A 57,671-nucleotide genomic window follows, 5' to 3' on the forward strand; every position below is an offset into this window, starting at 1 on the left:
GAGTCGGGGAGGGGGAGCCAAATCATATAATAAGTTATTGTAGTTCCCCCTTAGCTCAGTTGGTTAGAGCGACGGACTGTTAATCCGCAGGTCCCCCGTTCGAGTCGGGGAGGGGGAGCCAACTTAACGAATCAATTAGACTTTTCTTAGTATTTCCTCTACTCTAATCCAATCAAATGTAATTATTTTTAATTACGGTAGTAATTGAAAAAGTACACTGATAAATCAAGGATTTGATTCCTTCCCTTTTGAACGAATGAAAGACTAAATCATGGCTGGTTTTAAAAAACTCATATTTATACAACTCATTTCTTGGTTACTATTTGCCAGCATTGGCGGTTACTTTGTTGCAGCTGCTTTTAATAGTGCAGTAAGCGAAAAGCAAAAAGCAGCTCAAAACGTAATCAGTACTTATATAAACGAACAAACTCTGGATGATTTTTCTTCATCAAAAATCCAAAAAGCTTTAATAGATGGAAAAGTCTTTTCAACGTTCATATTACGTGACTATGATGGGAAAGAAATAGTCAATATTCAGTCCCCTACTCCATTGCCAGCTTTTGCAGCGATGGTGAATTCTACATTCAACTCAGTAAGGCCACAGTTTGCAGTTAACAATGCGTCTGATATAAAAGTTGAGTTTACTGTCAATGCAAGCAATTTAGCGCATTTACTTCAACACGCTTTTTTTATTGTGATTTTGGTCTCAGGTGTAATGGCAATTATCCCGGTCATCTTCATGAAAGCGATGCTAAAAAGGCTTAATAGAAATATAAGCATGACTGTTGCTGATGTCGTTGATGTATATATAAATCAAAATCAAGTAAACGACAGCCTAGATACTGCCATTGATAGCAGCAAAATTAAAAAGCTAGCCTCAGATCTTGTGCCAAGCTTTAATCGGTTATCTCACTTTTTACAAAGTAAGCATGATGATATTCAAAATGCTGCGCATTCAATAAAACAAGAAGCGTACAAAGATACTGTAACCGACCTTGGTAACAGGAACATGTTCGTTGAATATTACGAAAAAAATATAGAAAGCAGTGATAAAAGCACATTTGGCTCTTTAGCGATGGTTCGCTGTAGTGAACTGCAAATTATTAACCAGACTCGTGGTTACCAAAAGGGTGATGAATACGTAAAAGCGGTTGCTGATATTATTAAACATATTAGCGGCACTTACACAGCCAGTAAGGTTTTTCGATTAAATAGCTCTGACTTCGCCGTCGTATTACCTAATATACCGTTAAAAGAATCTGAACGATTCGGTGATAATCTGCAGTCGCGATTTACGCAATATCAACAAAATCAAGAACTCAGTTCAGTAGCAAATACCGGTATTGTTGGCTATGAAAAAGGTAAGCCGCTGGGTGAGCTGCTCTCAGTCGTTGATAACGCAATGAGCATGGCACAGTCAAAACAAGCCAATGCGTGGCACGTTCAACGTGAAACTGACTTAATTAATAATGTAAGCGCAGGATTTGGTAATCAAAACTGGCGTAAAGTGATTAACGAAGTCATCGAAGAAAAACGCGTACACTTGGTCATGCAAAACATTATGCCGATAGGCAAAAGTGCAAAAGCCTATGCAGAAATACAAGTACGCTTTAAAACTCAAGAAGGCCAAGTGCTTCCGACCGCTTCATTTTTAGCCATGGCTGAAAAGCTTGATATGGCAATAGAAATTGATCGCTTGATTATAGATACCTCGTTAGAAAAAATTAAAAGCCGAAACTTTTCAGAGAAGTATTTTGGTATCAATGTTACAGCATCAAGCGCGCACAATGACCAATTTGTAATTTGGCTTGAGCGACGCTTGCTAAAAGATACAAACATCGCTTCGAAACTGGTGTTTGAAGTCAGTGAGTTTGGCCTACAACAAAATATTAAAGCCAGTAAACGCTTTATTGATATGGTACACCGCGTAGGTGCTAGAATCACCGTAGAACGCTTTGGCGTAGGCTTGACCTCATTTAAGTTCTTCCGTGATTTAAAACCAGATTTTATCAAAATGGATGCAAGTTACACGCGCGGTCTAGAAGAAGATAAAAATAACCAATACTTCATGCGCTTGATGGTCGATTTAGCTCACCGGATTGGCGTTAGTGTGTTTGCTGAAGGCATTGAAAGCCAAGAAGAAAAACACATCGTTGAAACTCTTTGCTTAGATGGTGTGCAAGGCTATTACATCGAAAAGCCAAAAGATATTTAAACACCTTACTACCAATTAAAAGGCGCACACAGCGCCTTTTAATTTACAGCTCCTAAGACTCTTCCAAAATTAATCATTTATTTTAATCAATACGTATTACTCTGAGTGTTACAAAAGCAGCTTTTTTCCCTGTGATGTGTTGTTAAACCAGTGAGAAAAAAGGATAATGTCCGCGATTATTATAGCTTGAGGCGAATATGACAGAATATGTCTTGCTGTTGATTGGCACCGTGCTGGTTAACAACTTTGTTTTAGTACAGTTTTTAGGTTTATGCCCTTTTATGGGAGTATCTAGTAAATTAGATACTGCTATTGGCATGTCGCTGGCTACAACCTTTGTACTTACACTCGCCTCTGTGACAAGTTATTTAGTCAATCAATATATTTTGATCCCCCTAGACATAACTTTTTTGCGCACTATGAGCTTTATCTTAGTCATTGCTGTTGTGGTGCAATTTACCGAAATGGTTGTTAAAAAAACAAGCCCTACTTTATATAGATTATTAGGTATATTTTTACCATTAATAACCACCAATTGCGCAGTGCTTGGTGTTGCCCTATTAAATATAAAAGAAGATCACTCATTTCTTCAATCAGCAGTGTATGGATTTGGTGCTGCCGTGGGCTTTTCTTTAGTTCTTGTTTTATTCGCAGCCCTTAGGGAGCGCCTAGCCGCCGCAGACGTCCCCGCTCCTTTCAAAGGTGCATCAATAGCGATGATCACCGCAGGCCTTATGTCGATGGCCTTTATGGGTTTTACCGGATTAGTGAAGTTTTAACATGACCTTGTTTTATGCATTACTAGCGCTTGGTTCGCTAGCACTTATTTTTGGTTTAATTTTAGGCTTTGCCGCAGTTCGTTTTCGCGTGCAAGGTAGTCCTATCGTTGAACAAATCGATACCATTTTACCGCAAACTCAATGTGGTCAGTGTGGTTACCCTGGTTGTCGCCCTTATGCTGAAGCGATTGCCAATGGTGACGAAATAAATAAATGCCCTCCTGGCGGTGAAGCTACTGTTAAGAAGTTGGCTGATTTAATGGGCGTTGAAGCCAAACCACTGGCAGGCGGAGAGCAAGCTGAGCCTGTCAAGACCGTCGCTTATATTCGAGAAGATGAATGCATTGGCTGTACTAAATGTATTCAAGCCTGCCCTGTTGACGCCATTGTTGGCGCAACAAGACAAATGCACACCGTACTGATAGATGAATGTACTGGCTGTGACTTATGTGTTGAACCTTGTCCAGTTGATTGTATTGATATGCTGCCTGTTGAGACCACAAAACAAACGTGGAAATGGCAGTTAGATGCAATCCCTGTTACGCAAATAGATTGAGGTCGCACATGGAAAAGTTAATTCAACAGATCAAACAAGGTAAAGTGTGGCCATTTCCCGGGGGGATTCATCCACCTGGTCAAAAAGGGCTATCTAATGCAAGCCCAATCACTCGATTACCACTGCCAGATAAACTTGTTGTTCCACTTAAACAACATATTGGCGCTAATGGCCAACTTATTGTTGAAAAAGGCCAAACCGTACTAAAAGGGCAAGCACTTACCAAGCCTGTAGCAAACTGGTCGGTACCGGTTCATGCGCCTACATCCGGTGTTATCACCGATATCTGCCAAATGCCATCTGCACACCCTTCTGCGCTGCCGGAATTAAGCATTATTATTGCCCCTGATGGACATGATAATTGGTGTGAACTTACTCCTCACATCGCTTTTGCTGACCTAGCGCATGACGAGTTAATTGATATTATTCACAACAGTGGTATTTCGGGCATGGGTGGCGCAGGCTTTCCAACCTACATAAAGGCGGATAGTCGAAAGCCCATTGAGTTTTTGATTGTTAACGCCGTTGAATGCGAACCCTACATCACTGCCGACGATGTTCTGATGCGTGAACATGCCGATAAAATAGTAACCGGCATTAAAATAATGCAACAACTGCTATCACCTACTTTAACCATTATCGGTATAGAAGATAATAAACCTGAAGCAATTGAGGCAATGCAACAGGCCGCCAAGCATGATGACACTATTATTGTGCAAACGGTGCCGACTGTGTATCCCTCAGGCGGTGAAAAACAGTTAATCCAATTATTGACCGATAAAGAAGTGCCCAGTGCTGGGATCCCTGCTGATATTGGCGTACTTGTTCATAATGTGGGCACCTTATACGCAATCGAGCAAGCTGTTTTAGAAGGTAAACCTTTAATCGAACGTGTGGTAACTGTAACAGGCAATACTATCCACAATGCTGGTAATGTTTGGGCATTACTTGGCACAGAGATTAAACATTTGCTCGACTGCCAAGGCTTTTCACCAGTACCACAACAGCGTGTTGTAATGGGCGGCCCCATGATGGGCTTTACCTTACCCACTGTGCGCATTGGGGTTATTAAGACAACCAACTGTATTTTAGCACCTGATCATGACGAACTTGCAGAGCCGGGCCCTGAGCAAGCGTGTATTCGCTGTAGTGCGTGTGCTGATGCATGCCCAGCTTCGTTACTACCTCAACAGTTACAATGGTTTGCCAAATCTAAAGAATATGACAAATTAAAAGAATACAATCTATTCGATTGTATTGAATGTGGCGCATGTGCCTATGTGTGCCCAAGTGAAATACCTTTGGTTCAATATTATCGTGTCGCGAAAGTTGAAATAAAAGAACAGCAAGCCGAAAAAATTAAAGCCGAAAGAGCTAAAGAGCGCTTTGAGCTAAGAAAAGAGCGTTTAGAACGCGAACAAGAAGCAAGGCAAAATCGTCATAAACGCAAGCCTGCAGCCAAATCTGCCGACGAAAAACAAAAAGTAGCCGATGCGCTTGCGCGAGTTAAAAGCTCAGATGAAAAATCTGATAATAAATCAGCAGTAGCTGCAGCTATAGCTCGTGCTAAAGCGAAAAAGAACTCAGGTGAACTTGAACCAGATAACAGTGAAGTAGCAAAAGAGCGTGCTGCGCGAAAAGAACAAGCGCGTGCTTACAAAGCACAAAAAGAAGCCGGTTCGAGCACAGATGAAACCGCTGACGATAAAAAGTCAGCCGTCGCGGCTGCTATTGCGCGTGCTAAAGCCAAAAAAGCCGCTAAAGCTGACGAAGAACCGGTAACAGAGCAAGTCCCTGTTGATGATAAAAAAGCGGCCGTTGCTGCTGCCATTGCGCGTGCTAAAGCCAAAAAAGCCGCTAAAGATGACGAAGAATCGCCAACAGAGCAATCCCCTGCTGATGATAAAAAAGCGGCCGTTGCTGCTGCCATTGCGCGTGCTAAAGCCAAAAAAGCCGCTAAAGCTGACGAAGAATCGCCAACAGAGCAATCCCCTGCTGATGATAAAAAAGCGGCCGTTGCGGCTGCTATTGCGCGTGCTAAAGCTAAAAAAGCCGCTAAAGCTGACGAACAGTCGCCAACAGAGCAACCCCCTGTTGATGATAAAAAAGCGGCCGTTGCTGCTGCCATTGCGCGGGCTAAAGCTAAAAAAGCCGCTAAGGCAGATAAAGTTGAAGAACTAAATGAGGTATCTGTGGTTTCTGAACCTGAGCAACCGCAAGAGAATGCTTTGCACAGCGATGAAGATAAAAAGAAGGCAGCTGTTGCCGCAGCTATTGCCCGTGCAAAAGCTAAAAAAGCAGCTAAGGCAGATGTAACCAAAAGCTCAGATGAGGTGACTGTCAGTTCTGAGCCTGAACAAGCCAAAGAAAGTGCGCCGCTCAGTGCTGAAGATAAAAAGAAAGCCGCTGTAGCAAAAGCTATTGCACGAGCAAAAGCTAAAAAGAACCAACAAGAAGGAAGTGATAAGTCATGAAATTAACCATGGCCAGCTCGCCCCACAACCATAGCCATAAGTCTTTAAACAAGCTTATGCTCACGGTGATTGCAGCCTGTATTCCCGGCTTTATCGCACAGGTTATATTTTTTGGCACTGGGGTAGTCATTCAACTTGTACTTGCGCTTATTACAGTGAGTGTGGCAGAAGCTACAATCATGAAAATGCGAAAGCGCCCTATTTTCCAGACTTTAAAAGATGGCAGTGCTTGGTTAACGGGTGTCCTACTTGCATTGAGCATTCCACCACTTGCGCCTTGGTGGATTATTGTAATTGGCTGCCTATTTTCGATTGTGATAGTAAAGCAACTATACGGAGGCTTAGGGTTTAATTTGTTCAATCCCGCAATGGCCGCCTATGTATTATTACTTATTTCCTTTCCTGTTCAAATGACAGCTTGGTTACCAGTCAGCGACTTACTCGGTAATTCAATTGATTTTAGTCAGCAACTGGGGGTGATATTCACTGATTTCACTGCAACTGGTTTTAGTGTTGATCAATTGCGTGTAGGGATCGATGGGATGACAATGGCTACCCCGCTTGATACCGTAAAAACAGATATTGCCCATGGTCTAACCGCGTCAGAAAGTATGCAATCCCCCTTGTTCAACGAGTGGGTTGGTAAAGGCTGGGGTTGGGTTAATCTAGGTTTTTTAATCGGTGGTCTTTACCTTATTAAAAGTAAAGTCATTAACTGGCATATTCCTGTGAGCTTAATTGTAACACTTGCTGTATGCAGTGGTATTGGTTACATTGCATCGCCAGGGACAGAAGCAGGAATTGTTTTTCATTTATTTAGTGGCGCGACTATGTTTGCTGCATTTTTTATCGCGACTGATCCCGTATCTGCTGCAACCACCAATAAAGGTCGATTAATATATGGCGCAATTATCGGTTTATTAATTTATTTAATTCGTACCTTTGGTGGCTTTCCGGATGCAGTGGCTTTTGCTGTGATATTATTAAATATGGCTGTTCCTTTAATAGACTACTACACACAACCTAGGACCTACGGGCATGGGGTGAAAAAATAATGATTTTACCCTCAATGACTAAAAACGGTGCCATTTTGACAGCCTTTGCGTTAGCAACAACGGGGGCTGTTGCTGTAGTCTATAACTTAACTGCTGATAACATCGCACTGCAAGAACGCAATCAATTATCAACCCAACTACAAGAAGTTCTCAAACCACAGTTTTATGATAATTCATTATATCAAGACTGTGTGCTTATTGATGACCCACAACTTGGTAAGTCCCCACAAATAATTTACCGAGCCCGCATGAAAGGCAAACCTGTTGCGTTAATAATACGACACGTAACACCAAGAGGTTATAGTGGTGATATTGATTTGATTACCTCTGTATTCGCAGACGGCACTATTGGCGGCGTACGTGTAACCAAGCATGAAGAAACGCCAGGTCTTGGCGATAAAATTGAACTTAAAAAGTCGCCTTGGATCACGCTCTTTGAAGGAAAAACCGTATTAGGTGAAAATGATGATCGCTGGGCTGTAAAAAAAGATGGCGGTAATTTTGATCAGTTCACAGGTGCCACAATTACACCACGTGCAGTGGTAGGCTCTGTAAAAGACGCAGTGTTATTTTCGCAATCTCAATTTAATATGATATTTGATGCCCCCAATGCATGTAATACAGGTGACGCATGAGTCAGTATAAAGAGTTAATCAACGAAGGCATGTGGAAAAACAACCCTGCATTAGTGCAGTTACTCGGGTTGTGCCCACTGTTAGCTGTTACATCTACCATCACTAATGCGCTAGGTCTTGGACTTGCAACCATGATGGTACTCATTGGATCAAATGTAACTATTTCTGCAGTACGTAATTGGGTACCAAAAGATATCCGTATTCCTGTTTTTGTAATGATTATTGCCGCATTTGTAACGATTATTCAATTATTAATGAATGCATACACCTTTGGTCTGTATCAATCTCTGGGAATTTTTATTCCCCTAATTGTTACTAACTGCGCCATTATTGGCCGTGCTGAAGCATATGCATCTAAAAACCCCGTGCACTTATCTGCATTTGATGGGTTAATGATGGGGGCCGGTTTTATGGTTGTACTCGTGGTTTTAGGTGCAATGCGTGAACTCATAGGACAAGGTACATTATTCGACGGCGCTGATTTATTGCTAGGCCCTTGGGCTAGCGTTTTACGCATAGAAGTGTTTAGTTTTGATAATCAATTTTTACTCGCTATTTTACCACCCGGTGCATTTTTGGGTTTAGGTTTACTCATTGCAGCTAAAAACGTTATCGACGCACAAATAAAATCAAAACAAATAACATCGCCAGAAGCTGAAAAAGGCCCTCGGGCGCGTGTTACTAGCTTAACTTAAGGGGAAAGCGCATTAACTTAATAAAAGCTAATGCGTTTTAAGTTGCATGAATAAAGAAAAACGTTATCAAATACTTACTCGCTTACGCGATAATAATCCAAACCCAGAAACAGAGCTTGAGTATTCAAGCCCATTCGAGTTACTCGTTGCCGTTACACTGTCAGCACAAGCCACTGATGTTGGTGTGAATAAAGCGACACGCAAACTATTTCCAGTTGCTAATACACCACAAGCTATTTTAGATATTGGCCACGACGCACTGCGTGATTATATTAAAACCATTGGTTTATTTAATTCAAAAGCCGCTAACGTATATAAAATGTGCCAAATATTAGTGGATCAACATAACAGCGAAGTACCAGAGAACAGAGAAGCCTTAGAAGCCCTGCCTGGCGTGGGCCGTAAAACAGCCAATGTCGTACTGAACACCGCTTTTGGCTGGCCGACAATCGCTGTAGATACCCATATCGACCGCGTTTCAAACCGCACAAAATTTGCGATGGGTAAAAATGTAGTTGAGGTTGAGAAAAAGCTCGAAAAAGTAGTACCTAAAGAGTTTAAAGTTGATGTGCACCACTGGTTGATTCTACACGGCCGCTATGTGTGTACCGCCCGCAAACCTAAATGTGGCAGCTGCATTATCGAAGACTTGTGCGAGTTTAAAGATAAGACTGAAATTTAAGTCACACTAATTAGTATCTAATTTGAGCTTACTTTACTGCTTAATTAAAACTTATCAGAGAGTTATAAAACTCCCCCATCTAAAAAATACTATTGAAAGATTTAACTTGGAAGCGCTTTTAACTCAGTGTTGCCCTGATTGAATGGATTTAAGCTTGTACCATAAGTTTGTTTTATCCACTTAGCTTGCTTTTCAATTAATGACGAAATATCAAGGTTTCTAGGTAGTGGGTAATCTTCTGGTTTATAACGTCCTAAATTGGGTTGTTTTAATAATAAATATCTGTGTTGCCAATATCGATAATGATGCCTTTTAGTTAGCCCTAACCCTTGTTCATATATAGTTTCGAAATCTATGCTATCAGCTTTTTGTAAAAATTTAGCATAAAAATAAAGTGCTTGCACATAATAAAACTTAATATGGCTTAAGTCTGGTAATGCTGATTGGTAATACTGAATTATATTCTCATTCAGCTCATTATGTTCTAGCTCAGATGACTGCTCATGCTCGCATGAAAAAGCATACATCAACTTTTTTAAACCTCGCGTATAAGGGTTAACGCTAACCAACTTATCTATAGCTTCATAGCTGACAGAGGTTTCACAAGATTTAAGATAAGTTAACTGCACCCTTTCCATATGCTGATTTTCATATAAATCATCAATGGAGTGATTTAGTTGATTTAGATTGATTGCCCCATATAGATAACCTTGTGCCTCGTAGTAACTCGACTCAGTATTAACTAGCCCCATTAAGGGTTCAACATTCATTGCAACTTGCACATCCGATGAACCCAAAGTGACGTACCGATATGAATTCAACTTTATGTTATGGGCAATCCTATCAAGTGTATAACCTTCCATCTCATATAGATTCATTGCGATATTGTAAACAATCCTTTCGAGTACTCGACCTCTCTCATACTTTCCTGAAAGAGCCGATAACGACTCAATTGTCATTAAAGATTTTAATTGCTCATAAGCAGCATCAAACTCTCCGTTATAATAGCGCGCTAGAAGTTTTATGAGTTTCCATACCTGCCTTACCTGCAATTCATTACTTTTTGTTACAAGCCCTTCAATATTAATTGCTTCGTAGGCAGCTAAAAATTCAGGACCTAGATTTAACCTAATAATTGAAAAAACACCAATGTGTTCAACCATCTCAAAGTAATCTTCTACTTCATCTTCACTTCTGATTACATTGCTCTTAGTGCCATAAGTGAGCGCGGCTATCAAATTATTAAAAAGGGATGAAAAAATTAGATTCGACTTTTTATTAGTGTTTTTGAGATTGTAAATAAACTCCATAACCTGCTGATTATAACTAAACGCTTGTTTAAATAATTCAAGCTTATCTTTTTCTGCCGTATGTTGTTCAAACTGAAAGCGAGCAAAACGTTGAATAACCGACTGTAATGAATAAAACCCACCATTAGCTTCGACTAATGATTTATTTGTAAGTACGGCAATATCTTTATCGCTAATCGGCTTTTTCAATTTATTTGCCTCTTCGTTTCTATCTCTCCTTTTACTTTCAGTTACTATACGTTTAAAAGTATCGAGGTCTATTCCATCAGGAAATAACGAGAAGGATTCCAATGTACGTTTCTGATGTTCCTCCAATGAACCGTACGAATAAAGAATAGAAACATAAAGAGACTCTTGACGATTAATATTCATATCAACTTCATCGTCAAACATTAACGTTAAGTCTTCTTCTTTTACTTTATCAAAAAAGTCGTCTTCTAACTCTTGCTTTAACTCTTTTAAGTTTTTACCCGCTGGCATACCGTCACAAATTAACTTAATGGCTAACGGGTTATTATTAAGAAGTGGCTCTAAAATCTTTCTGCGCGCAAACTCTTGATCTTTATCACTGCGATAACCGTTTTTAGTTAGGCGATTAAATAATGCTAACGCTTCTTCAGACTCCATTTGCCGAAATGGCAACACATCTTCCCATTCTGCATTAATACTTTCTCTTGAGGTCACCAACACATTTGCGTACATTAGGGTTTGCGATAACAATAACCTAACTTGTTCTACTTCTTGCTTGTTTTGGCTTTTATCCGCTTGTTTTAAATACAATAAACTTTCTAAGTTATCAAAAATCAGTAAGCACTCTCGCTGACCATGATGTTTTGCTAAGTGACCAAATAAATCATCAGCGGCACGTAAGTTAAAGGCACTGCCGATGTGCATTTCAAGCTGATTGCTACTTGAGATATGTTCACAATCAATAAAATACACACCTGCATCAAAATGCCCTCGATTCGCTAATTCCAATGCCACTTTTTTTGCTATTGTTGTTTTACCTAAGCCACCACTGCCTTTAATTGTTAATAACCTTTGTTTGTTGGCTGCTTTAGCAAGCTTTTGGCTAATATCCGCTAAATCAGATAAACGCCCTGTAAAGCCTTGCAATTCACTTGTATTAATACCTTTAGGTAGTAATGGTTGATACTTATGCCAATGCTGACGGTTTTCTGGTTTCAGAGATTCTATTAACTCACCGCTAATATGCACCGATTGAACATCACTTTTATCAATGAAGTGTTTAACATCCGGCCTTTTAAATAGTTGATGCGCTAATTTATCAAGAGGTTTAAGATCTTTGCCTTGTTGATTTAACAGAGGAAAAACCAGTAATGGGAACTTAACTTGTTCTAGTTCTTGCTCATTCAATAGTTTATCTGTGATCAACACTGTTATTTTAGCATTAATTGGTAAGCTACTTTCTAGTTCATCAATTGCTAAGTAATCACTACAAGCGTTGTCGTCTTCAATCAACAACCCACTACTCGTTGTTTTGGCTAATAAAAATAAAATGGAATAATCATCAGCCTCCATTAAGTTACTTTCAGTAAAAGCTTGTTGATGAATTGGATATTTAAATTTTTTGAGCTTTGCAACAATATCTGAATCATTTATTGGTTTATCTAAAGGTGAGGCTGTAAATAGACCAATTTTATCGTGCTTATTTGGTTCTTCCTTAAGTGGTTGAATTGATTCTTTTGGTTGCTGCTCTTGTTGATTTTTGCATTCAACCAATTGATGTACAGCATCAATTAACGGTTGACCAAAGTCACTAAAAGTAATTGTATTAACTGGTATGCCAGTCAATTTAGCATCAATTGTCTGCTTATCACTTTCTCTTACCAGCGCATAATGAGGACCAGTATTATTATCAAACAATTTATTTTGTTTTACAATTGCAGCCAATAGCTCTGCGTCATCAAGTGAACAACCAATAAAAAGAATAATCTTGTTGCTTAACAGCTCTTTGAACTTGGTAAGCGCAGCCTGATAATGTTCTTCAGCATCTTCTTGGTATACCCGATTATATGATTGTGGAGTAAGCACCATATGCTTAGGATTTTCGATTTTACCATGCAAATGCCAAAGCATTTCTTGGGAGCCATTGCGTGAAAATTCTGCAAGTCGATTTGTATTTTCGTTATCAAAAGCACAAACATTAACTGATTCTGTATGTGCCCATTCTAATACCTTGTCATAATTTAAGGTTACAAGCCTGTTACTTAATTGCCAAATTGCCTGTGGTAACGCCTTACAGCTATCGTCCAATTGAGTGAAATCTATTACAAATTGGGATTGCATAAAATCATACCAGCGCCTGCCTGACAATTGCTCTTGAGCTTCTTGCGCAGCTTGTTGGAGCTTTCCTTTCTTCACAAGCAATTTTACTAGATGACTATCATCTAATAACTCTTCATTTTCCAATCTTTCTGCTGCAAAATTAAGTAGTTCAGGCCAAGATGGAAAAGCCCTACTCCCATCTTTGTTTTCGACAGACATAGAAACACCTGCACCAATTAAAGGAATAACGTCATTGCTAGCTAAGTATTTTTTTAAAGATTGGGGAATTAGAAGCTCTGCCATGAAAAATCCATATTATTTTATTGAGGTAGGAACTATGCCACTGAAAAGCAAAAAAATTCAAGTGCTATTATACTTCCAACCAGACAACTACCTTACTTATCTTCCGGCTGGCCGACAATAGCCGTGGACACGTATATTTACCGTGTTTCAAACCGTACTAAACTTGCCATGGGCAAAACCGTCGATGATGTAGAACAAAAGCTCGAAAAAGTAGTACCTAAAGAGTTTAAAGTTGATGTGCACCACTGGTTGATTTTACACGGCCGCTATGTGTGTACCGCCCGCAAACCTAAATGTGGCAGCTGCATTATCGAAGACTTGTGCGAGTTTAAAGATAAGACAGAATAACTTTTGTCTACTTTGAAACGACTGCTGACATTAGCCTTGGCTTATCTAACGACAAGTTCTCCGACAAAGCAGACTGCATTATTCGCACAGAATAACGACGACAGTTCGCCTAAAGAAGGTATATTGTTTAAGATTTACTCTTTGTGCAAAAACAAATCTTCAATGCGTTGTCCAAAAGCATCCGCAAGAGCAAAAGCAAGAGTTAAAGAAGGATCATGTTTCCCTGTTTCTATAGCGTTCACGGCTTGACGTGACACTCCTAACTTTTCAGCAAGATCTGCTTGAGACCAGCCTTTTTCTGCACGAAGTACCCGTAACCTATTCTTCATGGGTATCGCTCGATAGTTTAATAAACTGCGCTACACCAAAGATGACTGCTATTGCTGGCAACATAAAGGCGGGGCTAAAGCTTGGCACCTCAACCATTTCTGCCAGCAAGCCATAAGCCATTGCCACACAGCCAACAACACCTACAGCCCAAAGCAAACTTTCACCCATTACTCTCTGGATGTATTCATCTAATGACCTATAATGATTTACCACCAGCCGCAATAAAAATATCACAGGAATTACAGGAGACATTGCGAGGAATCCAGTGCTGTATATAGACAAATTATTGGTTTCATTCATTACTACTGATATCGCTAAAACCGCTAAAAACATCGCTATATGCAACATAAATTTGACTAGAAACTTCTTTTCCTTTTTATCTAATTCATTACTCATTTTAATCTCCGGTCTTTACCTTGCTATCGTTAATCAACTATCTAATCATGTCACCATCTCATGACATAATGTAAGGTAAGCATTACATCAAAGTTGATAGGTGTCAAGTATCACTGACATAAAGACAGGTATTACTTACATAGCCCCTAGTAATTAAAAATTAGAATCAAGGAAAGCGAAATTACTAAAATAGTCGTTTTTTGTTTTAAAAACGCAAATTGTTACGGCTGCAATGAGCTTGAACCCGCGTCACAAATAAGTTGAAATCTTGGTTTAATATTATCATTAGCATGATTATGGCATCACAAAAGAGCGATGTCCGCTTCAAGCTCTGAGCTGCCATTAGTAACTCAAAAACTAATGTCCGAAACTGGCTAAGTGAAGCATTCCTTAATTACATACGCACAATGTCTGCTATTAATAAATTCAGTGCTCCCAGCCATTCTTATAGTCCCTTCATGAAAGGAGCACTATCATTGTCGACAGCAAATCAACTTCACGAAAACCTTGCTGGAATAAAGGCAAACTAGTTAGTCAAAACTTTCTCTAAAACTCGAAGATATATGGTCAATTAGAATAAGGTTAGAGCTGGCAAATAACCTAAGAGAATTAACGATGTTTAATTTGGCGTTAGACTGTAAATTACGCGCCTGTGACTTTTCGCGACTATAAGCCTACCTATTTGAGGCGAAGAGGAACCAGCGAGTCCGGCATTAAAGGTAATATTTTTAGGTTCAATTGCTCGTAAAGAACTGTCGTAGCCCGCACTACCACCAACCTGCCCGTGTGCATCGATGTTTAACATCAAACTGGTAATTACGATACTGTAAAAGTTTAATATTTTAAATGGGTTAACCATACATTTTCCTTATTGTATTTAATTAGAAGAAGCTAAAATCGAGCGCATTGCTAATTAGCATCGGCTACTTTCGTCATCGCGCTTTATTTAGCTTCTTTCAATAAAATCATTTCTTTTGCGACAATTGCTGCTGGAGGCAAGAACATTGTTGAGATTATTCGTTGGTCTACTACCACTGCATGTTTATCTTTTAGTGTTTTCTTATTCTGAGCGATAGCGCCATTTTTATTTAACTGACTTTCAATAAGAAAAGGCAAAAGTGTCCCTTGCTTTGCCCATGATTTAGATTTTTCGGTAGAGTTAGGAAAACCGGCCACTTTTTTTTCTTTCACCAAAAACTCACCGTTCGATAATTTTACGTTTACGATACCTGCTGAGCCATGACCGCCGACACCAACAATACCACCTGATTCATATACCCGGCTTATAATCGAATGTATTTCCTTATTCTCTGCAACGTCAAACATAACCCCGTAACCACCACCGATGAATACTCCCCAGTAGTCATTTGGATCAGTTTGAGCAGGCGATAATGAACTGTTCGTTTTTTCTAGAAAACCTTCATACTTGATGGTGTAACTACTAATACCGAGAGGATCCATCATAAACTCAATCTTTCCACCTTGAGGTGATACAAAGTCGACATCAAATCCATGACTAACAAAAATATGATACGGCGGAGCGAATTCCCATAAATTATTTCTTGCGTCGTGTTTTTCAGGATCGCCCATATCAATCATATTAGAGGCAACTATTAATATTTTTTTTCTAGGCTCTGCTGTCGCATTTGTCGTGAGTAACAGTAATGTTAGTATTATCGCCGTTAGTGTTTTCATCTTTTTTTCCTTTTAGTAAATTGCTTTCGGGTGTCATTCACGCTCATTGTTAACGAGGCGTGTTGGCGTTATTTCATTCTTACAGCTCGTTGTCCATATACAGTAAATTCAGTCTCTTTATCCCATGAGTTAAAAGAGACAAGTGTGGCAGTGTCCTGATGTATAAAGGATTTACCAACTCCTTTTATAGGAGTGAGTTTGTATTGATCACCATTGGGGAAATGCAGTGAAATCTGTTGATGTTCATCTTCATAACTAATGGATAACGCTAGTTGCTCGTTCCACAAGTAATTACCTACTAGAGACTTCAATATCTCTATCTTGGCTTCACGTTTGGTTTTGATGATTTGTTTAAAGCTGGACCAATCGTACAGTTTTGATGCGGTCATCATTAATTGATTTCCTAACGCTGCACCATTGTCAGAATTAAGTAAATAAACTAAGCCATCTCCCGTTTTTAAGCTAATAGTCATGCCAGCTCGGTAACCCACATTACCGCCAAAATGGGTGAGAGTAATGTCATCTCCTTCATGGTTTAAAATAAACCCATAAACGTGGCCATCTTTTTCATTTTCAAGCATTTGCTTTATCTCTGATTGAGAAAACAAAGTACTCTTGCCTAGGTAGCCTTTGTATATTTCAAGCATAAAAGTAGCCATATCATTGGCGTTACTCCACATTCCAGCGGCGGCTAGTTCAGGATGAACTCTCCAACCACCTTCTATTTCTTTACCATCAGAGTCATGCCCTTTAGCAATTGAAATTGCGTGTATTTTTGAGTTTGGTTGATTTTTAGAAGATATATCAGGAGAACGATAACTGGAGTTTTCCATCCCCAACGGCGACAAGATCCATTTATCCATAATGCTGGAAAAATCTTTTTTGAATATATCCTTTAATGCAACTTGAGCTAACGTATATGCTGTTCCTGAATAAGCAAGTTGCACTCCTGGTTTACTAACAACAGATAAAGGTGCTGAATTTGAATGCTTATTACCTTTTAATATTTCAATATCAGATGGTATAGGTGAACCTTGTTGATACCCTAAAAAGCCTCCAGAATTAATCCCCGAAGAGTGATCTAAGGTATTTTTAATCGTAATAGGCGCACTCTTCGTTTGCTTGCCTTTTGGCAGTTTATAGCTCTTTAAATAGTTTTCGATATTTTCATTTAGATCGATATACCCATTTGATTGCATACGGATCGCAGCCATGACAGTGACAGGCTTTGATAATGAAGCCACTTGATAACGTGTATTACAATCTATTAGCGCTTTGTTTGATGGTGAATTATAAATAGCAGACCACTCGATAATACCACCGTTCATTACAGCTAATGAAAGTGAAGGAATATTAAGATCTTCTAACCGTTCTTCAATGCTAGATAAAGATTCCTCTTTGTTAGTGAATATCGTTTTCGACACGATACCGTTTTCAAATTGAGCTTTAATATCTGCACTTGAGTTAGTTGAAAAACAAACACTCGCAGCCCTTAATGTCGCTTCACTTTCTGTACCGCTCACAGAACAGGACGTTAGAGAAATAGAAGCTGCAATGGCCAATAGATAAGACGCTTTATTCATAGTTACCTGCTTTTTAGTTCAATAAATTTAGATTGCGAAAAGAAGTTAAGGGAATGGTGAAAATAAGTCGTGACAATCTTGTGATTTGTTATGATTTTATGTGACTAAATGGAGGATGTATGTTAATTTTCAAATACTTACCTTTGTTAAAATATTTTATATGCGTTGGCAAATTAATAATTATATTTTTTGTGACGAAAAGCAGACTTTGCTATCTGAGGATGGTTCGAGCCAGTTAGAACCTATGATGGTAGAGCTTTTGGTTTACTTTTGTCAGCATCCGAATGAAATCATTAGTAAAGACCGACTAATTGAATATGTATGGCAAGGCCGCATTGTTTCCGATAATGCTGTGACTAGGATTATCACAAAGCTCAGGAAAGTATTTCTAGATGATGCAAGAAAGCCTAACTTTATCGCTACTTTTCCAAAAAAAGGTTACAAGTTTATCGCTAATGTTCAACCTTTAGCTGATTATAAAGAAAAACAACCTTTGATCGAAATACATGCTGATCGAAGCAGCGAAATAATTAGAAAAAGTAATCAAAAACTTTTGTTACTAGCAACTTTTCTGTTAATTGCTGCATTTTGTTCTTGGTTCCTACTTGTTCAAGATAAACCTAGTTCTGAGCTAACAATAGATAAAGACATTAAAATTTCAGGTTCAATTGTTCTTACCACTGATGCCGGTAATGAAGTTCAACCTTCGATTTCTCCTGATGGCACTAGAATTAGCTATATGTCGATTACATCAGACAACCAAATTAACCTTGTCATCAAAAGTTTAAAAAGTCATGAGAAAGTATATGTGCAACATAGTAATGATGCAGATGTTGGTCCTGCGAGTTGGAGCCCAGACGGTAAAGAAATAGTTTACTTGGTAACTAGTGTCAATACTTGCCAATACTACACTAGAGCCGTCAATGGTCTGCAATTAGAAGAGCCAGAATTGATTTATACTTGTAATAAAGGAAGTTATGGGGGGATGTCGTATACCCACGATAAGAATACAGTTGTATTTTCAGAAAATAAAGGAGCTGGTACACCCTATGAATTATTTGAGTTAAATCTTAAAACCAAAATAAAAACACGATTAAATCAGCCGAGTGTTCATCTGGCAGGAAATAGTCAATTTGATCTCCACCCAACAAAAAACAAGCTTCTCATTTCATCGCCTGATGAAAAGCAGTGGGTAGGGTTTTACTCTCTTGATTTAGATAGTGAAAAACTTAATTTACTGTTCAAGCAAAATGCTTATATTTGCTGCGGAATATGGTCTCACCAAGGAGACAGAATTGTCCTTATGGATGGTTTCCCATCATATCAATTGGCTAGCTATGATTTATCTGGTAAGGAAAAAGAAATTATTTTTTCTGCCAGTGAACAAATCGTAAGACCCTACAGACATAGTAACGGCACGGACTATTTATATGTTGCAGGTAGGCATAACAAAGATATTAAACTTGTAGATCTAATTAATGGGAACAGCAAAACTATTGCAAATGCTAGTGTTAGTGACAGGCTACCAGCATTTTCTCCAAACGGTAAAGCAGTAGCTTATATAAGTGAAGCTACAGGCAGTGAACAAATATGGCTTTATGATGTTGTGACAGAAAAGCGCTTAAAGCTAACTAACTTTGATCACCAAAATCACTACTTCGATTTGAAGTTTTCTCCAAATGGCCAAGCGCTAATAGCGCTGGGTATCAATAGTATATTTTATGTTAATTTATCTGATTTTAAAGTCACCAAATTACCTTTACCAGAGCAGGAACTGCGCGCTGTATCGTTCAAAACAGATCAACAAATTAGTTTTAGCATGAAGAAACAAGGTAAATGGCAAGTTCACATTTATGACTTAATGAGTGAAATTTCATCAATTGAATCCCCTAATTGGAAATATGTCCAGCATGCAAGTAATTCTGGAAACACTATTTGGGTAGACCAAAACAATATTGTGAAATCAGGACCAAATGGAACGATAGATACAAATATTCCGACTGATGATATTTCCTTAATTACTCATCGTTCTTTAAATATTAAGAAGTATGGTGAACAATGGTTCTGGTTAGCATTAGGACAAAAAAACGCAATAAAAAGGTATTCAGAACAAACGAAGAAAATTGATATTTTGGCAGACCAATTACCATCCAGATTTGATATTTCAAAAATGTCTCTTGTATATGCTTATACGAAGAATCGAAATTTCGATGTATTCTCTAGTAATTAAATAAAACGCGTTTTGCTACTTTTCGTTAAATATAACTTTCTCGTGTATTTGAAACTGATAGTCAGCTAACAGATTGGTTTAGCCTCATAAACTAGCAGAGGCCAGGTCTTAGATTAGGTTGCGATTTATTTCATAAAGGCATTTTGTCGATTTTAGGCTCTGCTGAACTGATTTTAGTAACTCAAGAGTCAAGCTCAGCTTTTGGCTAAAAGCAGATCTAAAAATTGAGTCAGTCACAATGCCTACTTTAATTATCTTTTGGCTGGCCTACTATCGCTTTACACACCCACATCGACCGCGTATCCAATCGCACTAAATTTGCTATGGGTAAAACGTAGTACAGGTTGAACAGAAACGTCTAAAAGTTGTACCGAAAGAATTTAAAGTCGATGTTCATCACTGGCTTATTCTTCACGGCCTATATACTTACGTAAACCTAAATGCGGCGCTTGTATTATTGAAGATTTGTGAGAGTTTAAAGACCAGAGTGAATAACTAGGTTCACTTTAATTACACAAGCTGAAAGATGAGTACTCTGGAGTTATGCTTAAAGCTTAATGCAACCGACTTATTGGACTATTAAATGCTAACGCATTTACACACATGCCAATTATCTATCCCTAGTTAATTACACATTTTTTATTTCACGTAAAATGTTTTTAATAAATAAGTTGCTGCTTAACTTTGCTCACAGATGCCTTGAGTTCTTTTGATATCCAATCTCTAAGGTTGGCTATCACTGGGTGATCTGCCTTTTCATGAGAACAGACGAAATAATATGAATATTTCATCTTTACTGCACGTCCTACTTGTTTAAAAAGTTTCATTTCCAACATATCTGTTTCAACTAAACTAGCTCTAGCGATGGCAATTCCTTGCCCCGCCGCCGCTGCCTGAAGTGCAATGTCAGTTCGGTTAAAGCTTTGCTTCTTATGATTGTCAGGAAAACCTAGTGCTTGGTTGCTGAGCCAACCTTTCCAAGAGCTTTCATCACTTCCTTTTTCAGCAATAACATCTATAAGCCAAGGAAAATCTAATAACAGGTTTGGTTGAGCAATAATATTTTCATCTTTAGCTATAGCACCACTTGCTACGGGAAAAACCCATTCATCACAAATAAAGGTCATATGCAGAGCAGGATCGTTAATATCGGTTAGGCGTATTGCGGCATCGATGCCTTCATAATTTAAGTCGATAATTTTATCATCAGTTAGCACCGATAATGGCTGATTAGGGTGTTCTTGGTTGTACTCATTGAGTTTAGGTAGCAACCACTTGGTCGCTAATGACGATATAGTGGTTAAACTTAAAGGAGCTTCAGACATGCTTTTCAAACTGGATAATGTACGCTCTAGCTCAACAAGATTCAGTCGAGACTGATTATATAAACGTTGGCCAACATCAGTCACCTTCATATATCTCGTTGTTCTATTAATAAGTGTTACACCTGTGATTTCTTCCAATTGTTTTATTCGGTGGCTTACCGCGCTTTGCGTCAACCCCAACCGTTCGGATGCCCTACTAAAACCACCCTCTTCAACTATTGCGCTAAATACTTGAAGACAAGTTAACGTTGCCGGATGTAATGCCATTGGAAACCAATTATCTCTTTTACTAATAAATCAATTAAATATTATCATTTAAATAATAAGGACTAAACCATTATTTTAATAGGCCAATACAATACCACCGAAAAGTTAAAACTCGGCAATAGTAGGAAAAATTTGATAATGATAAAGTTAACTTCGAAACAACAAACAATTTTTGAAGTTGTTGTAGTCCTAGGCGTAATGTTACTCGTTAAAGACATCGCAGACAGGTTAAGTGTTATTGGTGCGGGTTCAATCGCAATGTGGTGTGGAATATTTGTCGCAACATACTTTATGAAGAAACAAGACATCACATGGAAAAGTCGCGGATTTAACTTACCTACTGATGGGAGAAGTTTGTTCAAGTCTATAGGCATTGCCATTTTAATAGTGGTGATAGTGCTCGCATTTATGGCAGCAGTAGTTCCGATTATTTCAAGTGCCCTTGATGTAACCATACCCAAAAGCTCTACCGATAGGTTTGAATTCTTATTAGGTAATCCTTTGTATTTAGCCATATATTTACTAGTTGTAATTTGGGTTGGTGCAGCGATAGGTGAAGAGCTATTAATGCGTGGTTTTTTATTGAACAACCTAATGTCGTTATTTGGAGAAAGGAAAGCAGGCATTCTTTCAGCCGTTATCTTGCACGCGACTATTTTTGGTATGCTTCATATATCTCAAGGTATACCAGGAATTATTAGCACGGGTGTTGTAGCTGTCATTTTCGCTTTAGTATATTTATATAACGGTCGAAAATTATTCCCACTGATCATTGCGCATGGGTTGATCAACTCCTTAGGCCTCATCGCTTATTATTTTAGTAACGGAAAAATAACCTAACCCTTTCTAACGTCAAATATAACTGTAATTAATAATATAGGCCGTACAGGAGCTTTTATGGAATATTTAATCTCCGTGGTTATCTTTTCAATTTTTGCATCTGTTACACTCGGACCAAGTTTGCTATGGGTAAAAACGTAGTAGAGGTTGAAAAGAAACTTTTAAAAGTCGTGCAGAAAGAATTTAAAGTAGAAGTGCACCACGGGTTGATTCTACACGGCCGCTATGTGTACCGCCCGCAAACCTAAATGTGGCAGCTGTATTATCGAAGACTTATGTGAGTTTAAAGATAAAACGGAGTAAAGCTTTTATTGGTCTACTGCGTCACCGATATATTAGACTAATTTAAATTAGTAATGGTTGGTTTAAGCGTTTTGTATAAGTGCCTCCACTCTAAAGACTTAACTCCCCTTTCTAGCTTTGAATTTTGTACACTCGCCACAAAATAATTTGGCAATAAAAGCGAATGTCTCCTATTATTTAAATAGTTGGATTATTGTTCTAAAGGCAAAAAAATGGGGGGTAACACAAAGTTGAGTCTAATAAGCAAATTAACTAGATCATTTTCACATTTGCTAATACTTATAGCTGTTCTAGTTACTCCAACTGTAACCGCTCAAAAAGAAAAACTTTCTGTTTCATCACCCAATCACCCCAAAGCTTACTTTTATTGGCCTTTAATTAGTCAAGTTTATAACAGCCTTGGCTTTGATATAGAGATTGTGTCTATGCCATCGGGGCGCGGTTTGAAGGAATTAGAAAAAGGAATGTTTCAAGCTGATGTTGCACGGTTATCATACGCTATAGATACTAGAGAAAGTTTGATAAAATTAACTCCTCCATTAGGTAATGCTATTTTATATTTACTTTGCAATAAAAAAGTAACTTGTGATATCGACACGGCAATGAGTGAACAGAATCGCGTATTTGCAGCGAAAGGCACAAAGCATCTGACTGAAAGCTTAGATCTAAAGTTCAATTTCGCTACGATAGAAAATGCAGCCACATTGCTACAAATGTTAAAAATAGACAGAATTGATTATTTAATTTATTTAGAGCATGAAGATACACTCCCCCTATTTAAAGAAAAATTTAATTTAGTTCAACTTGGTAAGGTAACTATCCACCATACAATCCACAAAAGTATTGGCCATTTAGAAAGTGACATAAGTAACCAATTAACGAATTTACTTCCTAAATTTAAAGAAAAATACAAATACTCCCTCTCCAACATAATAGATTAATTAAACGCTACAGAGCACATTCCTTTATGAAGGGCTCAATCAGTGAAGTCTAATTTTCTTATTTTATCTACTTTCATTATCTTTTGGCTGCCTTACAATAGCTGTCGACACCCATATCGACCGCGTATCCAATCGCACTAAATTTGCGATGGGTAAAAAATGTAGTAGAGGCTGAACAGAAACATCTAAAAGTTGTACAGAAAGAATTTAAAGTCGATGTGCTTCACTGCCTCATTTTGCACGGTCGCTTCACTTGTGTTGCTCACAAGCCTAAATGTGGCGCTCGTATTATTGAAGATTTGTGTAAGTTTAAGGATAAAACCAAGTAAGAAAAAGACGCCTTGTAAAAAGGCGCAAAATGAAAAGCTCTGAGCTGCAAATAACTATCTTTCTATTTTAGTTTTTTGCCAGGAAGTGTTTGACCACCTTGATACATAGTAAGTGACGTTGCTATGCCATTAGCATCAAGCTCAAATTGTATCCTCGCTTTTACTGCATTATTTACAAACTCGTTGATTGAGTTGGCAGTTAGAGGCAGTCTTGGTTGCCCTGTACCTTGAACAAATAACTTATCCCCATCGTGAGTTATCGACAATATAAAGCCAGGTACCAGTTCATACCTCCCAATCAGTTTTGCTAACTCTACTTCAGCCACTTTTACAGGCGTCGTTAGCTTTAAAGATGCCAAAGAATTCGTCAAATAACTGTACCCTACCTCATCCATTAATATAGAAGTGTTCGATAAAATGACGATTCCTTTATGCGAAGTAGGATTAAAGCCAATAAACGAAGCGAATCCGCCAGTTTGACCATTGTGCATATAAACATCACCGTCCGCTGTGCCTTGGATGATCCACCCTAGTCCCACTCTAGTAAGTGAGTTTCCAAATTCGGCCGTAGGCTGGTGGGTCAATTTGATTGCCGACGCTAACTCGTTTTGTTGCATATTGGCTTTTAAATAAAGTGCCATGTCAGTAGCATCTGAAACAACAGCACCTGCGCCAGCCATTGCTGGTAGTTGCCAATAGTCGGTAGTCTCAAGATTTCCGTTGTGCCCTTTGCTTCTTCTTGTCAATGCAGATTTAGGCACTTCAACAAAGGTATTCTTCATTTTTAATGGCTTTAGAACACGTTGCATCAACATTTGCTCGTAATTCATATCATCAATTTTAGCAAGCGTGTGCCCTAATAAACCAACTGCAAGGTTTGAGTATTCTGGTGACTCACCTACCTCACGAGGCAAGGTGTATTGATTAAGAAACTCGTACATCATTTCTGTCGTGTAATCTACATATGGATTTAACGGGTTACTAAACTGCATATTACTTGGAAGTCTAGGTAAACCCGAACGGTGACTTGCCAAAGACTCAAACGTGATGGCTTTGTCATTTTTCATTGGTAACTTGACTGACTTAGGCAAATAGTTTTGAACGGGATCGGATAGTTTTAACGTGCCTTCGTCGACAAAGGTCGCAAGTGCCGTAGATGTCATTACTTTGCTAACAGAGCCAATTTCAAACAAGGTGTTCTGGTCGATTTCTTGAGCCGTTTCCTTGTTTGCAACACCAACGTTAATAAAGCTCACTTGACCGTTTTCGATGATGGCAACGGCGATCCCAACACTCAGTTTTTCAGTTTCTACTTTGTGTTTAAGCACCTTTTCTAGTTCAGCATTTGCAGCCGATGAGCTACCAGAGGCTATCGCAATTATTAATGTGATCAAGACGACAATAATCGTCGAAGAAGAAGCTTTCTTATTACTTTGTTGTTTGCTGTTTGTTTCTTTGTTGTTCATGGTCGAAATTCCTTAGTCAATTTTGGCCGCATTTGCCCGAAGCGACTTGCTCAACAAGTCGCTCAAAGCGCCATTAAAGGTTTATGAATTAGAGAGTTAGAAAAGAATGAGCTGGCTTTGGTTAGTTAGCTCATTTCTGCCAACCGTTGCTCAATGTTCTTTAACAATGGGGCAAACTTATTTTTGGCAGCACGTTTATTTAAGAAGTACACACCCAAAACCAGCAAACCAACACAAGCGTAATACCAAACCATGCCCAACGCTATTTGAGGAATACCTTGTTCGTTCACTTTTGCACCTAACGTGATGAGTAAAATTGCAACCGTCAGCGGTGCTATGTACCACCATACAACCGACTCCAACATCTGTTTTTGTTGCTGAATTTTTTGTTTTTCTTGGACTAAAAAGTCCTTAACGCTGTCACTTTTCTTAGCGTTTACTTTTTTTGCAGATATCAGTCGATATGGGATGTATATGCAAGCGACAATCGCGATGATTAAACCAATACTTTGCATCGTGCTTGCCGAATTTAATAGACCCCATATCCAAACCGGGATAAGAAATACTGCAATTCCAATTTCGAGAAAATCGCGACGTTTAATCTCCTTATCAATCTTAGTGGTTTGTTGCTCAATCATGTCAATCACCTCAGTTAAATTATCAGGAGTTGATTCGGTTTCAATGGCTTGTTGCCAGTCTTGCTTTAAATCATCTAGCTTCATATCAATCTCCTATGTAATTGGTTTCAAATTCATTTTTAATGCGCTTAATACGCGACCTAACGGCATTGGAACTAATACCAAGCACTTTGGCGCTGTCGTCCGAAGATAGCCCATCTAAGTACATCATCAGCAAGCTCGCATCTATGTCACTCAGCCCATCCATAAATCGATTAAGAATGTCTGCTTGGCAGCTGTCCTGCGTAGGCTGAAGCGCTTGTATTGATTGGTGTAATGGAGACTGTTTAATCTCTTTTTGCTTCACTGCTGCCCTTACAAATGTGCAAGCCGTATTCAATGCCACTTTAAAAACCCACGTTTCTTGTTTCGACTCGCCGCTAAACGACTCGAAACTTCTCCAAAGCTGCAGTAATATTTCCTGATACATGTCGTCAAATTCGCCGTCATGACTATATCGGGAAGCAATGTAACGTATGCGACCTTGGTTGTTGATAATCATTTGTTCGAATTGTTTTCGCATCTGTATTTGCATATTACCAATTGGTTAGATATTTAATTAGTCGGTGATAAAACACGATTGTGTCACAGTGAATAAAAATTTTTATAATTAACTCGTTCTCCACTATTAAAGTCCCTTGTTATCACCAAAGTACGTTAAGTCGAAAACCATACAGGAAATAAACCAAGCACTTCATCTACCTTAATTATCTTCTGGTTGGCCTACAACAGATGTCGACACTCATATTGTTTGTTTATTAAACCGTATAAAGTTTGCTATAGGGAAAAACGTTGCTGAAGCAGAAAAAAAGCTCGAAAAATGAGTACCTAAAACGTTTAAAGTTGTGTGCACCACTGGTTGATAGTACACGGTCGCTGTATTATCGAAGACTTGTGAGTTTAAAGATTAGACTGAGTAAAGTTGGAACTCTAATTTACTCAGTCTATCTAACCCAAACCAGCTAAATCTCGTTTATATTGAGCAAGGTGTTTCACTATTATCTGAAATAAACGTTATATATTTAGAGCTTTCAAAACCGAATTAGGTTAATAATGCTTGCTAACGTTTAAGTGCTCAAAAGCAGGTTAAGTGACCTGAAAACTTAATTAATCGATTGGAACAGTGCCTCTATATCGTCTTTTATTAAATAGAGTAAGTTTTTGTTTCCATCACTGGACATAACGACTAAGGAGAGTTGAGAGGTCAAATTTGTATACTTCAGCACATGGTGGGAAGGATTACTGCCATCATGTTTAATCGCAGAAATTTTTTCATTTTCCATATAAAACTGGCCAAAGTCATATTCAATGTGGTTCGGTTTTCCCGACAATTTGTGTTTGGATATATACCTCAAAACCGACTTCCCATTTAAAGCTTTTCCGTCTAGCAGTGCCATTTCCCAAAGTAATAAATCAGATGCGGTAGTATAGATTGTTACACCGTTTATGGCCGTAGGATAATCACCAGCAACCTGTTGCTTTGACTGATTAATTGTTATTGATTGAATTGTATTCGTCATTCCTAACGCGTCTAAGAAATGATCTTTTAAATATTTATCGAATTCCTGCCCTGTTATGTTTTCAACAATTTTAGCTCGCAACATCACATTAATGTTGCCATACAAATAATCAGTACCGGGTGGGAATTCTAAAACTTCCAAAGCCATTACTTGGTCCATGACATCTTGGGTTGTGATGTTATTTTTCCAGCTAATTTTAGGCAGACCTGATGTATGGGAAAGTAAATGCTTTACTTTGATTTTTTGCCCCCAAGGTGGAAGTGTTGGAATATACTTGCCAATGAGATCATCGAGTGTCAAACGGCTTTCATCTATTAACTTCAAAAGCGCAACTGTTGTAAACTCTTTACCAACTGAACCACTGCTAAATAAGTGCTCTGCGTTTAACTTAGTGTTTTGCTTTTGGTAGCCCACAGAGTAAGTAAAAATGGGATTTGCTTTTAGTTTTATCGCAATCGAACCATTAAATCCATGCTGGGTTTGAAATTGCTCAATAATCTTTACTACTTTATCATTCAACTCAGACTCTAACGTGTTTGCCTCTATTGTGATAGGTGTAATAGCTAACAAGACCAACCAAAAAACGTAAATTCTTTTCATGACTTGCTCTCCCCTTTATGAGGTACAGCATTTACTTTAAGTATATGCTCTAGTCTGTGCTTTAAGGGCCTAAACCAAAGCTCAGATATCAATATCCCGTATACAAGTGGTCGAATAGCATAGGTGAAGTAATTTGTAAGGTGCAATAGGTCAATTTGAGAGTGGTTAACTATTGTTAATCCACATACTAGCGAGCTAACTATACCAACAATGTATGCATAATCACGCAACGATTTTATTATCGCAATCTTCTTACTGACCCCCTGTACGGCCGTTGGCAAACGAATAATCCACGCCGTCGCAGCTAAACTTGATAAGGTTTCTCTAATGCCATGTGCGACACAAGAAAGAGTAAAGGAAATACCTAATATTAAGCAAGCGCTTACCATTTCCCAGTTTGGGTATTTACTCGTTAAATCAATGATAAAAAAAGCAGACAGAAACAAAACAATCATGCCAATCACTCCGCCCCAATTTACTTCTCTAGCATGAACAACCTCATCATCAATTTGGTTTACCTCAACGTCAACGTGTAGTTCTTTAGGGCTTAATTCGAATACAGATGCTAATGCCATAGCAGATTCAAGTGAACAAACCCCTTCTTTTTCGATTCGTTGTATGGTTCTTTCACCCAAGCCAGATATTTCTGCAAGTGTATTTTGAGACCATCCATGCTCTTTCCTAAGCGTGACAATTTTATTTTTACATACTTTCATCTTTGTTTATAACTCCTGTCTTTCAGTTGCAGATAGTATGACTAACTCGATTGATATTCAACACGTCAGATAGCCGCCAGTTTCCTGCCAACTAGAGAAACAGTGAGCTTAAACGACTCTTGTATTATTTTTAAATAAATTCCCTTGAGTCTAATTACGTTGACTTGCCGCTAAACAAGTCGGTATGAATTTATTAAAAATAGAGTGCTTATCTACTTTCTTTACCATCTAACTGACCTACCATCGTAGACAGAGATATTTACCGCATTTCCAACCGCACCAAATTAGCTATGGGTAAAACGCTTTAAAATTTTAAGAAAAGTTACTAAAAGGCCTGCCCGCTGAATTTAAGGTAGGCGTACATGAATGTATTATTTTGCACGGCCGCTACATGTGTTCGACCCGTAAACCTGAATGTGGTAACTGTATTATTGAAGATTCGTGTAAATTCAAGGATAAAACAGATCAGCCTTAATTCCACTTAGGGTTGTTAAAACAACCAATAAACGGATTTAAGGCATTGTATTTTCGTGATGTTGCTTCAAGCGATGAGCGAGCTTAATTATAAGTAGGTTCGAGCACAGTATGTAATTCATTTAAGCACAATTATACCCAAACCACCTCAAGATGCAGAATTCAGCGTTTCACAGGGGCTTAATATCAAGGCGTTAGTTTGCAAGAATGGCAGTCCCTTTTAATAAGTTACAACGATGAAAGTAAGTTCCTGTGAAGCGCCCAGAGGGTTGGTTTAAAAGCGATTTATACTGCGTTATTGATTTTAACAATAGAACCACTATTACTTGCAATCAATGCCTTGCCTAAATCGCTTTTAACTCCAACTGAAACTCGCATCTTGAGGAGGCTTGGGTATAGATCTCCTCCCCTACCTTAATCACTGTTTAGTTGCTACTTTTATTACTCACCTGTTTTTTGCGTCTCCATGGCTCAATAGGTTGTGAAAAATATCTCCACCAAACGTATTTCCAAGGGACACAAATAATGATTAAACCAACCCCAATTAGCGATCCTTTTACACTTACAACGCCCGGAATTGGCTCACCTGCCATCCATAGTGGCAGTGCGACAGCAGCCAACCAAACTACTTTCCAAACGATTTCAAATAGCATAATAGGTAGAAATGCTATTGGGCGAAACATGCCGCCGATAGCCAATAAAGCAAGTGTAAATAAAAGCGAATGCCCCACACCTCGCCATGATGTCCACTCAAAAGGCCCCTGTAAAATAGACATCAACTGCCATTTACCAATGACAAACACTAATCCCGCAAAAAATACTCTAAGTCCCCAAGTTTGCCATAGTGGTACTAATGGCGCGTTATTTTGCGTTAAATTGTCTTCGTTTTTAATACTTCTACTTGTAATAACACTGTCGTTATTTGTGATCGATTTACTGTTCATAGCAATAACCTTATTGTTCAAATTTCGCATCAATACTCGCATGTCGTAAGGCCTGAGGAGCATCAAATTTGAAAATCGATATACGAAAATGAACAAAAACAAGAAGATTATAGAAAAAGAACTGAGTTACTGTAAAATAGCGTCAGAAACAAAGGGAGTAAAAGTTGGAACTGTTAAATCTAGCCCAATTAATTATAATTTTGCTAAGTCTTATATTAGCCATCTTTCATTTTCGCCTAAAAGAAAGGCATCTTTTACACTTTGTTTTTGCGATTTTCTGTGCATCAACTTCTATGTATGTCGCACACAAGTTAACCAATGTCTTTTGGGAACCTTATCACCATTTAATCGGTATGCTGGGAGTTGGCGTCTCTAGTGCATATTGGCTATTTGCTCGCGCTTTTTTCCGAAAAAATAACTCTATTAGTCGTCACCATCTAATTTTTGTTGGGTTACTTTCAGCATGTCTAATATTGCAACACCTTTTACTTCTTTCTAAAAAGTTGTGGCTAGCCCATTCAGTTTGGCTTTCCTTATTAACAAACGTTTTAACTGAAATAATTTCGATTTTGTACCCGGGTATGCTCATTCTTATTTTCTGGGAAGGATATCGGGTGTTAAATAGTTCAACTGCATTACAGCGCAAAATGGCAACTATTTACCTATCGTCATTCATTTTTTGCGTTGTCAGTGTCATGTTAATAGGTGCAACTCTTCCAAATGATTTATTGGCTGGCACTGGACGAGACTGGCTCTCGACTTTCGCGTTTTTAGTCATACTGATCAGCACTCATGGATTAATACTCTTCCGCCAACAGCAACTTGATCAAAAAGAACAGAACACAGCGCCCTCTGCTCAGGAAGAACCCGCACTAGCCCAACAAATCCAGGCGATTCTGGTTGATGAAAAACGTTATTTGGAATCGAGTTTACGAGTTGCTGACATCGCTCGTGAATTGAACGTGCCCGAATATCGTATCCGTTCTGTAATGCTCAACCATTTTAATGCTAAAAACTTTAACCATTACGTAAATCAAATGCGTATTGAATATGCTAAAACCATTTTGATTGCACCGGATAAAAGTGACTGGCCTGTACTTGTTGTTGGAATTGAAAGTGGTTTTGCTTCCGCCGCTCCATTTACACGAGCATTTAAGGAGTTTACTGGTTTTACACCTGGCCAGTATCGTAAGCAGCAGTTAGAAAACAAATAAGTCATTTTTGCTAGGATTAGCAAAATTGAAATAGCGTTCGCATAGTATCAGAAAGCTAAAATAAAACGCTCTTCAACGTTTATATCTCGCTTAAACATCACCATACTTTATCGCGTATCAAACCGCTCTCGATTTACCATAGGTAAGAACAATATTGGAGTAGAAAAAAGTTCGAAAAGTGATATTTAAAGAGTTTAAAGTAGATATGCACCATTGGTTTATTCTGCACGGTCGCTATAAGTGCCCCCCCGTAAACCTAAGTGCGGCAACTGTATTTTGAATACTTTTATGAGTATAAGACCGGATAACCCTACTTATTGCTCTTCAATCGCGATAGAACCAGTAAATCGGTGTAACCAACCAGCCGCTAGGCTCGGTTTATAGATAAGTTCTATATGCTCTTGGCAACTGTGCTCACATCCCACCACATCGATAATCACTAACCCTGCATTACGGGCAACAAAGTCTGGCACATACGCAAGTGCAATCCCATTGTTAACCAAGGACATCAGCACACTAAACTCGGAACACCGATAGGTGATAGTACGAGGCACTTTATCGTCGCGCCAGCCGTCAGAACCAATGCCTCTTTTGATACCACAAAAGGGCGATACACTCGGACAAGCAAAACCGAATTCACGCAACTGATCAACAGTGACCTCTCCATCTGGAAAGCGTTTGAGCAAAGGGTGCTGAACTGCTGCTACGACTTTAAACTCAGAAGTACCAAGGTGTATGCTCGCAAGGTCCTCTCTGTAGGAACTTTCTTCTAGTGCAAACCGAGTTACCAAAGCTAAATGTGCCTGCCCCGTATTTACCTGCGCAATGGCACGGCCTTCCCAAACCGACTCTAAACTGTAATCATAATGTTCTTTGTTTAACCCTAAGGTAAGTTTGGGAATATAGTGCTGAAGTAACAATGAAGGCCCGACCATCTTCACCAATGTTTTATTTCTATCGCCACTAAACTCACTAATTGCTTGCTCTGCTTCATGCACCAAATGTGATGCATAGTGACGAAATTTCTCACCGTGTTGATTGAGCCGAATGTTTCGGCCAACCCTGTCAAAAAGTCGTATGTTGAGCTTGGTTTCAATGCGCTTAATTGTTTTTGAAAGCGCTCCTGCTGTAATGTTGAGCTGTTCAGATGCTGTTTGTAAATTTGATGTCTCAGCAACAATTAGAAATTTGTTTAAATCTTCGGTATCCATTTAATCCATCATTTCCAAATTGGAATCATTAGCAGAATAATTATAGCTTACCGAGACATAAATTACATGCAACAATTTCGCTCATTATATACAAGAGGTGCGATAGAAATGAGCAGTTATCAGTTGAAGCAATGGTTTTACGTAAAACGACCTAATGAATTTGTAGGCACAGAGCACTATGAACTCAGAGAGTCTGATTTTAGTCCCCAATTGTCCAAAAATGAGGTGCTGGTAAAGTCTGAATACATTTCTGTTGACCCTTACATGCGGATCCAGCAAGCAGCAACACACTCATGGGAACCACCTCACCCTTTAAACACTGTGCAGGGTGCTGCGGTTGTAGCTAAAGTACTTGAATCAAACAATGACAACTTCCAACCCGGAGACTGGGTGAGCGGATATATCGGCTGGCAAACTCATGCTGTTGTGCACGGCAATGAAATACAGACTATCGATCCTGAACAAGCCGATGTAAAAACTGCATTGGGGATCTTAGGTATGCCAGGCAGAACTGCGTGGTTTGGACTAATGGAAGCTGGCAAACCCAAACCCGGTGAAACTGTACTCGTATCTGGTGCTGCAGGCGCCGTTGGCTCGCTCGTAACTCAGTTTGCTATTAAAGCTGGATGCCGTGTGATCGGTATTGCGGGTTCTGAAGAAAAATGTGAATGGTTAAAAACAATGGGGGTCGATGAAGCACTGAACTACAAGTCGTATTCTTCGGCGCAACAATTGCAAACTAAACTTTTGGAGCTGGGTGGTGTTGACGTGTACTTTGATAATGTTGGGGGCATGATAACAGATGCAGCGTTGACCAGTCTGAATCTGAGGGCCCGTGTTGTTGTTTGCGGCCAAATTTCACAATACAACGGCGGTCTGGATATCCCTGAAGTGGGCCCTCGCTTTTTACATCAGCTTTTGTATAAACGAGCTTCTGTGCAAGGAATATTGGCACGTGATTTTACTCACCGTATGGCAGAAATGATCGAGCATGTTGCCCCTTGGATCAAAACGGGTGAAATAGAGTTCAAGTCCACAGAGGTCTGCGGTTTTGAATATCTGCCAGATACATTGGCTGGATTATTTGAAGGGCAAAACACCGGAAAGGCAATAGTCCGTGTTGTATAATAACGTATTAAGTGTACCAGCCATGAAAAACATAACGCACATCCTTTTCACATTGTTAATATTAACAAGCATGACTTTAGATGCACAAACTTCCCTTAATAAACATGACCTACATGAAAAACATACACGAGTAGGTTCTCATGGCATGGTGTTGTTTACTAACGGCAAGCGTCTCTTTGCCAGTCACTTACCTTTATATCAAGCGCCTCACGATTACCAACTTGTTTATGAAGTAGAAAGTACACATCGCCAGCAATTGCTGGAACACTTAACGCAAACAAATAAAACGACACACGCGCACTATGTGGAAAACATGATAACGCTGCTGCCAGCAACGTTTGACTTAAACACACTTATCGACGGTCAATCTTTTGAGATAGAAACTCAGTTTTACCTTGGCCACTTTGAGCGAGGTGGTGAGAAATGGCTGCAGGATAAAAACTTCACATTTGTCCGTCAAATATACAAACGGCCACTAACAACTTTGCGTACCGCTGGAAAACCAAGTCAAATAGAGTGGCATATTTTGGATACAGGACCAGATAACAAGCAACTGCTTATCCATCCTATTCAAGCTGCGCCATCGTTTGACGCAATCGTGTTTGGTCATCAATGCCTTGCTAATAGCTTAGTGAATCAGTCCGAATCAATGCCTGATATTGGTACGTTGTATTCTAAAATAAAGCAATGTCAGTCGATGGAAGTGTTGTACTTTGAAATAAGGGATTTTGCCAAATGAAGTTAATACTTGTACTGCTTTCAATTGCTTTATTTTCTTCGGACAATTCATTAGCAAGAGAAAATGATTTTGATAAACGAATGGCTAGACTTGCAAAACACACATGGATTCACGGTTCACCAATGTGTGAGGGTAATAGTGATCCGTCCATAGAAGTTTATCAGTTTTCAGATACAACCTATATACTCAGGCAAAGCAAATGTAGCCACTACGAAGCCCCCTTTATTTACCTATTATTCGGTAAGAACAAGGTTTTTGTACTCGATACTGGAGCGACATCAGATCCAGTTACATTTCCATTGTTTCGAACCATTGAATCCATCGTCAACAAGTTAGCTGAACAAAGAAGGCAGAGTTACGACAATTTATCTTGGTTAGTTGCTCATTCACATGGGCACGGAGATCACATTGCAGGTGATACTCAGTTTCTAAATCAACCTAATGTATCCCTGATCAAGCCGAACTTGGAGTCGGTCAAGCAAGCATTCAGATTGCACGGCAACAAGTGGCCGAACGTTCATGCTAATGTTGAATTAGGGAATCGTCACCTCACTATTATTGCACTACCAGGACACAAGTCAGATGCAATAGCGGTATATGACAGTGAAACCAAGTGGCTACTTACAGGCGATAGTCTTTATCCGGGTCGCTTGTATGTGAAAGACTGGGAAGCATTTCGTAATAGCATAGCCCGGCTAACTGATTTTTCGCAAAATAATGTCATATCGGCATTAATGGGTACGCATATTGAAATGAAGAATACCCCAGGACAAAATTATAAAATGGGAACGACCTATCAGCCAGAAGAAGCAGCGCTACCTATGTCCGTTAAAGATCTTAGCCTGCTAAATGAAATAATGCAGAGCAGAAATTCACCATCACGGGTGGTTACAGACCACTTTATTGTTTATCCAATCGATTGATGCCAAGCTAAGTTAGTGATTGCTCAAGCCCTATTGCTAAAATCATTCGACTGGGTGAATTTGAGTAACTGGAATTCGTTTCAAACCGCCAAGCACGAGCATTCCACAATCTACTGTTGTTATCTTTTGGCTGCCCGACAATAGCTGAAGATACACGTATATTCCGTGTGAGCAATCGGGCTATTACAATGGGTAAAAATGTTTAACAGGTTGAAAAAAGCCTCTTAACGTTGTGCCAGCAAAGTTTAAAGTAGAAGTACAATACCCTTAAATCATACATGGCCGCTTTGTAAAGACTGCTCGCAAACTTAGAAGCGACTCATGTATTGTTAAATAGTGATGTGAGTTTAAAGGCAAAACTGAATAATGTTTTATGTTTATTCAATTGATGCTTTGATTAGTATATCCCTCAACAGGGCATTATGTTTTTTGAGCTAATGAAGAAAACTCCTTTACCCCTTTTCTCCAATAGACAAACGCAACAACGGAGGCAACCAACGCTAATACAGCCCCAAATTCATCAATGTAATAACTTGAGTTCTCGTTTGTAATGGTAATCGGCGTAAAAATTTTCTGAATAAATATATTAGAAGCACCATGATACATAACAGCAGTCCAGACACTGTCTGTTTTTAACCGGATATAAGCCATGATAGTTCCGCTAGAAATAATGAATAACGTAAAGAAAAATAGTTGATAGTAAATGGATGTATCGCTATTTCCATACAACCCTAAAAAAATCAACGGCCAATGAAACGCAGACCAAAGTATGCCACTTACTAACGCGACCCCTGTAAATGATGTGATTTTAGAAAGCTCAGGAACTAATAGCCCTCTCCATCCAATTTCTTCACCTAAAATAGACGGAATTGACATTATGAAGCTGATACATGCGACTAAAATCAAATGAAAAAGAAATATACTTAAATCATTCCATTCGCTTAAGTTATAGCTTTGCTTTTTGTCCGCTAAGAATTCACTGTTGTATAATTCACCGCCCCCCAAAGACCAAATAAGTAAATAAGCCACTGACGCAATAGCAAAGGGTATTAGGTAGCTTTTCCATTGAACTTTCCAACTCCCCCATTTCCAACCCAGCTCAGATAAACTCTTCTTTCTCACTAAACAAGTTAAAATCGTAGCAGCTCCTACTGACAACATAAGGGGCGTTGCTTGCCCCATTCTAAATATCAGCCAAAATCCTAGGAAGTAAAAAGCAATAACGAAGGCCAAAAATGTGGCGAGTGTAATATAGGTGTTTTTAGTCGCGTTCATATTAGGCGTTCTCATCTTTTTTTAAAGCAACTCGTTGCTTATATGATTGTAAGTGTTCAGGAAAACGCTTGCCAAAAGATTGGTTTTGAAGTGCTGTTATTGCTGAATTAAGCACACTTTGAATATCTACTCCTACTTCGTTAGATAAGTCTTTAAATGCTTGCTCAGCGTCCAAACAATACAAATTTAGTATCTCAGATTTTTCTTGCCCTTTAGGCGTCAAGTGATACAAGGTTCTTCGCTTGTCATTACCATCTTTGATGCCTTCAACTAATTCTAGCTTGAGCATTATTTTTAATCGCTGAGAAACCAACTGATGAGATAAATTTAGTCCCTGGGAGATTTGCATAATAGATGCGCTCTCTACATTAGATAAAAACAACAATGTAGATGATGCAAAAACAGGAAAACCCATTTCTTTTTCAGTATATAACTCTTCAGACTGGCTTTGTATAAGGCAATGTAAATCAAAAACAGACTTTGCCATAAAAGCATAATTCGATCTTATTTGATTACTAAAATGTGATTCTTTAGTCATGAATTTAATTCTCTTATTCAAATCATAAATATCCGCAAGCACTTGCGAAAGCTATTGCTAATATAGGTAGGTATTACATGTCATGCAAGGAACTATTTGTAACATTATTTAAATTCACACAGTTCCATGCGCCTCAAATATGCAAACTTGAGGTAAACTTCACTTTCTAGTTTTAAAATCTTATGTCTAATCGACCATTACCTAAGACGACCTTATTAACCGTGTATCAAACCGTACCAAGTTTGCTTTGGTAAAAATGTGGGTGTGCTAAAACTCGAAAAGTTTTTCTAAAGAGTTTAAAGTTGATGCGCACCACAGGTTAAAAGTAAACAAGCGCTACGTGTATAACGCCCGTATACCTATATGTGGCAGCTGTATTAATGAAGACTTGTATGAGTTCAAGGATAGAACAGAGTAAACTCATCTTTCAATCTCTGGAAAATCAATTTAAATACATGTTCTTTATACTGATAGGTTTTTTTAAGAGCAATTATTAAAACATTTTCAAGCTATTAATTTCACAAGTGTCAATGCTTTGGTTATGCTACTGAGTATTATAAAATTTAATTGCGACACCCAATGTTACCTTTACTTCGAATATTGCTGATAGAGCAAGAGCCAACCACTTTAAAAGAGCTTTCTGCGAATCTTTCCAAAACAATTGCTAATTTTGAGCGAGATGATATTCAAATCGATATCATTGAAAGCCTTGAACTAAAACACGCGTTAGGTTGTGTTGAAGAAGATGGTGATATTCAGGCTGTCGTACTTAGTTGGGATGTACACAACAAGGTCGGTGAACGCACTTATAGTCGATTTATTGAACAATTGAAGGCTATTCGTTTAGAATTGCCGGTATACGTTATCGGCGACGATACTAATGGGCTGGAAATTGTAAACGAATCAGAAGAAATCGAGTCTTTCTTTTTTAAAGATGAAGTGATTTCAGACCCTGAAGCTATTTTAGGGTATATGATCAACGACTTTGATGACCGGTCGGAAACGCCATTTTGGACAGCGTATCGTCGTTATGTGGGTGAATCAAACGACTCGTGGCATACACCGGGTCACAGTGGTGGTTCTAGCTTTAGAAACTCACCTTACATCAAAGATTTTTACCAATTTTATGGTCGCAATGTTTTCGTTGGCGATTTGTCTGTATCCGTTGATTCATTAGGTTCATTATCCGACAGCACCAACACAATTGGCCGTGCCCAAGAGTCCGCTGCGGCTACATTTGAAGTAAAGCATACTTACTTTGTTACCAATGGGTCATCAACTTCAAATAAAATCATCTTGCAGACATTACTACGCAAGGGTGACAAAGTGATCATCGACCGCAACTGTCATAAATCTGTGCATTATGGCATTTTGCAGTCAGCCAGCTTCCCTATTTATTTATCGAGTGTGTTAAACCCTAAATATGGCATTTTTGCACCACCGTCATTGGCCGATATTAAACAAGCGATTGAACAAAATACCGACGCAAAACTATTGGTACTCACGGGCTGCACATACGATGGTTTATTGAGTGATCTAAAACAAGTCGTGGAGTTTGCCCACCAGCATGGCATTAAAGTGTTTATCGACGAAGCGTGGTTTGCCTATTCATTATTCCACCCTAGTTTGCGCTATTACTCCGCTATTCATGCCGGTGCAGATTATGTCACTCACTCTGCACATAAAGTAGTGTCGGCGTTTTCTCAGGCGTCTTATATTCATGTAAACGATCCCGATTTTGATGCTGATTTCTTTAGAGAGATTTACAGTATTTACGCCAGCACATCGCCTAAGTATCAGTTAATCGCATCGCTTGATGTATGCCAAAAGCAGTTGGAGATGGAAGGCTATAAGTTACTTAATGCTTTGTTAAACCACGTAGAAGAATTTAAACAACAGATGGCGTCACTCAAGCATATTAAAGTGTTAGGTAAGCAAGACTTTATGAACATATTCCCACACTTTAGTGGTGACAACATGGGTCATGATCCGTTGAAAATTCTCATCGATATTAGTCAGTTGCCTTATTCATTAAAAGATATTCATAAATTTTTGCTGGATGAAATAGGCCTCGAAATAGAAAAGTACACGCACAGTACTATTTTGGTATTGCTGACACTAGGCGGCACACGTTCGAAGATTATTCGTTTATATAATGCATTGAAAAAGCTCGACAGTGGTAAAGTGAAGTTGGCAACATCGACCAGGCGCTCTCGCTTACCAGAGAGTTTACCCGCAATAGATCTGGCGTGTATTCCAAGTGACGCTTTTTATGGCGAGCGTGAGTCAGTACCCATTAGCAAAAGCAACAATCGCATTTGTGCAGGGCTAGTCACCCCCTACCCGCCAGGTATTCCGCTTTTAGTTCCTGGTCAGCATATCACTGAGGAGCATATAGAATATCTAAAAGAGTTAGCTGGGCAAGGGTTGACGATTCAAGGCAGTTTCGACGGCGAGATTTATGTTTTAAAGGCCAAGTCAAACAAATAAATCACCTCAATTATTCCAGCAGCAATGTCTGTTTCATTGCTGCTGCGTCTATAGCAGTTTAATTTTTAGAGTAAAAAGTAAGCTAAAAAATCGTTTGGTACGTAAGGTATAACAATAAAAAATTTTTTATGAAATTTACAATGTACAAAAATATTAGTTTATTTACTTTTGGGACTCTAGCCCTGTGCCTTACTACACCCGTTCTCGCTGATGATCGAGGAGAAGTACGACAACGTCTAGAACCAAAAGGTTTTTTATATGGCTTTGGCTTAGGTGTTAAGCAAGAACTTTATAAAGGATATGACCGACGGATTATTCCTTTACCAATATTAGGGTATAGAGGTGATAGGCTCTCTGTATTGGGCCCTTTTGTTAGCTATGATGTATTGAACCAAGATGGGATTAAGTTATCAGCTCAGGCGTCACCTCGATTTCAAGGTTTTGATAGCTCAGACAGCGATGTTTTTATTGGAATGGATGAAAGAGACTTTTCATTTGATGCTGGTTTGGGAGTTAAGTATGAGCGTAATGATTGGAATGTAGGTTTATCGTCTATGTTTGACGTACTTAATAAATCCAATGGCTACGAGCTAAAAGCATCACTTGGGCGTGCATTTAAAAGCGGTCCTATTTTTTATGAGCCTACAATTTCAGTTAGTTATCTTGATGCTAATCATGTGAATTATTACTATGGCGTGAGAGATTATGAGACAACAACGTTAAGACCGGCTTATAAAGCTGACAGCGCTTTAAACACGACGATCGGTTTTTCAGTTGCGACACCAATATTCTTTGACGGATTCACTCGTTTAAGTGTTGATTATACATTAAGTGATTCAAGTATAACTGACAGCCCACTGGTTGATACTGACAATAGTTTGTCACTACGCTTATTGTTCTCGCGCTTTTTTTAAGCGTGAGTGCTAAAAATTCACTTTAGGAGTAACCTTGTTACCCTAAGGTTTCACCTGATTTTGCACTAAGCAGTCATTAAAACAGAGTTTTAGCTTTGGCAATGTCAAACTAAGTTAACCGTTAATTATATTATTCATCATGTTTGCGTTATTGGGAATTTATGTAATTATTGAACAACGGTTCCGTTACTCTTAAAGGTGCTCACAATTATCATGAATCGCTTATATTTGATTGCAATGTTGTTCTTCTTTAATCCGGCGGCTTTTGCAACTAATGATTCGCGCTCTTTAACGTGGGGATATGTAAATTTTGCACCCTACCATTACAGTGAAAACGAAAATGTAGCAGGGGTTATTGCGCAACAAGTTAAGTACATATTTAATGATGCAAATTTAACATATTCCGCCGTAGAACTGCCCAATAAAAGAGCTAAGTTATACATCACACAAGGTAGAGTCGATTTTTCTACAGTAATCGAAAGCTTTATTTCTACGCCTAATAATTTTTTGAAAAGTAACTTGCCAATCTACCGGATTGTATTAGGAGCTGTATGTTTAGATGATTCACTAAGCATAAAAAAATTAAATGATCTAAAGCAACTCAGGTTAATTTTATTGTCTGGGTATACCTATGGCACACAAAAACAAATTAATGAGAAAAGCGGCTATAATATAGAGCTTCACGCGCAAAATCATGATAGTGCAGTAAAGGCACTTAAATACAAAAGAGCTGATTGTGTTTTGGGTTATGAATCACCGACTCGCGTTGAACAAGCAAAACATCCTGATTTAAAGCTGACATTCTATAAAATTGATGAGTTTCCCGTCTATTTATATTTAAATAAACAGGTAAAGAATGCTCCACATATTATGGATACAATTAACCAGCATATAAACCGTCAAATAACCCCACCAGCGTTACTTTAAAAGCGTAATATATAAAGTACTCACTATGAGTTGATATTTTATAAATATTCTTTTATGTTCGAGTACCTTCATACATATATCCAAAGTTAATATTTGCAGTTGAATGGGTAACTCAACCTAGATACGTGCTTTAAATCAGACAACATACACTTTTTCGAGTATGTAAATCTAACCAAACTCAGTGAAAAATCGCCATGAATAAATTAAAAAGTAAAAAAGCAATTACACTCATGCGTATAGCTGCTGCCGTTGTTACTATTATGAGTATTTACTTTTTCGCGCCATGGAAGTTTGCAGTGTATTACTTCTACCCATTGCCTACTTCAATTGAACAACAGGCAGCGCAGGCTGTAGAGCAAGGTTTGGATGGCATCATTGTTTACGTTCATAAGCAAGGTGAAAAACCTCAACTTTATGCCCAAGGTTGGCATAATAGGCAACTTGCCATCCCAGCTTATCCATCTGCACTATTTAAAATAGGCAGTATCCGAAAGCTTTATGACTCAGCGGCTTTAACTAAGCTTGCAGCCATTGGACGTATTGATATAGATAAAACACTGGCTGACTATCTTCCATCATTAATTGGGCGCATTGAAAACGCAGATAAAATTACATTGCGAATGATGGTAAAGCACAGAAGTGGCATACCCAATTACACAGACACCGATAATTTTGATTGGTCAATCACCTACCCTGATCCACTTGCATTAGTGCTCGATGAACCCGCGGACTTTAGCCCTAATGCTGATTATGGCTATTCTAATACTAATTATTTGTTGCTGCGAAAAATTATGTCTAACGTACTGGGTTATGATCACAACCAATATATTAAAGATGAAATTTTAACGCCACTGGGCCTAACGAACACGTTTTCATCAGTGCATGAAATAAATTTAGTAGATTTGATGAGTGGTTACTACGTAGGTTATGAGAATGATTTTAAAGCACTCGATCAAGGCTATGTTGCAACCGCACAAGATATAGGCGACTTTCTTATTGCTTTAAACAAAGGCACTTTTTTCGACAAACAAGAGCAAGCTTTGTATACATCGCTTTATAAGTATGAACACACGGGTTGGGTATTAGGGTATTCAAGCATTGCTCGTTATTATAAGGATATCGATACAGTCGTTGTACAGTTTATAAATACTAATGGCGATGATACTGTGATGCTCACAGAAATAATTTATAATCGGATTATTGATATTTTAACAGCGCAGCAGTAGTCGTTACAAAATAGCTGCGTTATCAAAATTTATGAGAATTTTAAGAGGGTTTTAATGCGTTTACTACACACCATGTTACGGGTTGCTGATCTAGATAAATCAATTGCGTTTTATACTCAAGTGCTCGGTATGAAAGAGTTACGCCGTGCTGATAACGAAGAGTACCGCTACACCCTCGCCTTTGTAGGATACGGTGATGAAACTGACACGACAGTACTTGAACTGACCTATAACTGGGATACCGACAGCTACGATTTAGGTAATGCCTATGGTCATATCGCCATTGAGTTTGATGATATTTATAAAGCCTGTGAAGATATTAAGGGCGCTGGTGGTAACGTTAGCCGTGAACCAGGCCCAGTAAAAGGTGGCACAACAGAAATTGCGTTTGTAAAAGATCCAGATGGCTACTCAATTGAACTTATTCAGAAAAAAGAGAATATGAATAAATTTTAGTAAATTTATTTAATAGGTTTACTAACCCCTTTTTAATTATCTAAGCTCAACTCTGATACGATATTAAAAAAGGTGCTGTGTGCACCTTTTTATCGTAACTGACTGTCTTTACTGCCACGCCGATTAAGCCCTTTAGAAAGCGCGCTTTTACCCTCTAAACCAGCTTGGCAGCTTACACAATACTTAACCCCTGGTAACGCAATTCTTCGCGCCTGTGGTATTGGTTCATCACATTCTTCACATAGCTCGGCACTGGCTCCAGAAACTAAATTACTTCTAGCATACTGCACAGCGTCATTAACGCTTGCGTCAATTTGTTCTTGAATTGCACCATCGCGTGCCCATCCACTTGCCATAAATCCTCCTAATAAAGTTGGATATTCGGGTTAAGGCTAACAAATGGAATGTTTATAATTACTGAATATAAATAGTCCTAAATAACAAACTTAACAATGTGGCTTGCATAAAAGTATGACAATTAAAACAACTTGCAATGAGAAAGCCGCTGAAGAATTATATCTTTAAAGCCATACGTTACTCATTTTTTGATTTTCACTTATCACAAGGTAAATATAAAATCGTGTTATAACTTTCTCATCATACAAATCAAAGCCTGCTAGCTTTTATAACAAATCTGTAATTGTGGCAGATAAGCTTTTCTAAAAAACAATTGTTACTTAAACAGTAACTCTCCCTCAACGTTATTAAATGTTAGTTTTTTTAGCTTTTCAAACCCTTCCGTTTGGAAAAAATTAATGTGCTGTTCTTGGGTCACAAATACAGCCATGCCTGTTGCCTGAGCATTACTTTTTACTAAATCATCAAGGCCACGTAATAAATAGCGACCAAGCCCCTCTCCTTGAAAATGAGGGTCAACGGCAATAAAGGCTAAAAAATAGTAATTCCCTTGCTGTTTGAGTGCATCACGAATGGTTTGTTCTTTTTCAATCAATTGGTTTGTCTGTAAGTAACCCGCGCTTAACATCAATTTTAAACGCCAGTGCCAATACCGCTGTGCCTGCAGTTGGCTACTTGATTCAAATACACACGCGACAGCTTTAAGCCTGTTATTCTTGTACAAACCAATGAGCGGTTGTTTTTCCTGCCAAAATGTACTTAGCTCTTCACGTATCAACGCTCGTAATTTTTTTTCATAGGCTGCCAACTCATCTTCTGAGTAGTTAAGCATTTTCTGCAGTATTGGATCATCATGGTACGCTTGATAAATTAAACTTGCTGCAATACTAATGTCTTCAGCAGCAATATACTGTACGTTATATACATCGTCTGGCGTGATAGTTGTCATAAGTTATCCTTACTGTACCAATTTCGTTAAAGCGAACTCTATTTATGAGTGAGATGTTCAAACAGGTATTTATATATTTAAAGTCACCGAATAAAGTGGCTCTATAATAGTTACTTTTTTGCCGTAGGACGCGATCACTCTTTCACTATAATTGGTATTGGCATTATTGATTACTTTTATGTTGTTACTTATAGGTATATTCCGATCTGTAACAAAACGCAAATTCAGCGGGAGTTAAACTGCAAAAGTGCACCATGTTTACGCTTGTGTTGTCATGCTGTCAACATTGAGCACACATAAGTAAATTGATACTATGCACATGCACGCACTACTGCGCCTCATACAAACCTAAGAGTCTTTTAATTACATGAATTCAGTTGTTCTTGATGCTATAAAAGCCCTTCTTGAAGAAGGCAAAACTCCCACTGTTGCATTGACTAAAAATAGGTTAACTCAACCTGTTCCGATGCCGGTTATAATTGCTGCTGTTAGTCAATACAAGAATAACCCTGATTCAATTCATAGCCTGACAAAACAACCTACTGAACAAAACAACCCTTGTGCAGACCAAAAACAACTTGATCGCATTGAAGCTAAACTAGATACATTGTTAGCCTTACTTAACAAAAATTAATTGGACTATGCCATGTTTGTTGTTGATTTAACATTTGACTGCTACCAAGATACGACCCTTGAAAATGCTGAGCAAGCTATAATTCGTTTAGTAAATGCATTGCGCTTTAACGGTCAAATAATGGGGGAAGAATTCCCTACCGTTTTAAAAGATGGTTATTTTATTACTCGGGTAATGTGCCCAACTGATGACGCTATGCATCCGTTAAATCACAGTCCATTTGTCAAACACAGTATTGATAAATTACATGATGCTGGCTTATTGGCACCAAAAGTAAAAGTAATAGGGCAAGATATTCACTCTAACGGCGCTGATGCATGTCATGAACCTTCGTCATATATATTATATACCACGTATGTTCACACATGTAGCCCGCTTTATTGTGGTGATGACTTTTTACCTATTCCGTTATTTAATATTCCAGCCATTGCAAACGGGGATTATAAAACCCTTATTAAATGGCAAGAAGATTGGCAAGCATGCGACCAAATTCAAATTAATGGCGCTACGCGGTGCGAGTTCCCGGCGCTGGATGAAATATCAAACATAGAAAGCGATTTATCTCGGCGTGGAAAAGACATCGCTAGACGTATTAAATTTTTAACTAAAAAACCAGTTTACTACTACTTATACCGAGTAGGTGGGAAAGATAAAGCCTCTGAGTTAGCGCGAAGGTGCCCCAGCTGCGACAGTGATTGGAAGCTACCTGAGCCGTGGTTTGGTTTATTCGATTTTAGGTGTGAACCATGCGGCTTAGTATCTAACATTTCATGGGACTTTCAATAATAAATTTCGCGGAGTGAATGATACTCCGCTAATATTTTTTTAAACTTTAAGTGCTTTTATAAACGTTTCTAGATTTGGAGCTAGTACGTGGTGAGGTTTTTTACCCACGTATTCCAAACACACTTCACCACTTTCAACTAATACTGTAACAAGCAAGTCCTCTTGCTCTGTTAAGCCTATGAACACGCTGGGTTGTTGCTTTAGCTTGCGTTTCATTAATACATGACCGGTGATATTTTGCTGAAGTAAGTCAAAGTCATCGTCACTCCAAGCTTGTAATAACTCTACTTCATGGTCTTCAATTATCGCAACAATGCCGCCACCATAAAAAGAACCATAATAGTCTGAAAGTTCCTCAGGAAACGTTAAATCAAGCGCGCTAGCTAAATCAGTCAATGAGCCTGATTCACTACGACGAACAGCTTGCCACTGGATCTGCCCATGCTCATTGGTTTCACCCACTTCACATGGACTAGGCCAGCTATCATCCTGCTCTATGAGTGGTAATTTGTTGGTTTTCTCTAGGGTGTGTTGTGCAAATTCTTGATGAAGTTGCTCTAACTGGGTAACAATAGACATACTGCGAAACTCATTAGCTTTAGGTATAATGAAGCCATTGTAACTACAAAAGACGCAACATGACAGATTACAGCAACTCACCCGAACTAAAAGGCAGCGTACTTGGCCAATCAACCGAGTATGTAGATACCTATACACCTAGCTTACTTTTTCCTATCGCTCGAAAGCTTAACCGTGATGATTTAAATATCGACGAAGCACAGTTACCTTTTAAAGGACAAGATATATGGACTGGCTACGAAGTATCTTGGCTAAATAATAAAGGAAAACCGATGGTTGGCGTCGCGTTATTTGAGTTTCCTTGTCAAACTAGCCATATCATCGAATCAAAGTCATTTAAACTGTATTTAAATAGTTTCAACCAAACCCGATTTGATTCAGTTGATAAGGTTAAAAGCACATTAAGTAATGATTTATCTGTAGCTGTTGCAATGCCTGTAAAGGTTACTTTGTATAGCCCAGATGAATACAACTGCTTACCTTGCACACCTTTACCTGGTGTGTGCATTGACGATTTAGACATTGAGATCGATAGTTATGACTTAGATGCTCAAAGTCTCAAAAGCGCATCTGATGAGTGTGTGACCGAAACACTTCACAGCCACCTACTAAAATCGAATTGTTTAATCACTTCACAGCCTGATTGGGCAAGTATCATTATTCGCTATTCGGGTGAAAAAATTTGTAAAGAGTCGTTATTGCGGTATTTAATTTCGTTTCGCACTCATAATGAATTTCATGAGCAATGCGTAGAACGTATTTTCTGCGACTTAAATACTCAGCTAAAGCTATCAAATTTAGAAGTCTATGCTCGTTATACTCGCAGAGGTGGCTTAGACATTAACCCATACCGCTCTACAAGTAATAACACAGTGCCATTTAATGTAAAAATAAACCGCCAATAGCTGTTAACTTAAACTAACCCCATGCATTTGGGGTTAGCGGGAAACACGTCGTGTCGGGATAGGCATTGAACATACATCAATGTAACCTGGTGATTCAACAAACCACGCTTCACTGCGATTTTTGCGGGCCTCGATCAGTGCTTTGAACGCAGCGGATTCAGTACGCATTACTTCAAACTGGCTGTCGTCATCTTTGGCGATATCATTTAATACCTGCACATCAGTAATAGGATTAAATGTTTTCCCGTTAGTTGGCAGCCTGTCCAATCGGTTAAAGTACTCCATCCCCTCTAAAACACGACCGAAAACTGTAATATTTCGATCCAAATAACGTTGGCTATTGCCTATTGTGGTGTAAAACTCAGTACCCCCACTATCAGTTTCATTCCCTCTGGCCATGGCAAAAATGCCGTGGCAATGAACTTGCCACGTTTGGGTCTTTGTCTCATTTTGAGCCACCGCAAACCCATTTAAAAAACCAGTAATCGGGGCATAGCCGTCACTTTTATCAAGCTCGGTGATCGTCAGTGGTTTTGGGGTTTTCAAATAAAACTCTGCAGGTATCTTTTTATTGGCTGTTTTTATGAGTTTTTTACCGCTTGCATCACCACCTTGCGCCACAAAGCCTTCAACAAAACGGTATATGTTTAAGCCTTTATAAAAGCCCTCCTTAGCTAAGAGTTTAATGTTCTGAGTGTGATTTGGTGCTAAAAGCGGGTTTAACTCAATATAAGCGTCCCCCATTGGTAACGATACTTTTAGCACATTACTCGGATCAACTTGTCGCCACTGTGATTGTTGTGCTTGCTCAATAATGGCAGCTGCACTGGGCTGCTGAGCATTAATTAAAGGCGAATGAAATAATAAAGAGGTGAAAATAGTAACAAAAAAGTGTCTACGCATGACAAAAGCTTATTAGGTTTTTATATAGGTTATTGCTTTAATTTATTTTTATCAAGCCAATAATGTGCTTTATGGATAGGCGCACTGGGGGGCAATAATGGGTTTTTAAGCTCAATGATACGGCGACTACCTAATTTTGCTTGCTTAATAACCTGTGAAAAATGTTGATTAAATAGCGCTTCAAATGAACCATCATCAATCGCTTTTAATAAACCTGACTCTATTAACTTATGCAGCTTCAAATCATTTTTAGCAACAAAAAAGTACACAGCACTTGGGTATCGAATAGCAATGTATTGATCACCAACAACCTGCTCATTGTGTAAACTTGCAAGGTCGAATATTTCAAAGGGTAAAGCGTCAAAACGGCCACTGGTAAGCATATTAAGTGGGTCTGCTCCTTGCCCATACGTAATAGTCTTTAAATCGTTACTTTGAAAAATAGCAGTATCAGGCCAATCTTGGCGTAAGCCAAATGTAAATGGGCTCAGCTGCCCTGAATGTGTAACATTTGAAAAAAGATCTTGTCTTGTATTTTGTATTAATGCAATGCGATACCCCATCAACCCCTTTACAAGAGGAATTAATATCGCTTTTGCTCTTTTCTCAGACGAAGGGCTGGTGACCGTCCAAAAAACATCAATCCCATCTTGTTCACCTAAAAGGCGTATCGCACGAGTCTGCGATGGGATTTTGTCAATTTCAATTGGTTTGATGGTGATGTCTGATTTACTTAGTACTAATTTAAGCAACTCTGTAATATATGGGTGCCCTCCCGCAGTATAGCGGACTGTTAACGCCTCGGCTGCAGTCATAAATGGCATTAATATGCACCCAATAATTAAGAGTCTATTTACTTTAATAATTATTCATCCCAATCAAATTTATATAATATGTCAATACTTCGAGTTAAGCCATTGGTCGCCTCGACATACAATTGAGAGAGTAGCTGATAGCGAATGGCCACTTCGCTTAACGACTCAAACACCCCTACGCTGTATTTAACTTGGATACCGGGTGCAACATAACCTGAAATTTCAACTTTAGTGTCATCGCCACTGCCTTTTGAACTAAGGCTAACATCCGATAAACCAAAGGTTTCACCTACTTTTGACACCAACCCTTCACTGCGACTCACCCCTTGTGCTAATAATAGTTGAGTTAACATGGCATCTGTTGAACTATCACCTTCATCAAGCGGCTGGCCATTTAAAAGATAAGCTAATGATTGCCCTTGATCCATGGCTGGCTCTGAAAATACTTTTAAAGAAGGTTGTTCAACATTTCCTGTTAGTGTAACCCCCGCTACCACATCATTAGCGGTGTTCTCTGGGTTACGTATCGCTTTTATATTCAAGTAAGGTTTATCAATTGGTCCGCTAAAACCAACTTGACCTTTAGTAATAATTAGATCTTGACCAAAAGCACGATAAGTGCCCTCACGTAAGTTTAGCTCACCGGTAGCAATCATGGGAGTTTGTTGATCCATTTTTATGCTTAAGTCACCGGCAACTTTAGATTCGAGCCCAAACGAATCTATACGAACATCATTTTCTACAATCAATTTTAGATCAATATCATAATCAAATGGCATTGCTTTGGACTGTTCATTTTGCTGATCAATAATAATCTCATCATCACTTACTTGCACAGCCCCTTCAGGTAATTCTTCAATTGTAATTCGCCCATAAGGGACTACAACTTGCCCTGCTAATTTGAATGCACTATCTGCAAGGCTTAATTTTAAATCTGGGGATACTTTAAAAAGCACACCTTGTTGTGCTCTAACATAAAATTGCTCACCGTCTACTGCTAAATTTACCGCTGGTTTTTCTTCTCCCCAATCAATATCGCCCGTAAGGGTTATATTGCCACCTTCACTATCGTTAAGCTTGCCATCTAATGAAGCGGTTGTATTATCAAAGCCGATATCAATATTTGAATCAACCACTGACACTGGGAGCTGTTCACCTTGTATATTTACTTGCGCGATATTGACGTTACCATTTAACAAAGGAGCGGTGATAGAACCACTGAGTGCAATTTGACCGCTAATATCACCTTTAAGTTGTTCTAGGGTACCAATGAAAGGTTGCAAATCAGTCAGTAAAATTTGATCTATGTCTATGTTGCCAGATAATGCCCGACTTGAAGGTAAATCTTGCACTGAAATATCCGCACTTATATCACCTAATAAACTAGAGCTAAGATTTGCTTGAAGCTGACCATTCACGGCGTCAGAGCTCGCCTCAAGTGTCAAAGTTTCAATAGGTAACTGATAACGTTTTTCAGCATCAATGTAGGTTGCTGAGAGCTGATGAGATTGCAATGAAGCTGTGAGCTTACTTAAACTGGCGGCTTGCCACTTTGCCTCTACTAGCCCACTAAAGCCCCCTTTTGTTGTTATGTTATGAGGAAATAAGTGTTTTAACTCAGATAAATCTAAATTATCCAATTTAGCGGCTAAATGCCCCGAGTTATCAACCTGCTTAAGTTTATCAATGCATAGCTTACTATTTTTAGTTTGCCAACAATGCTTATCAACTGAAAAATCGCCCGTATTTGTATCAAAAGTGACTGCTACCTCAGGCATAGCTGTTAACTGTATTGTATTATCAGTCAATAACACATTGCTTAGCTGTCCTTGCCAGACCTTATTAACAACCGCACCTGCTACTTCAAATTCAGCTTTGCCCTCAAGCGCGTCTAATTCAAACTGAGCTCTATGGTCTTTCTTGTCTCCTGTCGCATTTAAACTTAGGCTATTAATATGCTGCCCGCCAAGTTGAGCATCCGTTATCTTGATATTGGCATTCGTTTGCCAGTCAGCAGCATAATTAAAGTCAGATTTAATAAATAACGCTGCAACCGATATGTCAGCGTATGTTAAGTCCTGTAAAGCTAAGTCTAAATTAGCTATTGGTTCTAAACGTCCGCCTCGTATAGCAAGTTTCCCATTTCCTACCCCCGTAAAAGGCAGCTTTTTTTGCTCTGGTTTATCTAAATGCAGCTTTGCATCTATATTCCATTGCTGATCAATATTGCCAGCTAAAGATAATGTGTTTTCACCACTTGTAAGCTCAAATACTTTAATACTTGCATGCAAATTACTGTTTAGATCAAAGTCTGACATAAACTTAAAGTTAACGTCATCAATAAGCCCCGTTAATTGACTCTCTTGCATGGATAGTTGCCAATTATCATTGGCAAACTTGAAAGACCCTGCAAATTGACCAGAAATATCACTGGTGACTACATCAGTTAAGTATTGCGCTTTAAGTTGGTCCAATTGCCCAGAAAATTGACTTGTTAAACCATTATCCCAGCTTGCTGATGCCTCTATCGTGGCGCTGCTTTCATTGGCTGCTAAAGCAAGTTGTTCCACATTTACTTGCGTTAAACCTCCGTTTAGCATCGCATTTAGATTTACTTCAGGGTAGGCACCTAGTTGACTCTTTCCAGTAAGTGTTAACACATAGTCATCTGCGTTACCTTTGCCATTTAAATCAACATTTTCAATCTTTAACGGGTTGCTCTGAGTGTTTAGCTGCCACTGCGCAATATTCGCTTTTAGTGTAAAAGGATAGTTTACTGTTTTTAAATCAGCTTTTATTTTAGCTGACAATGGGTAAAGCCCTTTGATAGTTGTATCAAGTTGAAGGTCAGTTAGATCACCACTGGCGAGTAAAGTTAATTGATTTTCTGTGCTTGCAACTTCAATTTTAGCGCTTAAAGGCGTGCGTCCATTTAGCTCTGCTTTTAACTCACTTGATAGATGCCATTGTAAGTAATCCGCGCTCAGCGTGTGCATTACCAACTGGTCTTTTTGCAGCGAAAGGGCTGTATTTATTTGTTTAATTTTGTGTTGTTGCTCACCTTTGGTTATGTTTACCAAGTTTACTGCTACTTGTTCAATATTTGCAGCTATAGGTGAACTAAATTCAATATCAGGTAGTGGCTCCAATGCGGTTAAAGGCTCCACTGGGGACTCTTCGCTTTGTTTTAATAACACATCAATTTGTTGAATATTCAAAGATTTTAGCGTTACTAAAGAGTCTTTTGCTTTAGCACTTAGTTGAAATTTATGAACCGTTACATCAGCACTAGAATGCGACAAGTTAAAATTCGCTATTGCAACACGTTTGATTGACAAAGCAAAAGGCAAACTAATCTCAGCAGCTTGCTCACCGAGCGTTTCATTTGATAATTCTTCGTCAACAGGTTCAACACTTTCATCCTCAGTTTGAGGATTACCGAGGTTTAAATTAATTGCCTGAGCACTTAAGTTTTCAATACAAATTCCATCGCAATGCCACCAATATAAATCGAGTTTTAACTGCTTTGCTGTAAGGTTTAAACTCGGTGACGTATAGTCAACGTCAAATGCGTCATTATATAAAAAGCGACCATCTTTGATATTTATAGACAGTCCATCAATTAATTTATTTGCTGTATAAGCAATTAATTGGTTTCCTGATGCTGTAAATAGCAAGCAAAATAGTACAACTATCAGTGTACTAACTATGATGGTCAGTGCGGCTGTAATTTTTTTCATTTTTGACATTAAATTTCAGGCCCTATTGTAATGCTTAAACGTGTGCTTTTACTTTCTTTTGTTAGTCCCCAAGCATGATCAACCCTGACAGGCCCAACCGGCGTGAGGTAGCGAAAGCCAAATCCTGCGCCCACTTCAACTCGGTCTGAAAAGTCATTCGTTGCCGTACCACTATCAATAAATAGCGCTAACCGCCAACTTTGTGCAAATTGATAATTGTACTCAATAGTACCTGACAATAAGTATTTACCACCAATTAAGCGCCCTTCTTCATCCTCTGGCGATATTGACTCGTAAGCAAAACCTCGTACGCTTTGATCACCACCTGCGTAAAAGCGAAGAGATAAAGGCACATTATTAATGTCATCAACATACATAGCCCCTAAATTTGCTTTTAAAAACAGTAAATGCTTGTCCAAATATGTGCGTAACCATGCATTTTTAAATTGTACTCGCATAATATTGGTTGTTGAAAATGCATCTTCTAAACCAAACTCTGCTGAAATAAGCCATTGCTCCCCCCAGTATGGGGTTGTTCCACCTTTAGTTTCTTTTTTGGCATAACTAATACCTGGCATCAACATTTTGGAGCTTTGTTCATCATCTCCAAATCGATACGTTTCATAATCACGGCGAATGAACGCAGTGCGTACCCAGTCGCTCTCAGTCAACCATTGGCGTTGTAATTGCGCGGTAAATATTTCGCTATAAATATCATCCGTTATTTCGTCCTCCAGTTTGTAACCAACCGAATAACGCCATAAGTCATCATTAGGGTCATCAACAGGTACAGTATAACCGAATGATATATCTTGCTGTTTTTCAGCTACGTTTAGATTACTTTCGAGATAATGACCATTTTCTGTGATCCATGGCTTTGACCATTTAAACCTCAGTTTAGGCCCTAAGTCAGTGTCAAAACCACCACCTACTTCGAAGCTGTTTGCAGGCTTATGCAATACATCTACATTTATGGGTACTTGTTGATTTGAACGGTTTGCTATATCAGCATAGACCCGAACACTATTAAAGTAGGGGGTTGTAGAAAGAGAGAGGTTATACTCTGAAACAATTGACGCTTGATATTGCTCCCCCTGCTTAAAGTCAGCAAGTGTGCGAATGTATTTTTCCGCAGGGGTTGGTTCACCTAAAATTAACGCACCGAACTGATATCTTACACCAGTATCGAAAGTTAAAATGACTTCAGCACTATTCGATTTTAGAGAAATCGCTAATTGATGAGTTTGCCACTTAACATCGAAATAACCCAATTCTAGCAATTGGCTTTCAATTTTTTTCCGAGCAGAGTCGTAATGGTTGTGGTTTAAAATATCACCTTGTTTTAGCTTAATTGATTCTACTACATCCATTAGTTGCGGATCAGTATTACCCTCACCGTTTACAGTGATACGAATATCCGCTATCCGTGTTGCAGGACCACGTTCAATCGTTGCGACAATCTCTTGAGACTGTGCAAGATAGTTAAGGTTAATGTTAGGTTTGTAGTAGCCCAACGCCTTCATACTATTCGCCACTTGCTTTTTAGCATGGCTCAATAATGTACTTGTGGCTTTTTCTCCCTCTAGTTGCTTTAAATACAACTCTACATTTTTTTCAAGTTCACCACTAATACCATTGATATCGTAGCTTTTTACAACTTGAGGAGCGGCAACTAAGTTGCACGATATAAAAAAGAATACTGCTGTAATGGGCGCAAATAAACGACTAGGCAAGTAATTTCCTTACTAATAACAAATGAACCTTCAAGAGGCTTAATAATACCACAAGCCAGTACCACGACACATCAACTCAAATGTGAAAATTAGTACGCTTAATTGCTTTATTTTGGTTACAATAGCAATAACGAATTTGAGATAATATTATAGAGCTTCTAAATGCAATTTCCTGATGACGAAAACGGCCAATTACTAACTGAAATAGCTGATGCTGGTATTGATTTAACACAAATGCATAAAATTGATTTTTATATTTTGTTTGAGCAAAAAACTGAAGCCGAACAATTTGCAAAAGCGATTAGTGAAGATGAATTAGCGCCAACAACACAACTTGAGCAGTGCAAAGACACAGGTATCTGGGAAGTGATAACACAAGTGCAAATGGTCCCTGACCACACCTTGCTTGGTCAAACGGAACAATATCTAGAAAGTATTGCTAATGGTCATAAAGGCTACGGCGATGGCTGGGGATTAGAAAGCGAATAACCTTTATTTATATTCAAACCAGTTAAGTAGTTAACGACTTAACTGGTTTGCTTTTCTAAAACTACCTTTGTAATCGAATAGCTTCTCAGCCACTTTCCAACCATATTTTTTGTTTTTACGAGCAATAACAAAGTCAGGCGCAGTTAAATTAAGCTCATCCGCAATTACTTCACTGGCCGTTTTATACTCAATTGGTATACGCCCTTGGGAAGAGCGAACACCGAACTGTTTATTAAATATATAACGTGATCCCAGGTTAGAAAAATCAAATATTTCATCGCAGCTTGCACCATCTTCATCAAAGTAGGTTAATTTAATAACACTGCTATTTGAGTTTAGTGCCTGCACTCTCAAACCGCTGCAACGCAGTACTAATGCATCTTTTAGATTTAACGCTGCGCGTAATTTGTCATCCGGATCAGCAAGTGTAGCATCACACGATTGGCACACTCTCGCAGCAATATCATTTTGAGCACCACATTGTTCACATTCTTTAAATCTAAAACGATAATCACATTGTGCCGATTCTGCTTCGTCTTCTAGCAAGCCTTGACAACGTCGGCCAAAATGCTCGGTGACTTTTCCTTGAGAATCTGTTTTACCCCAAAAAATATTGGCAAACCCACAGCCAGGGCAAAGTACTTGTACAGGTTCATTATCACTGTCGGCTTTTTTATTCCCCACCTCAGGGTAAAATAAGTCAAACCCATTGCCTGCATAATCTATCACTAAGCAATCTAGCTTACCTTCACTTAACCTCAAACCACGCCCAACAATTTGTTGATATAAACTCACTGACTCTGTTGGACGTAATATCGCTATAAAATCCACATGAGGTGCATCAAAACCCGTTGTTAACACTGACACATTTATTAAATACTTTAACCGTTTGGATTTAAAAGAGTGGATTATCTCATCGCGCTTTTGTGCGGGGGTATCACCTGTTATTAATGCACTGTGTTGCTGAGGAAAATAACTTAACACCTCCTGCGCATGGCGGACAGTTGCGGCAAATACCATCACCCCTTTACGCGTTTCACTAAGCGTTAATATATTGCGACAAATAGACTGGGTGGCCCGTGTATTTTCTTTTAATAATGTATTTAAATCATCTTGATTAAATCGGCCAAAACTATCACTTTTTAGTGATGAAAAATCATAATGGCTTAATGCAGCATCAACTTCCTTTGGTGGTGTTAAAAACTGGTTTTTAATCATATATCGAAGTGGTAATTCAAATATGCATTGTTTAAACGGACTGGCCTCACTGCCACGGACAAAACCATGATAATGCTTATGGTATATCCACCCTATTCCTAACCTGTAAGGCGTCGCTGTTAGGCCTAATACTTTAAGCTTTGGATTATTTTCTTTAAGTGTTTTTATTATTTTTAAATACTGACTATTTTCATCATCACTGACACGGTGGCACTCATCAATAATGAGCAAAGAATAATGTTCATTTAATTGTGATAGGTTACGTGATAATGATTGCACACTAGCAAATGTGACTTGATGTGCAAGTGACTTTTGCTTTAACCCTGCTGAAAATATACTCGCTTGAAGTCCATAACTGGAATACTTTTCTGCATTTTGTTCAACTAACTCTTTAACATGTGCTAATACAAGAATTTTTTGTTTGGCAATACGAGCCAGTTCAGCAATTACTAAGCTTTTACCGGCGCCTGTTGGTAATACAATGACTGCTGCATTATCTGTTTTTCTAAAGTGAGCAATGGTTTTTTCAACAGCCTCTTGCTGATAAGGCCTTAATATGTAACTCATCGATACTACTTAAACAAAAAAGCCAATGAATTAATCATTGGCATATTTATAGGCATATTTAATTTTATGCTAAATGATCTGTTAACTCTACACCTTGAAACGCTTTAGGCCGTTTACCACGGCCGGTCCACTCTACGATTTTACCTTCGTGTTCAATTCTGTATTTGGGTAACACTTTAGTGCGCTTATCACCAGCAACTTCTTGAAGATCTTCCAGTGTCAGTCCTTTTTCTTTTAGTAAGTCAAGCACTTCTTGCTTAGCCTGTTGTTGCTCCGTGAACTTAACAATTGCATTATTAATTAATGACTGCGCTTTTTCTAACTCAGATAAACTAGCATTTTTAATAAATGAACGTATTTCTTTCATTTGACTCTCAAAAATAAATAAAGGGTTTAGGGTTTCAACTATAGTCCATTATAAGCATATTATTAATAATAATCTAAGAAGAAACTATTTTAAACTAACCAAGTCAGAACAACCTTATTTATCTGTACAAGGTTATTTACCAATTGATATAACCGATCATCTATACGATTTTCAAGTGTGATGAATGCTTCGCACTCTTCTATTTGCTGTGTAATTGTATTCATTTTAACCATCACTATTGACCCTTTAATGCGATGCAATATTTTCTGGCACATTGGAATATTATTTTCTTCAATCGCCTTTTCCAGCGCTAATATATCTGCTTCTAATGTCTCATTAAAAATACGCGCCATATTAACTGCATCTGCTTCAGAGCCGAAAACCCCCACCCATTGAGATAAGTCTGGAACAATTATTTCATTACAAACTAACGATTCACTATCACGAGGGGCCAGGGTCGATGATTCAACCAAATCAACTAAAGCCTCATACAAATCGCCAATGAGGTACGGTTTGAATAGCACACGATTTATACCAACATTATGAGATAAGACAGATATATCTTTTGAGTTATCTGCTGTAAGGCCGATAATGGGTAAGTCTCTAATCGT

At 38.6% G+C, this 57,671-nt stretch carries 49 protein-coding genes, 1 tRNA gene and 7 pseudogenes (1 of these 57 only partly in view); 32 read left to right on the plus strand and 25 right to left on the minus strand.

What is annotated here, in order from left to right:
* Nucleotides 1-44: 44 nt before the first annotated feature.
* The 9 genes from C7Y70_RS10870 to nth all read left to right on the plus strand — a co-directional run bounded on the left by C7Y70_RS10870 (nt 45) and on the right by nth (nt 9,091).
* Nucleotides 45-121: transfer RNA gene (locus C7Y70_RS10870), tRNA-Asn, on the plus strand.
* Between the two features lie 150 nt (nt 122-271).
* Nucleotides 272-2,215, plus strand: coding sequence for a GGDEF domain-containing protein (locus C7Y70_RS10875; RefSeq protein WP_135474945.1), 1,944 nt, complete (start codon nt 272-274; stop codon nt 2,213-2,215).
* Nucleotides 2,216-2,412: 197 nt separating this feature from the next.
* The gene (rsxA, locus tag C7Y70_RS10880; RefSeq protein WP_099295824.1) at nt 2,413-2,994 is read left to right on the plus strand and encodes an electron transport complex subunit RsxA; all 582 of its coding nucleotides are present in this window, start codon (nt 2,413-2,415) and stop codon (nt 2,992-2,994) included.
* 1 nt (nt 2,995) lies between these two features.
* Nucleotides 2,996-3,550, plus strand: coding sequence for an electron transport complex subunit RsxB (gene rsxB, locus C7Y70_RS10885; protein WP_099295825.1), 555 nt, complete (start codon nt 2,996-2,998; stop codon nt 3,548-3,550).
* An 8-nt stretch (nt 3,551-3,558) separates the two neighbouring features.
* Nucleotides 3,559-6,024: an electron transport complex subunit RsxC gene (gene rsxC / locus C7Y70_RS10890; RefSeq protein WP_135474946.1), complete on the plus strand. Its 2,466-nt coding sequence runs from the start codon at nt 3,559-3,561 to the stop codon at nt 6,022-6,024.
* Nucleotides 6,021-7,079, plus strand: a complete 1,059-nt coding sequence (rsxD, locus tag C7Y70_RS10895; protein ID WP_135474947.1) for an electron transport complex subunit RsxD — start codon at nt 6,021-6,023, stop codon at nt 7,077-7,079. The genes rsxC and rsxD overlap by 4 nt, the downstream gene beginning before the upstream one ends.
* Nucleotides 7,079-7,714: an electron transport complex subunit RsxG gene (gene rsxG / locus C7Y70_RS10900; protein ID WP_099295828.1), complete on the plus strand. Its 636-nt coding sequence runs from the start codon at nt 7,079-7,081 to the stop codon at nt 7,712-7,714. The genes rsxD and rsxG overlap by 1 nt, the downstream gene beginning before the upstream one ends.
* Nucleotides 7,711-8,409, plus strand: coding sequence for an electron transport complex subunit E (locus C7Y70_RS10905; RefSeq protein WP_099295829.1), 699 nt, complete (start codon nt 7,711-7,713; stop codon nt 8,407-8,409). The genes rsxG and C7Y70_RS10905 overlap by 4 nt, the downstream gene beginning before the upstream one ends.
* Before the next feature lie 46 nt (nt 8,410-8,455).
* A complete protein-coding gene (gene nth / locus C7Y70_RS10910) occupies nt 8,456-9,091 on the plus strand; it encodes an endonuclease III (RefSeq protein ID WP_135474948.1) in 636 nt (211 codons plus the stop codon).
* Nucleotides 9,092-9,192: 101 nt separating this feature from the next.
* On the opposite strand, the gene C7Y70_RS10915 is transcribed toward nth, so the two are convergent.
* The gene (locus C7Y70_RS10915; RefSeq protein WP_135474949.1) at nt 9,193-12,993 is read right to left on the minus strand and encodes an SIR2 family protein; all 3,801 of its coding nucleotides are present in this window, start codon (nt 12,991-12,993) and stop codon (nt 9,193-9,195) included.
* A 105-nt stretch (nt 12,994-13,098) separates the two neighbouring features.
* Between C7Y70_RS10915 and C7Y70_RS10920 the strand changes: the two are divergent.
* A pseudogene (locus C7Y70_RS10920) lies at nt 13,099-13,341 on the plus strand (endonuclease III); the annotation flags it as partial.
* 134 nt (nt 13,342-13,475) lie between these two features.
* Here the strand turns inward: C7Y70_RS10920 and C7Y70_RS10925 are convergent.
* Together C7Y70_RS10925 and C7Y70_RS10930 are read right to left on the minus strand one after the other, a co-directional pair.
* Nucleotides 13,476-13,670 (minus strand): helix-turn-helix transcriptional regulator, encoded by a 195-nt coding sequence (locus tag C7Y70_RS10925; protein ID WP_099295831.1) that lies wholly within the window; start codon nt 13,668-13,670, stop codon nt 13,476-13,478.
* Nucleotides 13,660-14,067 carry a hypothetical protein gene (locus C7Y70_RS10930; protein WP_135474950.1) on the minus strand — a complete coding sequence of 136 codons (408 nt, stop codon included), beginning with the start codon at nt 14,065-14,067 and terminating at the stop codon, nt 13,660-13,662. Before C7Y70_RS10930 ends, C7Y70_RS10925 begins: the two co-directional genes overlap by 11 nt.
* 475 nt (nt 14,068-14,542) lie before the next feature.
* Between C7Y70_RS10930 and C7Y70_RS20655 the strand changes: the two are divergent.
* A pseudogene (locus tag C7Y70_RS20655) lies at nt 14,543-14,724 on the plus strand (integrase); the annotation flags it as partial.
* 285 nt (nt 14,725-15,009) lie between these two features.
* Here the strand turns inward: C7Y70_RS20655 and C7Y70_RS10940 are convergent.
* Nucleotides 15,010-15,762, minus strand: coding sequence for a type 1 glutamine amidotransferase domain-containing protein (locus tag C7Y70_RS10940; RefSeq protein WP_135474951.1), 753 nt, complete (start codon nt 15,760-15,762; stop codon nt 15,010-15,012).
* A 68-nt stretch (nt 15,763-15,830) separates the two neighbouring features.
* On the minus strand, nt 15,831-17,345 hold the full coding sequence (locus tag C7Y70_RS10945; RefSeq protein ID WP_135474952.1) for a serine hydrolase domain-containing protein: 1,515 nt from the start codon (nt 17,343-17,345) through the stop codon (nt 15,831-15,833).
* A 160-nt stretch (nt 17,346-17,505) separates the two neighbouring features.
* On the opposite strand from C7Y70_RS10945, the gene C7Y70_RS10950 reads away from it, so the two are divergent.
* Both C7Y70_RS10950 and C7Y70_RS10955 read left to right on the plus strand, forming a co-directional pair.
* On the plus strand, nt 17,506-19,575 hold the full coding sequence (locus C7Y70_RS10950) for a winged helix-turn-helix domain-containing protein (protein WP_167850810.1): 2,070 nt from the start codon (nt 17,506-17,508) through the stop codon (nt 19,573-19,575).
* Nucleotides 19,576-19,829: 254 nt separating this feature from the next.
* Nucleotides 19,830-20,046, plus strand: a pseudogene (locus C7Y70_RS10955) (endonuclease III); the annotation flags it as partial.
* A gap of 188 nt (nt 20,047-20,234) precedes the next feature.
* On the opposite strand, the gene C7Y70_RS10960 reads toward C7Y70_RS10955, so the two are convergent.
* The gene (locus C7Y70_RS10960; RefSeq protein WP_135474954.1) at nt 20,235-21,167 is read right to left on the minus strand and encodes a LysR substrate-binding domain-containing protein; all 933 of its coding nucleotides are present in this window, start codon (nt 21,165-21,167) and stop codon (nt 20,235-20,237) included.
* 138 nt (nt 21,168-21,305) lie between these two features.
* On the opposite strand from C7Y70_RS10960, the gene C7Y70_RS10965 reads away from it, so the two are divergent.
* The 4 genes and pseudogenes from C7Y70_RS10965 to C7Y70_RS20660 form a co-directional block, all read left to right on the plus strand.
* Nucleotides 21,306-22,007 carry a CPBP family intramembrane glutamic endopeptidase gene (locus tag C7Y70_RS10965; RefSeq protein ID WP_135474955.1) on the plus strand — a complete coding sequence of 234 codons (702 nt, stop codon included), beginning with the start codon at nt 21,306-21,308 and terminating at the stop codon, nt 22,005-22,007.
* A 110-nt stretch (nt 22,008-22,117) separates the two neighbouring features.
* Nucleotides 22,118-22,310, plus strand: a pseudogene (locus C7Y70_RS10970) (endonuclease III); the annotation flags it as partial.
* Between the two features lie 212 nt (nt 22,311-22,522).
* Entirely contained in the window at nt 22,523-23,251 is a 729-nt protein-coding gene (locus C7Y70_RS10975; RefSeq protein WP_135474956.1) for a hypothetical protein, read from the plus strand.
* Between the two features lie 67 nt (nt 23,252-23,318).
* Nucleotides 23,319-23,580, plus strand: a pseudogene (locus C7Y70_RS20660) (endonuclease III); the annotation flags it as partial.
* Between the two features lie 62 nt (nt 23,581-23,642).
* Here the strand turns inward: C7Y70_RS20660 and C7Y70_RS10985 are convergent.
* The 3 genes from C7Y70_RS10985 to C7Y70_RS10995 all read right to left on the minus strand — a co-directional run bounded on the left by C7Y70_RS10985 (nt 23,643) and on the right by C7Y70_RS10995 (nt 26,246).
* Entirely contained in the window at nt 23,643-25,046 is a 1,404-nt protein-coding gene (locus C7Y70_RS10985; protein WP_135474958.1) for a serine hydrolase, read from the minus strand.
* A gap of 125 nt (nt 25,047-25,171) precedes the next feature.
* The gene (locus C7Y70_RS10990; protein WP_135474959.1) at nt 25,172-25,768 is read right to left on the minus strand and encodes a hypothetical protein; all 597 of its coding nucleotides are present in this window, start codon (nt 25,766-25,768) and stop codon (nt 25,172-25,174) included.
* Nucleotide 25,769: 1 nt separating this feature from the next.
* Nucleotides 25,770-26,246: an RNA polymerase sigma factor gene (locus C7Y70_RS10995; protein ID WP_135474960.1), complete on the minus strand. Its 477-nt coding sequence runs from the start codon at nt 26,244-26,246 to the stop codon at nt 25,770-25,772.
* Between the two features lie 193 nt (nt 26,247-26,439).
* Here C7Y70_RS10995 and C7Y70_RS20795 point away from each other — a divergent pair.
* Nucleotides 26,440-26,634: pseudogene (locus C7Y70_RS20795) on the plus strand (endonuclease III); the annotation flags it as partial.
* 192 nt (nt 26,635-26,826) lie between these two features.
* Here the strand turns inward: C7Y70_RS20795 and C7Y70_RS11005 are convergent.
* Together C7Y70_RS11005 and C7Y70_RS11010 are read right to left on the minus strand one after the other, a co-directional pair.
* Nucleotides 26,827-27,843, minus strand: a complete 1,017-nt coding sequence (locus C7Y70_RS11005) for a serine hydrolase domain-containing protein (RefSeq protein ID WP_135474961.1) — start codon at nt 27,841-27,843, stop codon at nt 26,827-26,829.
* Entirely contained in the window at nt 27,840-28,559 is a 720-nt protein-coding gene (locus C7Y70_RS11010) for a helix-turn-helix transcriptional regulator (protein WP_135474962.1), read from the minus strand. The genes C7Y70_RS11005 and C7Y70_RS11010 overlap by 4 nt, the downstream gene beginning before the upstream one ends.
* A 236-nt stretch (nt 28,560-28,795) precedes the next feature.
* Between C7Y70_RS11010 and C7Y70_RS20670 the strand changes: the two are divergent.
* Nucleotides 28,796-29,034: pseudogene (locus C7Y70_RS20670) on the plus strand (endonuclease III); the annotation flags it as partial.
* A 424-nt stretch (nt 29,035-29,458) separates the two neighbouring features.
* On the opposite strand, the gene C7Y70_RS11020 reads toward C7Y70_RS20670, so the two are convergent.
* Nucleotides 29,459-29,977: a hypothetical protein gene (locus C7Y70_RS11020; protein WP_135474963.1), complete on the minus strand. Its 519-nt coding sequence runs from the start codon at nt 29,975-29,977 to the stop codon at nt 29,459-29,461.
* A 164-nt stretch (nt 29,978-30,141) separates the two neighbouring features.
* Between C7Y70_RS11020 and C7Y70_RS11025 the strand changes: the two genes are divergently transcribed.
* Nucleotides 30,142-31,191 carry a helix-turn-helix transcriptional regulator gene (locus C7Y70_RS11025; protein ID WP_135474964.1) on the plus strand — a complete coding sequence of 350 codons (1,050 nt, stop codon included), beginning with the start codon at nt 30,142-30,144 and terminating at the stop codon, nt 31,189-31,191.
* A gap of 314 nt (nt 31,192-31,505) precedes the next feature.
* Here C7Y70_RS11025 and C7Y70_RS11035 read toward each other — a convergent pair whose 3' ends face one another.
* Nucleotides 31,506-32,402, minus strand: a complete 897-nt coding sequence (locus C7Y70_RS11035; protein ID WP_135474965.1) for a LysR family transcriptional regulator — start codon at nt 32,400-32,402, stop codon at nt 31,506-31,508.
* A gap of 108 nt (nt 32,403-32,510) precedes the next feature.
* Here C7Y70_RS11035 and C7Y70_RS11040 point away from each other — a divergent pair, with 108 nt between their 5' ends.
* Genes C7Y70_RS11040 through C7Y70_RS11050 form a run of 3 tightly spaced genes read left to right on the plus strand, consistent with a single transcriptional unit; the run spans nt 32,511 to nt 35,192 of the window.
* On the plus strand, nt 32,511-33,530 hold the full coding sequence (locus C7Y70_RS11040; RefSeq protein WP_135474966.1) for an NADP-dependent oxidoreductase: 1,020 nt from the start codon (nt 32,511-32,513) through the stop codon (nt 33,528-33,530).
* A 22-nt stretch (nt 33,531-33,552) separates the two neighbouring features.
* Nucleotides 33,553-34,269 carry a hypothetical protein gene (locus C7Y70_RS11045; RefSeq protein WP_135474967.1) on the plus strand — a complete coding sequence of 239 codons (717 nt, stop codon included), beginning with the start codon at nt 33,553-33,555 and terminating at the stop codon, nt 34,267-34,269.
* Complete coding sequence (locus tag C7Y70_RS11050) at nt 34,266-35,192, plus strand: MBL fold metallo-hydrolase (RefSeq protein ID WP_135474968.1); 927 nt, start codon at nt 34,266-34,268, stop codon at nt 35,190-35,192. Before C7Y70_RS11045 ends, C7Y70_RS11050 begins: the two co-directional genes overlap by 4 nt.
* 420 nt (nt 35,193-35,612) lie before the next feature.
* Here C7Y70_RS11050 and C7Y70_RS11055 read toward each other — a convergent pair whose 3' ends face one another.
* Nucleotides 35,613-36,467, minus strand: coding sequence for a CPBP family intramembrane glutamic endopeptidase (locus C7Y70_RS11055; RefSeq protein WP_135474969.1), 855 nt, complete (start codon nt 36,465-36,467; stop codon nt 35,613-35,615).
* Nucleotide 36,468: 1 nt separating this feature from the next.
* Nucleotides 36,469-37,005, minus strand: coding sequence for a MarR family transcriptional regulator (locus C7Y70_RS11060; protein ID WP_135474970.1), 537 nt, complete (start codon nt 37,003-37,005; stop codon nt 36,469-36,471).
* A 579-nt stretch (nt 37,006-37,584) separates the two neighbouring features.
* On the opposite strand from C7Y70_RS11060, the gene C7Y70_RS11070 reads away from it, so the two are divergent.
* The 5 genes from C7Y70_RS11070 to gloA all read left to right on the plus strand — a co-directional run bounded on the left by C7Y70_RS11070 (nt 37,585) and on the right by gloA (nt 43,018).
* The gene (locus C7Y70_RS11070; protein ID WP_135474971.1) at nt 37,585-39,495 is read left to right on the plus strand and encodes an aminotransferase class V-fold PLP-dependent enzyme; all 1,911 of its coding nucleotides are present in this window, start codon (nt 37,585-37,587) and stop codon (nt 39,493-39,495) included.
* A gap of 140 nt (nt 39,496-39,635) precedes the next feature.
* A complete protein-coding gene (locus C7Y70_RS11075; protein ID WP_135474972.1) occupies nt 39,636-40,409 on the plus strand; it encodes a MipA/OmpV family protein in 774 nt (257 codons plus the stop codon).
* A 213-nt stretch (nt 40,410-40,622) separates the two neighbouring features.
* On the plus strand, nt 40,623-41,336 hold the full coding sequence (locus tag C7Y70_RS11080; protein WP_135474973.1) for a transporter substrate-binding domain-containing protein: 714 nt from the start codon (nt 40,623-40,625) through the stop codon (nt 41,334-41,336).
* A gap of 194 nt (nt 41,337-41,530) precedes the next feature.
* Nucleotides 41,531-42,562, plus strand: coding sequence for a serine hydrolase domain-containing protein (locus C7Y70_RS11085; RefSeq protein ID WP_135474974.1), 1,032 nt, complete (start codon nt 41,531-41,533; stop codon nt 42,560-42,562).
* A 54-nt stretch (nt 42,563-42,616) separates the two neighbouring features.
* On the plus strand, nt 42,617-43,018 hold the full coding sequence (gloA, locus tag C7Y70_RS11090; protein WP_010388396.1) for a lactoylglutathione lyase: 402 nt from the start codon (nt 42,617-42,619) through the stop codon (nt 43,016-43,018).
* Nucleotides 43,019-43,107: 89 nt separating this feature from the next.
* Here the strand turns inward: gloA and C7Y70_RS11095 are convergent, their stop codons facing one another.
* Together C7Y70_RS11095 and C7Y70_RS11100 are read right to left on the minus strand one after the other, a co-directional pair.
* Nucleotides 43,108-43,374, minus strand: a complete 267-nt coding sequence (locus C7Y70_RS11095; protein WP_135474975.1) for a DksA/TraR family C4-type zinc finger protein — start codon at nt 43,372-43,374, stop codon at nt 43,108-43,110.
* A 317-nt stretch (nt 43,375-43,691) separates the two neighbouring features.
* On the minus strand, nt 43,692-44,324 hold the full coding sequence (locus C7Y70_RS11100; protein ID WP_135474976.1) for a GNAT family N-acetyltransferase: 633 nt from the start codon (nt 44,322-44,324) through the stop codon (nt 43,692-43,694).
* 367 nt (nt 44,325-44,691) lie between these two features.
* On the opposite strand from C7Y70_RS11100, the gene C7Y70_RS11105 reads away from it, so the two are divergent.
* Nucleotides 44,692-44,958 carry a hypothetical protein gene (locus C7Y70_RS11105; RefSeq protein WP_099295856.1) on the plus strand — a complete coding sequence of 89 codons (267 nt, stop codon included), beginning with the start codon at nt 44,692-44,694 and terminating at the stop codon, nt 44,956-44,958.
* 12 nt (nt 44,959-44,970) lie between these two features.
* Nucleotides 44,971-45,744: a Zn-ribbon-containing protein gene (locus tag C7Y70_RS11110; protein WP_135474977.1), complete on the plus strand. Its 774-nt coding sequence runs from the start codon at nt 44,971-44,973 to the stop codon at nt 45,742-45,744.
* A gap of 39 nt (nt 45,745-45,783) precedes the next feature.
* Here the strand turns inward: C7Y70_RS11110 and syd are convergent, their stop codons facing one another.
* Nucleotides 45,784-46,323 (minus strand): SecY-interacting protein, encoded by a 540-nt coding sequence (gene syd, locus C7Y70_RS11115; RefSeq protein ID WP_135474978.1) that lies wholly within the window; start codon nt 46,321-46,323, stop codon nt 45,784-45,786.
* A 59-nt stretch (nt 46,324-46,382) separates the two neighbouring features.
* Between syd and queF the strand changes: the two genes are divergently transcribed.
* On the plus strand, nt 46,383-47,228 hold the full coding sequence (queF, locus tag C7Y70_RS11120) for an NADPH-dependent 7-cyano-7-deazaguanine reductase QueF (RefSeq protein WP_099295859.1): 846 nt from the start codon (nt 46,383-46,385) through the stop codon (nt 47,226-47,228).
* Between the two features lie 33 nt (nt 47,229-47,261).
* On the opposite strand, the gene C7Y70_RS11125 is transcribed toward queF, so the two are convergent.
* From C7Y70_RS11125 to C7Y70_RS11140, 4 genes are read right to left on the minus strand one after another with little or no spacing between them, the layout of a single operon-like run.
* Nucleotides 47,262-48,131, minus strand: a complete 870-nt coding sequence (locus C7Y70_RS11125; protein ID WP_135474979.1) for a peptidylprolyl isomerase — start codon at nt 48,129-48,131, stop codon at nt 47,262-47,264.
* A 29-nt stretch (nt 48,132-48,160) separates the two neighbouring features.
* Nucleotides 48,161-48,955, minus strand: coding sequence for a transporter substrate-binding domain-containing protein (locus C7Y70_RS11130; RefSeq protein WP_135474980.1), 795 nt, complete (start codon nt 48,953-48,955; stop codon nt 48,161-48,163).
* A gap of 41 nt (nt 48,956-48,996) precedes the next feature.
* Nucleotides 48,997-52,695 (minus strand): translocation/assembly module TamB domain-containing protein, encoded by a 3,699-nt coding sequence (locus C7Y70_RS11135; RefSeq protein ID WP_135474981.1) that lies wholly within the window; start codon nt 52,693-52,695, stop codon nt 48,997-48,999.
* The gene (locus C7Y70_RS11140) at nt 52,695-54,419 is read right to left on the minus strand and encodes an autotransporter assembly complex family protein (RefSeq protein WP_099295863.1); all 1,725 of its coding nucleotides are present in this window, start codon (nt 54,417-54,419) and stop codon (nt 52,695-52,697) included. The genes C7Y70_RS11135 and C7Y70_RS11140 overlap by 1 nt, the downstream gene beginning before the upstream one ends.
* A gap of 162 nt (nt 54,420-54,581) precedes the next feature.
* Between C7Y70_RS11140 and C7Y70_RS11145 the strand changes: the two genes are divergently transcribed.
* Nucleotides 54,582-54,908 carry a ribonuclease E inhibitor RraB gene (locus tag C7Y70_RS11145; protein ID WP_099295864.1) on the plus strand — a complete coding sequence of 109 codons (327 nt, stop codon included), beginning with the start codon at nt 54,582-54,584 and terminating at the stop codon, nt 54,906-54,908.
* A 30-nt stretch (nt 54,909-54,938) separates the two neighbouring features.
* Here the strand turns inward: C7Y70_RS11145 and C7Y70_RS11150 are convergent, their stop codons facing one another.
* The 3 genes from C7Y70_RS11150 to C7Y70_RS11160 all read right to left on the minus strand — a co-directional run.
* Nucleotides 54,939-56,693, minus strand: coding sequence for a DEAD/DEAH box helicase (locus C7Y70_RS11150; protein ID WP_135474982.1), 1,755 nt, complete (start codon nt 56,691-56,693; stop codon nt 54,939-54,941).
* 64 nt (nt 56,694-56,757) lie between these two features.
* Nucleotides 56,758-57,060 carry an H-NS family nucleoid-associated regulatory protein gene (locus C7Y70_RS11155; protein WP_099295866.1) on the minus strand — a complete coding sequence of 101 codons (303 nt, stop codon included), beginning with the start codon at nt 57,058-57,060 and terminating at the stop codon, nt 56,758-56,760.
* A gap of 89 nt (nt 57,061-57,149) precedes the next feature.
* Nucleotides 57,150-57,671: the 3' end of a response regulator gene (locus C7Y70_RS11160; RefSeq protein ID WP_135474983.1), read on the minus strand. 1,494 nt of this gene lie beyond the right edge of the window; only the last 522 of its 2,016 coding nucleotides appear in the window; its start codon lies beyond the right edge, outside the window; the stop codon is at nt 57,150-57,152.

Origin of the sequence: Pseudoalteromonas sp. KS88, from assembly GCF_004766475.1 — a bacterium.
Classification (GTDB): domain Bacteria; phylum Pseudomonadota; class Gammaproteobacteria; order Enterobacterales; family Alteromonadaceae; genus Pseudoalteromonas.

Bases quoted from the DNA above. Each gene is read 5' to 3' on its own strand.
- C7Y70_RS11125 (WP_135474979.1), bottom strand. From the start codon at position 48,131: ATGCGTAGACACTTTTTTGTTACTATTTTCACCTCTTTATTATTTCAT.
- C7Y70_RS11145 (WP_099295864.1), top strand. From the start codon at position 54,582: ATGCAATTTCCTGATGACGAAAACGGCCAATTACTAACTGAAATAGCT.
- C7Y70_RS11155 (WP_099295866.1), bottom strand. From the start codon at position 57,060: ATGAAAGAAATACGTTCATTTATTAAAAATGCTAGTTTATCTGAGTTA.
- C7Y70_RS10930 (WP_135474950.1), bottom strand. From the start codon at position 14,067: ATGAGTAATGAATTAGATAAAAAGGAAAAGAAGTTTCTAGTCAAATTT.
- C7Y70_RS10915 (WP_135474949.1), bottom strand. From the start codon at position 12,993: ATGGCAGAGCTTCTAATTCCCCAATCTTTAAAAAAATACTTAGCTAGC.
- C7Y70_RS10875 (WP_135474945.1), top strand. From the start codon at position 272: ATGGCTGGTTTTAAAAAACTCATATTTATACAACTCATTTCTTGGTTA.
- C7Y70_RS10965 (WP_135474955.1), top strand. From the start codon at position 21,306: ATGATAAAGTTAACTTCGAAACAACAAACAATTTTTGAAGTTGTTGTA.
- C7Y70_RS11135 (WP_135474981.1), bottom strand. From the start codon at position 52,695: ATGTCAAAAATGAAAAAAATTACAGCCGCACTGACCATCATAGTTAGT.
- C7Y70_RS10950 (WP_167850810.1), top strand. From the start codon at position 17,506: ATGCGTTGGCAAATTAATAATTATATTTTTTGTGACGAAAAGCAGACT.
- C7Y70_RS11040 (WP_135474966.1), top strand. From the start codon at position 32,511: ATGAGCAGTTATCAGTTGAAGCAATGGTTTTACGTAAAACGACCTAAT.
- C7Y70_RS11010 (WP_135474962.1), bottom strand. From the start codon at position 28,559: ATGAAAGTATGTAAAAATAAAATTGTCACGCTTAGGAAAGAGCATGGA.
- gloA (WP_010388396.1), top strand. From the start codon at position 42,617: ATGCGTTTACTACACACCATGTTACGGGTTGCTGATCTAGATAAATCA.
- C7Y70_RS11105 (WP_099295856.1), top strand. From the start codon at position 44,692: ATGAATTCAGTTGTTCTTGATGCTATAAAAGCCCTTCTTGAAGAAGGC.
- nth (WP_135474948.1), top strand. From the start codon at position 8,456: ATGAATAAAGAAAAACGTTATCAAATACTTACTCGCTTACGCGATAAT.
- C7Y70_RS10960 (WP_135474954.1), bottom strand. From the start codon at position 21,167: ATGGCATTACATCCGGCAACGTTAACTTGTCTTCAAGTATTTAGCGCA.
- rsxA (WP_099295824.1), top strand. From the start codon at position 2,413: ATGACAGAATATGTCTTGCTGTTGATTGGCACCGTGCTGGTTAACAAC.
- C7Y70_RS10940 (WP_135474951.1), bottom strand. From the start codon at position 15,762: ATGAAAACACTAACGGCGATAATACTAACATTACTGTTACTCACGACA.
- C7Y70_RS11005 (WP_135474961.1), bottom strand. From the start codon at position 27,843: ATGAAAAGAATTTACGTTTTTTGGTTGGTCTTGTTAGCTATTACACCT.
- C7Y70_RS10975 (WP_135474956.1), top strand. From the start codon at position 22,523: ATGGGGGGTAACACAAAGTTGAGTCTAATAAGCAAATTAACTAGATCA.
- C7Y70_RS11095 (WP_135474975.1), bottom strand. From the start codon at position 43,374: ATGGCAAGTGGATGGGCACGCGATGGTGCAATTCAAGAACAAATTGAC.
- C7Y70_RS10985 (WP_135474958.1), bottom strand. From the start codon at position 25,046: ATGAACAACAAAGAAACAAACAGCAAACAACAAAGTAATAAGAAAGCT.
- rsxC (WP_135474946.1), top strand. From the start codon at position 3,559: ATGGAAAAGTTAATTCAACAGATCAAACAAGGTAAAGTGTGGCCATTT.
- C7Y70_RS11055 (WP_135474969.1), bottom strand. From the start codon at position 36,467: ATGAACGCGACTAAAAACACCTATATTACACTCGCCACATTTTTGGCC.
- syd (WP_135474978.1), bottom strand. From the start codon at position 46,323: ATGTCTATTGTTACCCAGTTAGAGCAACTTCATCAAGAATTTGCACAA.
- C7Y70_RS10995 (WP_135474960.1), bottom strand. From the start codon at position 26,246: ATGCGAAAACAATTCGAACAAATGATTATCAACAACCAAGGTCGCATA.
- rsxD (WP_135474947.1), top strand. From the start codon at position 6,021: ATGAAATTAACCATGGCCAGCTCGCCCCACAACCATAGCCATAAGTCT.
- C7Y70_RS11150 (WP_135474982.1), bottom strand. From the start codon at position 56,693: ATGAGTTACATATTAAGGCCTTATCAGCAAGAGGCTGTTGAAAAAACC.
- C7Y70_RS11070 (WP_135474971.1), top strand. From the start codon at position 37,585: ATGTTACCTTTACTTCGAATATTGCTGATAGAGCAAGAGCCAACCACT.
- C7Y70_RS10925 (WP_099295831.1), bottom strand. From the start codon at position 13,670: ATGAAGAATAGGTTACGGGTACTTCGTGCAGAAAAAGGCTGGTCTCAA.
- C7Y70_RS10905 (WP_099295829.1), top strand. From the start codon at position 7,711: ATGAGTCAGTATAAAGAGTTAATCAACGAAGGCATGTGGAAAAACAAC.
- C7Y70_RS11050 (WP_135474968.1), top strand. From the start codon at position 34,266: ATGAAGTTAATACTTGTACTGCTTTCAATTGCTTTATTTTCTTCGGAC.
- C7Y70_RS10990 (WP_135474959.1), bottom strand. From the start codon at position 25,768: ATGAAGCTAGATGATTTAAAGCAAGACTGGCAACAAGCCATTGAAACC.
- C7Y70_RS11045 (WP_135474967.1), top strand. From the start codon at position 33,553: ATGAAAAACATAACGCACATCCTTTTCACATTGTTAATATTAACAAGC.
- queF (WP_099295859.1), top strand. From the start codon at position 46,383: ATGACAGATTACAGCAACTCACCCGAACTAAAAGGCAGCGTACTTGGC.
- C7Y70_RS11085 (WP_135474974.1), top strand. From the start codon at position 41,531: ATGAATAAATTAAAAAGTAAAAAAGCAATTACACTCATGCGTATAGCT.
- C7Y70_RS11075 (WP_135474972.1), top strand. From the start codon at position 39,636: ATGTACAAAAATATTAGTTTATTTACTTTTGGGACTCTAGCCCTGTGC.
- C7Y70_RS11060 (WP_135474970.1), bottom strand. From the start codon at position 37,005: ATGACTAAAGAATCACATTTTAGTAATCAAATAAGATCGAATTATGCT.
- C7Y70_RS11100 (WP_135474976.1), bottom strand. From the start codon at position 44,324: ATGACAACTATCACGCCAGACGATGTATATAACGTACAGTATATTGCT.
- C7Y70_RS11130 (WP_135474980.1), bottom strand. From the start codon at position 48,955: ATGCCATTTATGACTGCAGCCGAGGCGTTAACAGTCCGCTATACTGCG.
- C7Y70_RS10945 (WP_135474952.1), bottom strand. From the start codon at position 17,345: ATGAATAAAGCGTCTTATCTATTGGCCATTGCAGCTTCTATTTCTCTA.
- rsxB (WP_099295825.1), top strand. From the start codon at position 2,996: ATGACCTTGTTTTATGCATTACTAGCGCTTGGTTCGCTAGCACTTATT.
- C7Y70_RS11080 (WP_135474973.1), top strand. From the start codon at position 40,623: ATGAATCGCTTATATTTGATTGCAATGTTGTTCTTCTTTAATCCGGCG.
- C7Y70_RS11020 (WP_135474963.1), bottom strand. From the start codon at position 29,977: ATGAACAGTAAATCGATCACAAATAACGACAGTGTTATTACAAGTAGA.
- C7Y70_RS11035 (WP_135474965.1), bottom strand. From the start codon at position 32,402: ATGGATACCGAAGATTTAAACAAATTTCTAATTGTTGCTGAGACATCA.
- C7Y70_RS11110 (WP_135474977.1), top strand. From the start codon at position 44,971: ATGTTTGTTGTTGATTTAACATTTGACTGCTACCAAGATACGACCCTT.
- rsxG (WP_099295828.1), top strand. From the start codon at position 7,079: ATGATTTTACCCTCAATGACTAAAAACGGTGCCATTTTGACAGCCTTT.